Below are 46923 nucleotides of genomic sequence, written 5' to 3'. Positions count from 1 at the left end.
TGGCTCTGGAACGAGCAGGATACGACGGGGCGTTCGTCGAGACGAGAAACGGCCAAGGGACGGGGCCCATCGTCGATCGCGCCGAATAGCTCCAGAAGAACCACGCCAGTTACCGTCGAACTTAACAAATTTGGAGAGGAGACGATAGCACCTCCTTGGGTCGGCGAAGCCCGAACCTTGAAGTTCGGTGCAAGGTTCGGGTAAGTTTGCGCGCATGGAGACGCGCTACACCATCGGCCAACTCGCCCGAGCTGCCGGGGTCCCGACCTCGACGATTCGGTACTACGAGCGAGCCGGGCTGCTCGAAGCGAGCGCCCGGAGCGAGGGGAACTATCGCCTCTACGGCGAGGGAGCGAGGGAGCAGCTCCGGTTCATCCGGGCCGCCCAGGCCACCGGATTCACGCTCGAGGACATCAAAGTGCTCCTGGACCATCATCACGGCGAACCCGGCGTCTGCCGGGATGTCCAGGGGCTCATCCGAGACCGCCTTGCGGAGGTGAAGCGGCGGCTGGACGACCTTGGGCACATTCGAGAGGTGCTCGAGGCGGCCCTCGCGCGATGTGTCGAGACCGAGCAGACCGGGCATTGCGAGGTCATCGACGCGCTGACGGCCGTGCCCGGTCCATCCCCCAAAAAGACCGCCCGACGGACCGGGCGAAAGGCCCCCTGAAAATCCACTTGACCTTACACCTGAGTGCAACCTGTAGACTTGCAGGAGCGGCTTAGGTTTGCTCAAGAGGTGGGATTTCAGGGGGCATCACAATGAAGGTCGAGGTGTTGTATTTCGAGGGCTGTCCGAACCACGCCCCAGCCCTGCAGTTGGCCAGGGAGGTGGTCTCCGAGCTTGGCCTCGATGCCACCGTCGAAGAGGTCGAGGTCAAGACGCCCGAGGATGTCGTGGAGCGGCGATTCCTCGGGTCACCGACGGTCCTCGTGGACGGGGTTGACATCGAGCCGCGGGCTCGGGAGCGGACCGACTTCGCGTTTGCCTGCCGGACCTATGACGGCCGGGGCGTGCCGCCGCGAGAGCTTATCGCCGGGGCCTTGCAAGGCGGTGGGCCCGGAAAGGCTGGTTGCTGCTCCTCGCCCGACGCGAGCCCGGACACGGGCGGAGCGAGGGTCGAAGGGCGCGGGATGCGATTCGCGGCCGTCGGCTCCGTCCTCTCGGCGGTCGTGGCGTCGGCCTGCTGCTGGCTGCCCTTTGCGCTCCTGGCGTTTGGGGCGTCGGCGGCGGGTGTCTCGGCGTCATTCGAGAAGGCCCGGCCGGTCTTCTTGGTCGCGGCCTTCGGGCTCCTCGGCCTCGGGTTCTATCTCTCCTACTTCCGGAGAGAGGCGTGTGCCCCGGGCTCGTCGTGTGCCGTGCCGAATCCGAAGCTCCGGCGGCTGAACCGCGGGATGCTCTGGGTCGCCACGGCCTTCGTCCTCGCGTTTGCCCTCTTCCCGAGCTACGCGGGGTACTTGCTGGCCCAGAACGCACCTCCGGCTGCGGTCGATGGGTCGGCCCAGTCTCCCGCGGTCACCCTGGGCATCAAGGGCATGAGCTGCGAGGCGTGTTCGGTGCACATTCAGAAGGGCTTGAGCGAGGTCCCGGGTGTCCGGTCTGCGTCGGTCGATTACGAGAAGGCTCAGGCCCGCGTTTCGGTTGACCCCGCATCGGCTCCGTCCCGGGATGCCCTGGTGAAGGCAGTTGAGCGAGCGGGCTACGAAGTGACCGAAGTCACGGAGACCCGCTGATTCGGTTGGACCGCACGGCTTTCCTGGATTGTGCCGGAAACAATCCTGGGTCGGTCAACAAAGAGCACTGTGTGAAGTATGAATAACGAATCTAAGAATGGAAAATTTAGAATTATTGGCTTCGCGGTGCTTCACCTCCTCTGCTGCGGCATCCCGCTCCTGTTGCTCTCGGGCGTGTCGCTTACTTTTCTTGCGCCGCACTGGCCCCTCATCGGTGGCGCGCTCGCCGCGCTCGGACTCGTCGGCTTCGCCTGGTACTTGAAGCGTGGGTGTGCCACGTGCCCGCGAAACGAGGGAAGGTGCAGGCCGGGAGGGCCGTGCTGAGAGATGTCGAGCAGGAACCGAGAGACAAACACCTACGAACGGATGGAGGACACGATGGAACACGCAATTGAAATCGGGAAGCCCGAGGGGCGAACGCAGTTCAGCGGCTATGCCGAGCGGCTCTACGAGGAGAGGCGAGACGAGCGAAGCTCGCTCTCCAGCTCCGAGTTCACGATGGTCATGGAGGGCTTCCTCCACGAGTGGGCCTGCATAGGCCAGTGCAACCTCTACATTCAGGCGGCCGAGGACCCGGAGGTCAAGGAAGCCGTCCTGACCTACCGCCACGACGTCTGCGAGCCCAACCTCACCGAGATGAAGGCCATCCTCGACGGCCCGGGCTACATGGAGCCCCAGCCGTACAACGCCGAGACCGAGCACAAGAGCCTTGAGGAGCTGGGCACGCTCCCGAACGCCGCGATGAGCAACGCCGAAATCATCGTCCAGATGGTCTTCGGCACTCGCGGCTTCATGAACCACTGGACCCAAGGGGCGGGGGCGAGCATGCGGACCGACATCCGCGATGCCTTCGTGCGGAACTGGCACCGGGCTAACCGCTGGAACGTGGCCTTCTATTCGCTCGCCGTGAAGAAGGGATTCATGATGCCGCTCCCCACGATGGACGCAAAGGGGCTCATGCGAACGACGGTCATGGGCGGCTAACCTAATCGAACTTAAACGGAGGTAGCTCATGGCAGACGCATTCGACCTTGTGATTCTCGGCTCGGGCTCGACGGCCTTCGCCGCGTCGCTCACGGCCCAAGAGCTGGGGAAGACCGCGGTGATGACCGAGGAGCGCACCATCGGCGGGACCTGCGTCAACCGCGGCTGCCTTCCGTCGAAGAACCTCATCGAAGCGTCGAAGCTCATGCACGATGCTCGGGAGCCCCGCTATCCGGGGCTCAGCGGCTGCGAGCTGGGTCTCGACTTTTCGGCCCTCATTGCCCAGAAGGATGAGGTCATCCACGGCTACCGGCAGAAGAAATACGAGAGCCTGCTCGGCGGCCAGTTCCGGATTGAGCGCGGGCACGTCGAGTTCGTTGATTCGAACACCGTCGAAGTCGATGGGAAGCGGCTCAGCGGGGAGAAGGTCTTAATTGCGACCGGCTCTCGGCCGGTCATCCCGGCCATTGAAGGGTTGGACTCGGTCCCCTTCATCACGAGCGACCTGCTGACGAACGATGAGCCGATGGAGCTTGAAGAGCTTCCCAAGTCGCTCCTCATCGTCGGCGGTGGCTACATCGCCCTGGAGCTGGGGCAGATGTTCTCCCGCTTCGGGTCCGAGGTCATCATCCTGGAGCGGAGCGAGCAGCTTCTCCCCCGGGGCTACGAGCCCGAAGTCGGCCGGGCCATCGGCCAGGCCCTCGGCGACGAAGGGCTTCGCATCGTCACCCATGCCACCGTCACCCGGGTCCGGCAGGACGGCGGAGAGGTCGTCGCCACCGTCCGAGCCGGGGGGCGGGAGCGGGAGTTTCGCGCGGAGAAGCTCCTCGTTGCGACGGGCAGACGGCCGAATTCGGACAACATCGCCATCGAGCGGGCCGGGGTCTCGGTCGGTCCGCGGGGCGAGGTGGAAGTTGACGAATTCCTCCGGACGAGCGTCCCCCACATCTTCGCCGCTGGCGATGTGATTGGCGGCCAGTGGGGGAGCCAGATGGCGACTCCGGTCGGGAGCCGACAAGGGGGCATCGTCGCTCAGAACGCCTTCTCCGGAGGGGAGATGCGTCGGGTAGACCATCGCGTGATTCCCCGAGTCATCTTTACCGACCCGCAAATCGCGGTCGTGGGCCAGACCGAGGAAGAGGCCATAGCCGCGGGGCATCCCTGCTGGTGCAACACCCTCCCCATGACGCTCGTGCCTCGGGCGGGGGCGATTCGGGACACCCGTGGGATTATCAAGATGGTCGCCGATGCGAAGACACACGAGGTCCTTGGCGTGGCGATGGTCGGCAGTAACGCCGGAGAGGTCATCCATGAGGCGGCGATGGCGCTCCGGTTCGGAGCCCGGATTCAGGACTTCATCGACCTGCTCCACGTCTACCCCACGATGGCCGAGGCGCTGAAAATCGTCGCCATCTCCCGGTTCAAGGACCCGGCCAAGCTCTCATGCTGTGCCGAGTAAAAGGCTCTTATTGAGGGCCGGGGCGGCTTGTGGTGAGCGGCTTACACCGGCACGAACCGGGCGAATTTCGGGCCGACGTTCTCGTGGGTCACGAACGGTTACCCGGCCTTCCTGTTATCTATCCCATCGGCCACTCTCGGTGAAAGCGGAGGCCCGACGCATCCTTTCGTCGGAACCTCTTCAGGTTAAACGGCTTCAGTTCCGCTCCGGGTCGAGCAGGGCGTGGAGCCGCATGGTCTGCGTGGCGTAGCTCTGCGGCTGGCTGCCTCCCCGCTCCTTCATCGCCCCGGTGAAGGCGTTGAGCAGGGCCCACGCCGTCCGCGGCCGGAACTCCTCGAAGGGCGGGTTCCGCCACTGCTGCAGGACGCGCGGCAGTTCACGGGCCCCGACGATGCCCCGCTCGAATCCGCGGAGGATGAGGGCGTCGGCCTGGTCGTCGCCGAGTTCGGCTTCTCGCATCCGCTCGATGCGGAGGGCCTCCTGCTCCTGGAACGCGGGTAGCGAGCCGACCGCCTCGGCGATGCGGCGGACGAAGTCCCGCTCGCCGTGCATCGTGTGCTTGCGGCGGACGAGCAGCTCGGAGCGGAACGCGAGGTTGTCGCACACGAAGACCCTGCTCCCGGCGCAGAAGCCGAGCGGGAACGACTTGTCCACGCTGTTGCGGATGCCGACCGCGAGGCCGGTCCCCTCCGTGATGGGGCTCTTGAGGTCGAGCGTGCCGAAGAAACGCGAGCCGTCCCTGAGCACGCCGAGCTGCTGCCGCTCGATGGCGTAGCCCGCCTCGCCGAGCGTCTCGGTGACGACGCTCAGGACGCGGCCGTGGGACAGCGGGAACCACCGGCCATTCGGCGGCGGTGCCTGGTACTTCTGGAGTTCGTCGGGGCTGACGGGCTTCGCTCCGCGGTGCAGGACCAAGTTGGAACTTGCCATGGGGGCGCTCCAGTCCGAGTCGGGAGGCTGGGGCACCGAACCTTATCGAATGCGTCGCGAGCCTCCCTGGGTCGCAGGGAGGCCGTGTTGCCATCTCTACCCGTGCCATAAGAACGAGCCGCCTACGCTATCACCCCGGCGTCGGGATTCAATTCGCATCGCGTGATTCTTCGGTGGTTCTTTCGTGGCAGCGTCCCGGCCCCGCGATTCAACGCCCCCCGGCCCGCCTGTAGAATCATGCTGGCCCCACCGTCGGGGCCTCGCCTCGGACCCTCGAAGGGTTGTTCTCCGCTCCTGGCCCGGGAGCACGCCAAATCAACGGGCGAAAGGCAGGTCCCCCTCTTCCCAGCCATCCTCTGCGCGGGCCGACGTGCGTCGGCGTGCCCTCGGGCACGTCGGCGGATGCTGGCTCTTAACAACGCATGATGATGGAGGGATTCCATGAGCAAGAGAGGAGAGAGGTGGCTGGAGCCACGTGCTTACCGGAGGCTGCAACGCGAGGAGTATCGGCGAGAGCGACTGCTGAGGCAGTTCTATCTGCGTCTGGTCGCAATCGTCTGCCTCTTTGCGGCGGTGGCGACGATGTTCGCCCTGCATACCCACCTGTGGGGACGGCCGTAGGGAACCTGCCTGGGCCCATGAGACGCGAGTCTCCTGGGCCTTTTTTCTTCGGGCTCGACGGATGACGGGACGATGCCGGGCGACTCCCGCGCAAAAAAGCGGCCCTCGTTTTTCAACGAGAGCCGCCCGGCACCATTGCCGTCATTCAAGCCTCAAGCAGTATTCGACCCTGCAGACGGTGTCGCAGCACCCGCTCCAGGCTCTGGAGTCGCGTCTCATCTCCATGTCCAGGGTGGCCATTGCCCACCCGAAGGTCTGGAGGAGGACGCCCAGGTCGTCCGGGAAGACGACCCGGTCGGCGTTGGGTATCGTGACCGCGAACCGGGATTTCCCGGTCCTGCTGTCGCGAATGGCCATCACCGAGATGTAGATGAGGCCATTTTTCCCCTCCCGGCCGAACTCGGACCGAGCAAGGATTTGCTGGCCTGGTCTCTGGTCTGCTCTTGGCTTTTTGTCTCCTGGTTTCATCGCTTCTTCCTTCACTGTGGCCGGGGTGGTGTCCCCCGGCCTGGTTCATAATCTCGCTCGCGACCCCCGAAAGGGCCGAGAACGCGGTCATGAGTCCCGTGAAGGCGAGTGCGATTGGTCAGGCGGAATGGCGGCGGCGGTGCCTCGGCACGTCCAGGCGGCGTGGGCCGTCTTCGCCGATGTTTCGGGCCTCCGGGCGACGAGGGACGGTCAGAGGACAATCAAGGCGTGAGGGCCTTGAGCCTTCGATTGTACCCCGCGATAGCGTGCCCGGGAGGGGCAGCCGGGTCGGCTCCTGGGCGGCGTGGGGATTCCACCTCTTGACTCCGTACTTAGGTACGGGGTTTACAATCCTTAGAGTAAAGGAGTCGGACTATGGAGCACCTGAAAACCGGAGAGCTCGCCAAGCGGGCCGGGGTGAACGTCGAGACGCTTCGCTTCTACGAGCGGAAGGGGCTCCTGCCCGTGCCGCCGCGGCGAGAGTCCGGTTACCGTGAGTATCCCGCGGAGAGCGTCCGCCTCATCCAGTTCATCAAGCGGGCCCAAGAGCTGGGGTTCTCATTGGGCGAGATTCGAGAGCTGCTCGCCCTGCGGGTGCAAGCGGGGACGACTTGCGCCGACGTTCGAGAGCGGGCCGAGCACAAGATTGACGACGTGCGGCAGAAGATTGCCGACTTGAGGGCCATCGAGCGGGCCTTGCAGAAGCTCACGGCCACGTGCATCGGGAGCGGGCCGCTGAGCGAGTGCCCCATCCTTGAGAACCTCGATGGCGAGTTGGGTTCCGGGCTTGTTCAGCCCAGGAGCCGCCAACAGGAAAGGTGAGACCTATGGCCGACTCAGAGTTGAACGACTCCCCGAAGCGTCGCCCCGCGTGGCCCGGCCTCGGCCTCGCTTGTTTGGTGGCCGTCGTCGCCGTGGCGATTTATGCCGTCGCCTGGGGCCCGTTCAGAGGGGTTCGAGGCGTCTCCACGGCGGGAGCCGAGCCGCTTATCTCCGATGGCCGACTTGAAGCGGTCACCATCCCCGTCGAGGGGATGTCCTGCGGGGCCTGTGCGGCACGCATCAAAAAGACCTTAAAATCCTCGGCGGGCGTGGCCTCCGTGGAGGTGAGCCTGGAGAGGCGAAGCGTCTTGGTCCGCTACCTGCCCGAGAAGACTTCGCCCGAGCGGATGGCGGCCGAGATTACCGAGCTTGGCTACAAGGCGACCGTTCCCGCCCCCGCCGAGCCGGGGGCGTCTGAGCCGGTCGCGACTCCCGCCGTCGACGCCTCTGCCGCCGACCCGAAGGAGAGGACGACCGCCTTCCCCGTGCGGGGCATGGCGTGCGAGTCGTGTGTTGAGACCGTCGAGAACCTCCTCCGCTCGATGCCGGGCGTCAAAGCCGCCCGGGTGAGCCTCGAGGAGAAGGAGGCCGAGGTCCGGTATGTCGAGGGGGAGGTGACCCCCGAACGCCTGGCCGAGGAGGTCACGGCTCAAGGCTTCGAGTCCGGGCCCCCGAGAGCGGAGGGCGCGAAGTGACGCTCGAAGACTACCTCCGTTCCTCGGGCCAGAGTCTCCCCGAGGGTTCGGCCCTGGCCCTCGGCGTGACGCTCGTTGCGGGCATCCTTGCGAGTGCCGTCTGTCCCTGCACCCTCCCGATGGGGCTCGGGATGGCGGGCGTGGTGAGTGCCTCCGAGAGCCAATCTCGGCGGACGGGCTTCCTCATCGCCCTGGCGTTCTTCGGGGGCATCGTGGCGAACCTGACGCTCCTGGGGGCCGTCGCCGGGAGGCTCGGGGCTATCCTCACCGAGTCGTTTGGCCGCTATTGGGCCCTGACGATGGCGGTGGTCTCGCTTGTTGCGGCGATTGTCGCGTTTCGCGGGCCCCGCATCGGGGTCGAGCACCTGGCGGCCATGAGGAAGCCGGGCCTCCCCGGGGCGTTTGGCTACGGGTTCATCTTCAGCCTCGGCACCTCGGCCGCCCCGCTCCTCTTGCTCCTGACGGTGGCGGCGACTCAGGCACGGCCCGCGTACGGGGCGCTCCTGGCGTTCGCCTTCGGCCTCGGTCGGGGGCTTCCTTTTCTGCTCGTGGGGGTCTTCGCCGGGACGCTCGTCCGCCTGACTCGCATCGGTCTCTGGCGGCGGGCGATGCAAGCCGTCAGCGGCTCGGCCCTGCTCTTCGTGAGTGCTTATTACGCCAGGGCGTTCCTTGCCCTGCTCTGAACTTGGGAGACACATCATGGCGACCGAAACGGTCCAACTCAAAGTCTCCGGCCTCATGTGCTCGTTCTGCACGATGAGCGTCGAGAAGGCCCTCAAACGCTATCCGGGCGTCCGAAGCGTCCTCGTGAATCTGGTGCATGGCGTCGTCCTGGTCGAGGCGGACACGGACAGGATGAGCCGGGAAGAGCTGGCCGAGGCCGTCGAGAGGCTCGGCTATAGCGTCTCCTCGACCGAGGTCCAGCAGTACGCGACCGATGAGGCCCTCTTCGGGCTCATCAGGCAACGCGGCACCATCGGCATGGGGCTCGCCCTGGCTGACCTGGTGGTGGACCCGCTCAACCTCTTCGGCCTCCCGGCCCACATCCGGGGCTATTTCAGTTTCGCCGTCGCGGCGTTCGTCCTTTTGTGGGTCGGGTTCCCCATCCTCAAGAAGACGCTGCTCGCCCTCAGGGGTCGGGTCATCAACGCCAACGTGCTCCTCTCGACGGCGGCCTGGGGCTCGTTCGTCGTCGGCACGCTCTCGCTCTTTGATGCCCGCTGGCCGAACTTCCTGCCGGTGGCGGCGTGGCTGATGTCGCTCCACCTGTTCTTCGGCTACTTCAAGCTTGATACGCGGCGGAAGGCATCGGAGGCGGTCCGAAAGCTCCTCTCGCTCCAGCCGCCTCGTGCCCGCGTGCTCCGCGGGGATGCTCCTATCGAGGTGCTCACCAAAGACATCGCCGCGGGCGAGCTCCTCCTCGTTCGGCCCGGGGAGCGAATCCCGCTCGACGGCGAGGTGACCGAGGGCACGGCGAGCGTCGATGAGTCGAGCTTCACCGGAGAGTCGGTCCCGGCGACCAAGGGCGTGGGCTCGAAGGTCATCGGCGGGACCTTGAACCTCGACGGTGCCCTGACGGTCAAGGTGACCAAGGTGGGGGAAGAGAGTTTCCTCAACCAAATCGTCCGGCTCATGAGCCAGATTGCCGAGCGAAAGCCCCCGATTGAGCTGCTCGCCGACCGGCTCATGAACTACTACGGGCCGGTTGTCTTCGCCTCCGCGGCCGTGGCGTTCGTCGGCTGGCTCCTCCTCACCGGCAACTGGATTGCGGCGAGCGTCGTGCTCCTCTCGGTCATCATCATGGGCTACCCATGTGCCCTGGGGATTTCGACCCCGATGCTCGCGGCCATCGCGGGCGGCAAGGGCATCTCGATTGGGCTCCTGGTCAAGGCGAGCGAGGTCTTCCACGGGCTCTCGACCATCGACACGATGGTCTTCGATAAGACCGGCACGCTCACCTACGGGCGTCCGACGGTGACCGACGTCGAAGCGTTCGGGGCCGACGAGAACGAGGTGCTCTCGCTCGCCGGGTCCATCGAGGCAAGCTCCGAGCATCCGCTCGGGCAGGCCATCGGGTTCTATGCCGAGCGAGAAGGAGCACAGAAGCGACCCGTCGAGAACTTCCGGGCGATTCCCGGCAAGGGGGTCTCGGGCGAGATGGACGGGGCTCAAGTCATCGCGGGGAAGCCCTCGTTCCTCGAAGAGCGCGGCGTGCTCTTCCTCCTCGAAGTGCGAGAGACCATCGAGCGGTTGAGCAAGGAAGGTAAGACCGTCGTGCTGGTTGCAAGCGGCGGGCGAGTCGTAGGGGCCATCGCCCTCCAGGACACGCCGCGTCGCGGGGCGGAGCGGGTCGTGGCCCGCCTCAAGGAGCGGAGCATTCGCACGGTGATGCTCACCGGGGACGCCCGGCCCGTGGCCGAAGCAATCGGCCGAACCCTCGGGTTCGATGACGTGCGGGCCGAGCTCCTGCCGACCGAGAAGGTGACGGCCATCGAGGCCCTCCAGCACGAAGGCCGCAAGGTCGCGATGGTCGGCGACGGCATCAACGACGCCCCGGCCCTCGCCCAGGCCGATGTCGGCATCGCCATCGGTGCCGGGACGGACGTGGCCATCGAATCGGCGGGCGTCATCCTGATTGGCGACCGCCTGGATGACGTCGTGAGTGCCTTGACGCTCGGGGCCGCAAGCTACCGGACGCTCACGGGGAACGTCGTCGTCGCCGTGCTCTTCAACGTCGTCGGGATGGTGCTCGCGGCACTGGGGCTCATCACTCCCCTCTTCGCCGTCGGCTTCATGCTGGTGAGCATCTTCGCCATCCTGCTCAACACGCTCCGCGTCCGGGGGCTCGACCTGGGACGTGAAGAGCTTACCGAGGAGGGGCCGCTCGCGGAGCTGAATCTCCACATCCCGAACATGGTCTGCGAGGGCTGTGCGAGCAAAATTAGCTCGACGCTCACGGCCCTGCCCGGCGTCCGAGAGGTGAGGCCGAAGGTGCCGCAGAAGAACGTCTCGGTCCGGTACGAACCGGCGAAGGTCCAGGAGCGGGGGCTCAAGGAGGCGGTCGAGAAGGCGGGCTTCGTCGCGGTTGAGGTCTGAGCGGCGCTCGGTCAGCTCCTGGGCGGCGGCGCGATGAGGTCGATGAGGTCGGCGACGACGTGGACGCGGACGGGGACCCCGCTCGCCCGCGAACCCTCGTCGAGCACGGGGCGGAGCCGCTCCGCCTTCCGCTCCGTCGCGGCGACGAGGGTCAGCTCGAATCTCCCGGCGGCGATGGAGTCGCGGAAGGCGGGAATCTCGCGGTGGCGCTCGACGTCCTCGCGGACCCGCTCGGCGATTCGGTCCCATCGGCCCTTCCCCCCGGAGTCGACGCGGACGAACCCGAGGCGCTTCGCCTCGTGGTCGGCGTAGTAGGTCATCGGGAGGCCGGGCCGGTGATGGTCGGGGAAGGTGCGTCGGAACTCGTCCGGCGTGAGCCGCTGCCTCGGCCGGTCCGAGAGGCAGCAGAACGCGAGGATGCCGTAGGCCCGGACCTTCGCGATTTCGGAGAGAGCCCCTGCTCGGCGGCGGCCCCCCTGGTCCTCGGGCGATTCGCCGATGGCGGCGTCCGCCGGTCGGGTCAGGTAGAAGTAGCGGTGGTCTCCGTAGAGCGGGGCGGACGCGAGGAGGGCCTCGCCGTCGCCGTCGGCCAGGGCGCGTAGGGTCCGCTTCATCCGGGCGAGCGAGAAGTCGGCGAAGGGCGGCGTGCGGATGAGCGCCTCGGGGACGCCGATGCGGTAGCGGGCGATGTGGTCGAGCACGTCGTAGGTGGTCGGGTCGAATTCTCGCGTCATGGCTACCACAGCTCGTAGGGCAGGCCGTGCTCGGCGCAGTGCTCGTGGAACTCGGCGACTCGCCCGGCGTCGTACTTGCCGCCCGATTCAATCACGCGGAGCGTGTTCCCCGCGTCGTCCACGAGGAAGGCGTCGGGGTCCTTGACGCGGTAGCCCGCCTTCGGCCGGGCGGCCTCGCCCACCCATCGGCGGCGTGCGGCGTCGGGCTCGCTCCGGAGGTAGGCGACGAAGACTTCGCCGAGCAACAGGTCGTGGTCGCGGTGCGTCAGCTCGGGGAGTTCGCCCCCGGAGCAGCCGAAGAGATTCGCCGCGAGCGGGCTCGCGGTGTAGACGCTGGTCGGGCGTGCGGCTTCGGTCCAGCGGGCCCGGAGCTGCGTCGCCGCGGCCTCGGCGTCCGGGTCGGGCTCGCCGGGTTTCCAGCGGATGACGGGCCCGCGAAGCTCCAGCGGCGGATGGACGTTCACGCGGTAGGCGTCGAGCAGCCCGGCCCGGCCGAGCAGGCGGAGCCTGGTCCGGGCGTGTTCCTCGCGGCGTTGGCTCGGCTCCCACCAGCCGCGTGCGACCTGGGCGAGCGAGAGCACGCGGACCTTGGCGGCCAAGGTATCGACGATTTCCCGGTCTCGCGAGGTCCAGGGCAAGAGAAGCCTCCCGCTCTATTCTCCGATGGCTCTTCCTCGAATCTGGGCTATAAACGGCTCATGGATAAGCGACTACGCGCGACGTTTCATAAGCTGTATTTGACGTGTTTTTGGTTACTCCTGATAGGTGGAATCGGAGTCATGTGGGTTGCGACATGGGCTGCGTTCACTGACCACAGGGGCAATTATGTGGGCTTCTGCCCAGAATTCGACATGTCGCAGTACAAGCCCATCACAGACCTGCCCGAGAGTGATTTGCGTGAACAGACACTGAACAAATTGGTCGAACGGCACGCACGGAGCAACGAATGTCCAGAGACATTCGTTGCGACCGTCGGGATGTCCTTTCTTCCGCTTCTCGCTCTGGTCATCACGAGGAAATGGTTCCTCTGGCTGTTCAGCGACTGGAGGTCTCCTTCAGTACCGAAATCCGACGAAGACCCGCCCGCGTCGGTCTAGACGCCGTAATCGCCACTTTTTCTCACGGCTCCAGCAAACCCTTCTCGACCAAGACCGGCCCCAGCTCGCGGAGCAGCTCCTGGGCCCGCTGGGCGGGGGCGAACCACGGGTCGCTATAGTTGTTCGACCACGTTTGCGGGAAGGAGCCGAGCGGCCGGTCGTTCGCCTTGTTCGGGACGACGGCGGCGACCAGCTTGTAGACCCCCTGGGGCGTGTCCTCGAGGAAGCCACCTCCCTGGAGCCTGCCGAGCGAGACCTTCATCTTCTTCGTCGTCGCCTTCTCGAAGTAGTTCCGGCCCGGCTGGGTGAACCCGTCGGTGATGAAGGGCGAGAGCAGCGACTGAATCTCCGGCAGGGCGGCCTGGTAGCGGCGTTCCAGGTCGGCCCGCTGGCGGGCGGCCTTCCGCACCTCCTCCTCGGCCTTCGCCTGGGCCATCGCCTCGCCCTTCGCGTCGGCGAGCCGCCTCACTTCGGCCTCGCGGCGGATTTTCTCCGCTTCGAGCTGGGCGGCGGTAATCTGCCGCTCGCTCTCCGCCTTCTCCCGGGCGAGCTTCTCGGCCCGGTCCTTCCGCTCCCGCTCGACGGCCGCGGCGATGGCGGCGGTCTCCTCGGCGGTGAGCCTCCGCTCGAACGCCTCCAGCGCCGCCTGCAAGGTCGGCGTGTTCTCTTCCGTTCCTGCTTGCGGCGCGGCCGAGACGATGGCCGCGAGCCTGCGATTCAGCTCGTCGTAGGTCTCCGCCCCCTGCTTCGCCTCGTCGCCGATGGCCTTGAGCCGGGCGACGACGTCCTCGCTCGGGGCGTAGCTGGTGTCGTTCGCGGCGAGGGCCTTGTCGAGCACGGCCTTGAGCGGGTCGAGCCGTTTGCGGAGCGCGGCGGGGGCGTCCGCGTCCGGCCGCGGCTGGGCCCAGATGGTCTGGAACTGGCCGAGCGCTTCCGTGCTCGCGGCGAGCGGCTTGCCCGCGTCGGTCGTGAGCAGTTCCCGCGTGGTGCTCTCCCAGGCGGCGACGGCCTTCTCGAAGGAGGTCACGGCCTGGGCCGTCTCCTCGGCGGTCGCGCCGGTGGCCTGGAGGTCGCTGCGGCGGACCTGTTCCTCCTCCATGCGGAGCTGCTCGGCCCGCTTCAGGTCGGAGAGCATCTCCTGCATGTTGGCGAGCTGCTGCTTCAGCTCGACGTTCTCGTTCTGGACGGCCGGGGCGGTGTTGTTGACCTTCCACAGCAGCCCCAGGATGACGGCGACGAGGCCGACGAACCCGACGGCGGTCAGCAGCCGCGCGGGGCTGAGGCGGGACGTGTCGCTCGCGTGGTCCGGGTGCGGCGGTTCGCTCACGGGGACTCTCCCTTCTTCTTGCGGGTGCGGGTCTTCTTCCGCTCCTCCTGGTAGCGCGTGAGGGCGGCGAACGGGTCGGGCTCGGGGGCGGTCGTCGGGGGCGGCCCGGTGGCCGCTCCCGTGGTCGTCGGCTCGGCGTGCGTCGGGTCCTCCGGGGCCTTCGGGGCGGCCACCTCGGGCGGGCCCACGAGGAGGCCCGGCGACGGTGGCTCCGGCTCGATGGTGGGGCTCCTCGGGACGGGCGGGGCGAGGAGCGTCGGGTGGATGGTCTCCCCGTCGCGTTCGGGCCACGGGGCCCGCTTCCTCCGCTCGTACTCCTGCTGCGTGATGTGGAACGAGGAGGTCATCACGAACGGGAAGCCGCCGAACTGGGCGTAGCCGTGGCCGCGGCGGACCTGGACGATGCTCTGCTGCGGGTGGTCGGTCGCGAGCAGCACGTCGTTGACGCGGAGCCGCGGCGAGAGCGTCTCCGAGAGCGAGAGCGAGAACGTGCCCGTCCCGAACATATTCCCGAGGTACTGGCTCCACGCCCGGCTGTAGACGGTCGTCTCGCCCGAGGTCTTGACGATTTCCTCCTGCTCGACCAGGTCGGAGGCGGCGAAGATTTGCCGGAAGCGGGTGTTCGCCCGGACGGTGGGAATCAGGTCGACGTCGGCGGTCTTCAAATCCCCGAGCGTCTGGTTCGCGAGGATGACTCCGATGTTCAGGCTCCGGGCCTGCTGGAGGAAGAGTTCGAGGTTGTTCGAGACGATGCGCTGGAACTCGTCGATGACGAGATAGACCTGCGTCCGCTCGCCCTGGGCGGTCTTCGCGGCGGTGAGCAGCGAGTAGAGGGCGAGCCGGGCGATTTCCGCGGTGGAGGCCATGCCGATGGCCGACGCGAGGTGGAAGTAGAGCACCTGCGGCGCGCGGAAGACGTCGGGCATGTCGATGGCGCTGGCCATCGCCGACTCGGGGCATCCGTCCTTCGTCGTCGCGTTCAGGGCCTTGGTGTCGGCCAGTCGGTTGATGATGGCGCTCAGGTGAGAGCCCGCGGATCGCAGGTCCTCGGGGACGCCGCGGAACGGGGCCTTCTCGCGGAGCACGGCGGCGAGTTCGACGAACGAGGGGATGCCCTCGGGCCTCGACTTCAGGGCGTGGTAGAGCATCTCGGAGTTCGCGTCCGAGAAGTAGCCGCGGCCGTAGTCGGTGCCGTACTGGAGCCCGAGCGACGAGGTCAGGATGTCGGTCCGCTGGTAGAGCGAGAGCCGCGGGAGGTGCGACTGCAGGAGCGGGTTGAAGACGTAGGTCGAGCGGTCGAGCTCGTTGGTGAACCAACGGAAGCGAATCCCCGCCCGCTCCGCCTCGATGCGGGCCCCTTCCATCAGGGCGATGTCGTCGCCCTTCAGGTCGATGACGACCACCGAGCAGTCGCCGAAGCGGATGAACTGCGTGAGCAGCGATGCGATGCCGAGCGAGGTCTTGCCGGAGCCGGAGTCGCCGAGCAGGTGGGCGTGCTCCTGGAAGACGGACCGCGGCACGATGACCGGCGAGTCGTCCTGGGCGTTCACGCCGAGCAGCAGGCTCTCCTTCTCGATGCGGTCCCCGCTCGCCCGGACGCGGTCGACGAGGTCGTCCCACGTCTCGGTGTTGAGCAGCTTCTTCCCCGACTCCGTCCGGAACTCCTGGCTCCAGAGCCCGGCGACGCGGGCGGTCGTGGCGAAGCAGCAGGCGAGGAAGTAGAGCGGCGGCACGACCGCGAAGAGCACCGGGACGCCCGCGATGGCGAGCCAAACCGGGATGTCCCAGAGGCGCGACCAGAAGCGTTCCCAATCGGACTCCTGTTGCGGCGCGGCAGTCGCGGCCTCGGGCCCCTCGACGTCGGCCCGGGGTTGCCTGGCCCGGAGGCGTTCGAGGTACTCGGCCCGCTGTTCGGGCCTCATCCGCTTGAGGAGGGCCTCCTGCCATGGTTCGAGCGGCGGGGCCTCGGGTTGATAGGAGACGGGGCGAATCATGCCGGAGGGATTCGGCTCGGCGAACCGCAGCGTGGTCTCGTCGAAGTCGAAGAGCGACGGCGACGGGTCGAACGGCGAGGGCCGCGCGGGCTCGGCGTCTCGCCGCCGGGGGTTCAGCGGGTTGACCTCCTGGAACATGTCCCAGGCGACCCGCTCGCGGTCGGAGAACTGGACCATGAGGCACGAGAACGCGGCGACGGTCGCGAGCGTCAGCCTGCATCGCTGCCGGTAGGTCCCGCTCGGCGACCGGAAGACCCCGACGGCGACCGCCTCGTGGCGGTTGTAGGCGAACCAGTCGGTCACGGCCTCGCGGAAGGCCCGGACCATCGTGCGGAAGCCGACCGGCCTGCGGGCGAAGAGGAACGCGATGAGGTGCTCGCCGAGCCAGGGCGTGGCGAAGAGCAGGAGCAGCCCGAGTAGGAGCGAGCCGCTGTGCAGGTAGGGGTAGAGCCAGACGATGGCCTCGAGGTGGCGGTCGTCGCCGGTCCGGCCCTGGCGGTGCCCGGCGTCGCGGGCGTAGACGAACACGAGGACGGCGACGATGCTCAGGGCCGCGAGCGTGTAGAACTCCAGGCCCTTGGCGGCGGTGAACAGGCTCCGCGTCCGCCTCGCCCAGAGCGAGCGGAGCGTCGTCGCCCGCGACTTCGGCAGCGGGGCGGTGGTCTTCAGGTGGAAGTAGTGGCTGGCGAAGAGGTCCGAGACGCGGACCCCGGCGAGGAGGCAGACGAGCAGGTACGGCACGGGCTCGCGGAACGTGATGAGGGCGACGAAGAGCACGGGCCCGCCCACGAGGAGCCACGCCCAAGACCGGCGACGGAAAACGGGGTCGTTTCGGAAAATCAGGATGAAGGCGGCGGTAGAGACGAAGGCGCAAAATACGAAGCTCACGAGCAAGCCTTGCAGCAGCATGCCGCTGGCCCCGATGGCGAAGCTCACGAGGGCGTACCACAGGAGCAGCAGCCGGGCGTGCGCCCGGTTCTGCTCCGGGCTGCCGCCGCGGGCGGGGTACTCCAGCTCGACGCCCGAGGTGTCGGGGAGCCGGTCCGCCTGGAGCGGATTGCCGATGGGCTGCCGGACCGTGCTCGGCCACCGCGGGAGTTTCGCGAGCGGGTTCCACCACACGTCAGCCACGCTCCAATCGGGTCACCAGGTGGACCAGCTCGGGGATGACGCTCAGCCGGAAGCGGTTCGGCCACGGGTGCCGTTTCAGGGTCTCGTGGATGCTGCTCGCCTTCTCCTCCCGGCCGGTCAAGATTGCAATCATGAATTGGTCGTTGGCGATGAGGTCCTTGAAGGCGTCGTGCTCGAGGCGACGGTCGAGGTCGTCGCGACACTTCCGGGCGACGTGGTCGGGCGGCCCGCCGCAATCGACCCGGATGGAGGCGAGGCGCGTCTTGCCGCCGTCGCGGTCGAGGTAGTAGTGCGACGCGTCGACGCCCGGCACGAGGATGCTTGGATGATGGGACTTCAGCTCATCGCGGGTGAGGCGCTCCCGGTCCCCTGCCCCGGTGCAGAAGAGGAGCGTCGCGTACTCGATGGGCCGGGCCTGGACGCCGAGTTCCTCGGTCCGCTTCTGGGGCACGCCGAGGATGCGGGCGGCCTCGGGCCCGAGCACGAAATAGTCCCGCGACTCGTAGAGGTCGAAGCGTCTAAGAAAGCCGCCGTCGCAGAGGCGCGACGTGACCTTCGTCACGGCGTTCGGCTTCACCTCGGGGAAGAACAGGCGGTGGAGCACCTCCCGAGTCGTCAGCCGGTAGCGCCTGACGTGCTCGAAGATGTCGTGGTCGCGGGGACCGAGTCGGACGTTCCTGGCCTGGGTTCGGGGCATCGAATTCTCGTCTTCGGTCACCACAACTGGTAGGGCTGCCGCTCGTCGACGCAGCTCTGGTGGAAGAGCCGGACCCGGTCGGCGTCGTAGGACCCGCCGAACTCCAGCACCATCCGCGGCCGGGCCTCGGGGCCGTCCGCCAGGACGGCGTCGGGGAGCTTCTCCCCGCGCCGATGCGGCGCGAGGACGTCCTCCCCAATCCAGTCCTTCGCCTCGGATTCGTTGGTTGCACGCAATCGCAAGTAGATGGCGGAGACTCCGAGGTCGTGGGTCGCCTGGAACTCGCGGCGGAGTTCGCCCCGCTGCCTCCCGCCGTACTGATTCGCCCCTCGCCTCGTGGCGATGTAGACGGTGGTCGCGCGGGCCGGTTCTTTCCAGCGTGATTGCAAGCACCATGCGACCGCTCCGAAGTCGGGCTCGCGGTCGTCCGGCCGCCAGACGAGGGCCGGTCGGTCGAGCGGCGGGAGCGGCCGGACCTGCACGCGAAGCCTCCTCAGCATGCCTGCATCCACGAGCAACGTGAGTCGTCTCCGCGCGTTCACGAGGCCCCGCTCGCCCGGCTCCCACCACGTGCTCGCGACCTGGTCGAGCGAGAGCAGTCGGAGCCGCAAGGCGAGCGTCCGGAGGATGTCGTCGTCGCGGGTGACGAGCCGCATGGGACGGGTCCGGGTCGATTCGAGGCCGGAAAATCGCGGCCTCCAGCGTAGGCGAGCGGAGTTCCCAGGTAAAGCACCAGGTGTCATCACCAACTATGCGTTGACACCCGGCAACACGCCTCGCGGTAAGCCGATGAATGGTGGTGCGATGCTGCGAGGCTCGCGGCACCCGTCGCCTCCCGCTCAAGGCGGGAGCGAGGTGCCGTGTCGGATGCCGAGAAACGGGGGGTGGCAGGGCCCCGCGCAGCGGGGATTTCCCCCCACGGAGTGGGGCCGGAGCGTCCAGCGGAGGCCGGTGGCCCGCACCCGGCCCTAGTCGGGTCGGGCCTGCCGCGAGCGGCCCAGCGAGCGGGCGGGCGTCCAGCCCGCGGGCCACACCCGCCCCGGCGGGTTGGCCGGTCTTCGCCCGTCCAGGGCGGTGGAGCGTCCAGCGGAACAGGGGAGCGCACGGGCGGCATTCAGCCGCTCGGGAGCGATGGGGAGAGGGGGCCCGGTCGCGCTGAGCGAGGGCCGTGACAGGCCCCCAACGGGGACCGCCTGGCACGGGCCTCGCCGCGGCCGGGGTCGTCCGGGTTCGTGAGGGGAGCCCTCTTCCGCGGAGCGGAAAGGGGGACCCGATTGGGGCGGGGGCGAGCCGAGAACATCTCCCGAGGTGCGCGAGCACGGGGGGAATGTCCCGGCGAGTTAGGGCCCGGTCCCGGCCTCTCCCGCGGTCGAGCGGGAAGGCCGGGCGAGGGCCCCAGGGGCCAGGATCGCCCGGGGGGCGATGCGCTCTTCGGGGCCGGTCCGGCGTGCCCGGACCGGGGGGCCTGCGGCGGCGTGGCGGGTGCGGTGCGGCGGCGCGGGGCAGGAGCAAGCCGAGTGACGGGCCGAGCGACCGGCAGGAGCGAGGGCCCGCGCCAGCGGGTGGAACCGGCACGGGCTTGCACGAGCGAGCCGCGATTTCCCGCCCCGGCGGGAATCACGGGGAGCGAGTTTCAAGCACCCTGGCGCGGGCGTCAGCCCGCGTCCTCAGCGTCTTTGGGTGTTGGGCGGGGGAGCAAGCTGCGTGAGGCAGAGAGCCTGAACGGTCTCGGGTGCCGGAGCTGCTTGCGGGGGTTTGGCGAGGATGTTCTAGTTGCCTAACTATTCCTGGTTGATGCGGGGAATTCTCCAGTATCGTCCGGTGGTTGCGACGGTCGGCGGGCCCCGCGGGCTATCGGACGGCTTGACTTTATTTCTCAAATTTGCGAAAATCTCAACCGATAGGCTCTTGATGCCACGGAGGGGATGAACGGAGGCAGGATGCCTACGACGAATGTCATTTTCTACCGGGAGGACGACGACTCGGTCCCCATCCTCGACTGGTTGGATGCGATTCCGGCGAAGGCGCAGGTGAAGTGCCTGGCCCGCTTGAAGCGGCTCGAGGACCTCGGGCACGAGCTGCGTCGCCCCGAAGCGGACCTGCTCCGCGACGGGATTTACGAGCTGCGGGTGGGGCTCCAAGGCATCCATTACCGCATGCTCTATTTCTTCCACGGGAAGGATGTGGCGGTCGTTTCCCACGGGCTGACCAAGGAGCGGAAGGTCCCTCCCCGCGAAATCGACGCGGCGATATCACGCATGGAGAAATTCGAAGCCGACCCCGAGCGGCACACGTTTCAACCGGAGTAGATTCAGTCAGGAGTGTTTGCACGATGGGACGGAAAAGCCGATTCGCCTCGAAGGGCCTCGAGTTCGCCTATGACCGCTACGTCGGCAAGGACAAGCAGAAGGCCGAAGCGTTCGAAGCGGAGCTGGCCAATGCCGACGTGGCCCGCAAGATTTACGACCTTCGCACGCAGGCGAACCTGACCCAGGGCGAGCTGGCGAAGCTCGTCGGGACCTCGACCTCGGCCATCAGTCGACTCGAAGACGCCGACTACGAAGGCCACTCCCTCGCCATGCTCCGTCGCATCGCGGCGGCCCTCAACAAGCGGGTGGAGATTCGCTTCGTCTCTTTGAAGGGAGCGACTCCCTCGGCGTCCTGATGCGGTCTTGGTGGTCTTCCCGTCTTCTGCCTGTCTTAAAAAATTAAGAGAAAAATTGGAGATACTCCAAGGCGACCGATGAACCGTTGGCCGTCTTCGGGCAACGGTTCTGAGCGTCGCAACCGGCCGCTTGGAGCGGCCGGGACGCGAGCACGGAGGGCGAGCCACGGACGGCGGGGCTCAGGGCTTGGGTCGGGAGGTCGCGTCAGGACCCACGCTCCCGAGTTGAGTGCGGCCCGGTGGGACACCCCGACCGGCGAGTCTTCTCCCCCGGCCGTCCCACCGCCGACCGATGCGGACGATGCTCGGCCAAGCCGCTGATGTTCCACCATTCTTTCCCGGGGCTGGGCCCGGTGGACGCGTCCGGTGGGACGACGAAGATGAGTTTCGAGCCGATGGGCCCGCGCCTTGGTGGGACACTTGCCCACAAGGACGACGCGGCTCGGGACCCGTTCAACACGAAACCCCCGGCCATCCGTGGCTGGGGGCTTCGTGCGGATGTTGGTTCTCAGTCGCGGTCAGGCGGCTGATGGGCGGAGGGTAACCCCCCTGCCCTCTCCCGTTCAAGGGGCCGCCCCCTGCCCTCCTCGCTTCGCTCGCCGCTATTCCTTTCCAGCCCCGCATTTGGCCCCTGGGCCGTTTTTCTTGCCGCGGCCCCTTCGGGCGTTCCTGGCCTGGGTTAATGCCGTACGGGGCGATTACGGGAATCTGGGCGTGCCCTGCGGGCCCGTCTCTCACCAGCCTCGTACAGTACGGGCCGTTCGGGTTCTCGCGGAGCGAGCCCCCTGCCCTCCACGAACTCGGCTCGCGAATCAGCTCGTGCGTCTCCGACCGACGGCGGGATTCGTCTCCGCACCGCGGCGGGACGGCGAATCGCGGTGCCCTCTCGACCTGTATGGAGGTAGAGAGGCAGACAGCGTGTCCCTCTATGCCTCCACACTCTCCGGCCCCGGCTGAGCGGAGTCGGGTCGGCGTGCTCGGGAGTTGCTCTCGCGACGCTCGATTGAGGCGGAATGCCTCGGCCTGGGGCGATTTGCCTCGGCGGGAATCCGGCGCTCCGATGGCCCGAATCCGTCGGCCGCGAGTGTGCCTCCTCACTCCAGACTCCCCGAGCGTGAGTGTGCCTCTATACCTCCGGTGAATCCTTGTTTGGGCGATTATCCTGGAATCCTCGGCGATTTTGGTGTTCGGCAGCATACCTCCACACTCACGTAGCAATCTGTCTGCCTCTATACCGCCAGACTCATCCCGCGTCGGAACGGCTCTCCCGCCTTCCGTCTTGCGGGCTCTTGGGCCTCGGCGGCTTGCCGTCAAAGCGTCTCGCGGCTTCGGTGGCTGGGCTCCCATCCGGCACGGCTTCCTTCCGTCCGGGCCTTTGCGTGAAGCCTCGGGCTCCGCCTGGTCGATGATGATTGGACTTCGCTGCGAGCCGATTTCGGTGTGGTCTGCGGCGGTGACTCGGGAGTGCTTCGTCATGACGGATGAGCTTCAAGAGGGCCAACCGACCCGGACGCGGAGACGCTCAGCCGTCAAAACGGCTCCGCGGCCATCCGCTTCGAAGGTCAAGTCGACCCTCCATCTGAGCGTCGAAGCGTCCCAGCGGCTGAGCGTCCACGCCACGATGCTCGGCGTCGACCGCTCGGAGCTGGTCGAGCAGCTCATCCGGGAGAACCTCAAGCGGTTCGTGGTCTCCGACCGCGGCGGCTCCTCGGCCGGGCCGGACCCGGCCGCGGGCGAGGAGTAGCGGGGCCCTGTGTGGAGTCTGACTCCACACTCGCTCTCGACTGTGTGCCTCTATACCCCCGGACATGTCAGGCCAAGGGAATCGCCCGTGATTTCAAGGGCTCCCGGTGTGTGCCGGTATGGAGGCACACAGAACGGCTGCCCGGAGGCACACTCGGGGGAGTCTGCCTCCATACTCGCGGCTAACGGGGGTTCTTCTTCTGCGACTTGGCGATGGCGGTCTTGAAGGCGCTCTTGAGCGAGATGGGGAACGCCTGGGCGGTCGGCGTGCCCCAGCGTCCGCGGGCCGGGACGTTGCTCAGGTCGAGTTCCTCGAGGGACTCGTGGAGCGTGAGCACGAGGGCGTGGAAAATCTCGGACGCCTTCGCGTCCCGCTGGATGCTGTAGGTCTGCACGTAGTCGATGATTTCATCAATCATCCGCTGCGTCTCGGGCGTGGTGTTGATTTGCTTGCGGGGCGGGGCCTTCGGGATGCGCCGCCTGCGCCGCTTGGGCGCGGCGGGCTCGTCCGACTGCGGGGCAGGGCGGGATTCGCTGCGTTCGACGCTCCTGGGAACCTCCTCGGCCGCGACGTGCGGCCTGCGGAACTCGACGACGTTCTCGCTCGGCGAGGTCGGCTCAGGAGCGAGGGCAGGGGGGTTCGTCTGCGGGGCCGGGCGCGGTGCGGCCGGGCGCGCGACGGGGGCGGCGTCCACCTCGTCGAGGTAGTCGCCGAGCTGCACGGGCCCGCTCTGGTCGGGGATGTCGAGCTTGAAGGAGGGCGGCAGCCCGCGGTTGCCTTTAGCCACGGTTCGCCTCCATCAACGGGAGCGGCTCCTCGCCCTCGGCGACGGGCCCGAGACGCTTGAGGACTTCCTGGGCGAGCGAGCGGAACTGCTCGGCGGCCGGGTGGTCCGGGGCGTGCTCGAAGATGGTCTTGCCGTAGACGCTCGCCTCGCGGTGCTTGACGCTGCGGTGGATGTTCGTGGCGAAGACGACGCCCTGCCCGAATTTCTGGGTGAGCATCTGCTGGATGTCGTTGTCGAGCTTCGGCCGCGAGTCGAAGTTGCCGAGCAGCACGCCCAGGAGCGCGAGCTGCGGGTTGTAGCGCTCGCGGACCTTGTCGACGGTCCGCCAGAGCGTCTCGAGGCCCTTCAGGTCGTAGCCCGAGGGGAAGACGGGGATGATGTAGTAGTCCGAGGCGATGAGGGCCGTCGTCATCAGGAACCCGAGGTCCGGCGGCGTATCGATGATGATGACGTCGCGGACGCCGCGGAGCGATTCGAGCGACTGCTTCAGGCGGTGGCGGTGCTCGTTCTTGATGTCGTCGGCGTCGAGGTCGGAGTAGTCGTCGTTGGCGATGGTGGCCTGGAGCTGCGATTCCAGGCGGTGCGGCACGGTGCCCAGGGCCCGATGGCCCGGCATGACCGTGAGCAGTCCGCCGAAGCGGCCGTCGTCGAACTCGTACTCGATTTCGCGGGCCGGTTTCTTGCCGAGGTAGGCGTCGGCGAGCGTGTAGAGCCCCTCGTGGGTGAGCTGGTCGCGGTCGATGCCGAAGGTGTCGGTCGCGTTGCACTGCGGGTCGGCGTCGACCACGCAGACCGAGAGGCCCTGGTCGGAGAGGGCGGATGCGATGCTGACGGCCGACGTGGTCTTGCCGCAGCCTCCCTTCTGATTGGCCAGGGTTATGGTCACGGTCCGTCCAAATCGCATCGCTCGGGTCCTCCTCGGGAAAAATTTCTGACGGAGGTATACCACTATGCCTCCACACTCACTAGGGGAATCTGTCTGACACTATACCTCCACACAGATGGCCTTGCGTGTGCCTCTATACCCCCATACAGATAGCGGTTAACCGCGAGTCTGCCTCCTGACTCCACACTCCGGGAACTCCCGAGAATCGCGGAGGTTTCGGCGGCTCGGTCGGCTTCGAATGCACGTGTGGAGGTATAGAGGCAGACTCTTCGTTAAACGCTTGTGTGTGCCGGTATACCTCCACACACAAGCGTTTCTGTGTGCCTCTCTACCCCCGGACAGATGGCCCGGGACGGTCGTTTTCGCCTCGCCCTGTCCGTGTTTTCCCTAGTACTGGCAAGCAGATAGGGAGTTGCGGGGCGTCTCCGAGCGGACCTATACTCTGAACTTTAACGGGGTTGAACCAAACCCCGTGCCCGGGCTCGTGGGGAGCCTGGGCCTCGAATCGGATGGGCACACGGATATGTAAGCTGAAATCGTAAGAACCCAGAAAGCAAAAAAGCGACCGCCTGCCAGGGCGTGTCGCTTTGATTGCTTCGCGGTCGGTTGACCGGATTTGCCGGAAGGGGCCTGCCAGGGCTCCAGCGGCGATAGACCATGGGAGGTCGAGACACCCCCAAGTCTAGCGCCCTTCCTGTACCCCCGTCAATCACAAACCTCCGCGAAGGACGGGGATTTTGCGCCCTGACGCTATCCGTCTGCCCTCGGGCTGCCGCGGACGCCCGTTTACCGTCCGCACGCTCGGGAAGCGGCGATGTCATCGACTGAAAGCACGGGGGGGGAGAGCCCGCGGAGAGAAGCAAAAGGGGGGTATGAGCCAGTCTCGGTGACGAGGCTCGCGATGGCCTGGTGGGCCTATCGCGACGGACTCATCACGAAGCTCGCGTTGCGCGCCTACTTCGGCTGCATCGAGCTGGAGACCCGGCGTCGCCTCTCCGGGGGCAAATACCAACCATCGATTGAAGGGCTCACAAAGCTCGTGGGCGGGCGAGAGACAGGGCAGGGGGGCTTGCGCCCCGCCCTGAAACAGCTCCTCGACCTGGGCCTCCTCCGCTCGTGCACGAAGGCGGGCATCGCGTTCGCCGAGTCGGCCGACGAGCTGCGGTGCGAGGACCGCTCGGGCCTCGACGCGATGTTCGGCCACCTCCAGGGCGTCACGCGGAAGGTGCCGGTCCCGCGGCGGATGATTCGCCGCCTGGCCGGTGGGCTCAGCAAGGCCCGGACGGCGACGGTCATCGCCCATCTCATCCGCTGCCTCTTCTATCGCAAGGGCGAGGGAATCAACCCCGTCGGCTGCTGCAAGGCGTCGTGGGTCGCCGACGTCTTCGGCGTGACCGAGCGGAGCGTCTTCGACGCGAGGAGGTTCCTCGTGCTCGAACTCGGATGGCTGCTCCCCGAAGAATGCTCGCAGCACGTGCTCAACCGCGACGGGCTTTGGGTCGCGGTGAACCTCGACTGGGGCCCTGAAGAGCTGGGGGCTCCCGCCGAGTTGTCCACAGCGGCGACGGTCGAGGTCCCGGCCGCGGCGGATGAATCTTCAGGCCCTCGGCCCGAAAATGCGGGGCATTTTGCAGGCCCTAGTACAGAGAACAAGAAACCCCTACGGGAGTCTAACAACCAGAAACCCGCCTCACGGCCTGCGGCCTCCGGCGGACCGGCTGGTTTTCAAGGCTCGAATTCGGGGGAGAAGAAACCCGACATCCGGGACATCGTCCCCGACGACTTCCGCGACCGCGACCGGCTGCTAGAACTCCACCGCCAGGCGGTGGACGCGAAGTTCATCTCGACGAGCGAGGCGGACCGGCTCGCGTTCCTCGCCGCGGCGGCCCACGCCCAAGCGGTCGGCTCGAAGCCGTGTCGGCTGTTCGCCTGGATGGTGCGGGGGAAGCGATTCGAGTTCATCACGCAGGCGGACGAGGACGCGGCCCGCTCGCGTCTGAGGCCGCCGATGTCCCGACCGAGGGAGCTTCCAACTCCGGCCCCAACGCATCGGCCGGAGGAGACGCTTTCGGCCGATGCCTTGCTCGCCCGCTCGGTGCAGGCGGCCCTGGCTCGTGCGGGATTCCGCGGCGACCCGCTGCCGCTGGTGCGTCGCGAGCGACCCGAGTGGACGCGGGTACGCTGGGACGCGGCGGTTGCCGAGCTGGAGCGCTCGCGTTCGGTAGTTCGTCAGGGCGGGGCGATGTCTTCGGTCGGCCAGACGCTCCGGGAGCTGGGTGTCGGCGGAGCCTGATTAGCCTGAGGCAGGGAATTGTCTCCGGCAAAACCGGGACGCGGCCTGAGGCACCAACGACAGGGGCCGGGAGGGTAGAAACCTTCCCGGCCCCTCGATGGTTCGTCCGCCGTGCACGAGCCCTCGGTCAGTCCACCTCCAGGACCCGGCCGTCGGGCGTCACCTTCGCATCGCGAATCTTGCCGTCCTTGGCCTTGCCCCTGACCTCGTAAGCAACCTGTCCGTCTTCCTCCTCCTTCCAGGCCGAATCGAACGTCACGCCGGGTAGCTTCTCCTGGGCTGCTTTGAGCACGGCCGGGGGGAGTTGGTCGATTGGGACGACCGTCTCATCCTCCTCGCGGCCTTCGCCGCAGCCGATGACGAGGGCTAAAGTCGCCACGAGCGGAACAATCCTTCGCATTGCCTGTCTCCGCGGGGGTCAGAAGTCGCCCGAGACCGCCTCGCCCCCGGCTCGGGTGGCGAGGGCCCGGTAAGTCTTGTAGTCCATCGTCGATTTGAGGAACGTCACGTGCCCGTCGGCGAAGAGGAAGTTGACCCCGCCGCCCGAGTGGCGGCTGTAGAACTGGTTGACGTCGCCGTGCGGGTCGCCCGGCCCCTTCCGCTCGCCCGCGTGGCCGAGCACCATGCCGGAGGCGTGCTCGACGCGGGGGCGTCCGACCGAATCGCCGTCCTCGGGATAGAGGACCGCATCGGTCACCGAGCCGACCCAGGTGGCATAGCCCAGGCGATGGCTCCGCTCGCCGATGACGATGGTCTGGGCCGTGCCGTCCGTGAGGTCTCTGAGGCTTATGAAGCTGTTGCGGAAGAACGTCCCGTCGCCGTTCACGCCCGGCTCGCTCGTGCCGTACATGCCGACGTAGTTCGACGGGGCCACCTGGCAAATCCGCTCGGTGGGGGTCCCCGAGAGGGTCCGCTTCAACGCCCACCACGTCGGCCGCACGGTATCCGACGGGCAGAGGAAGATGCTGACGTTCGGCAACCGGCTCGTCGAGTTCTCCGGGACTTCGATGTTCAGGTCGAAGTTGACGGCGTTGAAGAGCGGCCCTTGCTCGAATTGGGGCAGGAGCATTGCGGCCCAGCCCCAGCCCTGGCCGATGTCGTCGCCCGCGGCGGTGAAGTTCGAGACGTAGCCGGGCGGGAAGGCCCGATGGGTGCCCTCGTAGTTGTGCAGGGCGAGCCCGAGCTGCTTGAGGTTGTTGACGCATTGGGCCCGCCTCGCCGCCTCGCGGGCGGCCTGGACGGCGGGGAGCAGCAGGGCAATCAAGAGGCCGATGATGGCGATGACCACGAGCAGCTCAATCAGCGTGAACGCTCGCCTTGGCGTCTGTCCGGCTCGAAACTGCATGGCCGAGAGCCTCCTTGTCCATGTTCGATGGGGACAAGGATAGCCGCCCGAGATGACGGGACGATGGCTCGAAGATTACAGCACCGTAATTTTCCGATGTCTCGTCTGCGATGAACCTTACAATGAACGCGCGGCCTCAGTTCGTGTGGCGTCTTTCGTGGACCAAAGTCGATGCGTGTCCTGGTCGTCGAAGATAGCCCCGATTTAGGGCCTTACTTGAAGCAAGGGCTCCAAGAGCAAGGCTTCGCCGTCGACCTCGTGGGCGACGCCACGCGGGGCTTCGAGTATGCCTCCTCGGCACCCTATGACCTCCTCATCCTGGACCGGATGCTCCCCGGCGGCGATGGTCTGGAGCTCTTGAAGCGGCTCCGGACGAAGGGGAGCCTCGCCCCGGCCATCTTCCTCACGGCCAAGAGTGCCGTGAACGATAGGGTCGAGGGGCTCGACGCCGGGGCCGACGATTACCTCGTCAAGCCGTTCTCGTTCGCCGAGCTCCTCGCCCGCATCCGGGTCGTGCTCCGGCGGGGGAGCGAGCCGCTCCCGCCCGTGCTCCGCGTGGCCGACCTCTCGCTCGACCCGGCGGGCCGCACGGTCGAGCGGGCGGGCGAGCGAATCGAGCTCTCCTCCAAGCAATTCGCCCTGCTCCACTACCTCATGCGGCACGCGGGCCAGGTGGTCAGCCGCACGATGATTCAGGAACACGTCTGGGACTACGAATTCGACGGGCTGACCAACGTCGTCGATGTCCACATCAACCGGCTCAGGAACCGGGTCGATAAGGGCTTCGACCGTCCGCTTATCCACACGCTACGGGGCGTCGGCTATGTCCTCCGCGAAGAGTAGGCCGCTGGGCCTGAGGGCCAAGCTCACGGCCTGGTCGAGCCTCGTGCTGGGCGCGTCGCTCGCGGCCGGGTTCGCGTGGGTCCACCACGGGCTCCGCTCGGTGCTCGAAGCGAGGGACGATGCCTTCCTCTACAGGAAGGCCGCCGAGCTCTCGGCCGTCGTCCGCGACTACACCCCGGAGGGGAGCGAAGCCCTGGAGGCGGAAATTCGCCGCGAAGTCCTGGCCTACCAGTCCGAGGGCCTCGTGGTGGTGCTCCGCGAGCCGGGTCGGGTGTTCGTGGCACCCGAGACTGAGCAAAGCCGGGGATTGGCTCGTCGTCTCGAAGGCATTGGTTCGGGCGCGACTCTCGAGACGCTCGCCCTTCCCGCCTCGGGCCGTTACCGCGTGCTCCGGGCGGGCCTCGCTGGCGATGCCTCGCTTGACCTCGGGCTCTCGCTCGCCGAGACGGAATCGACGCTCGCCCAGTTCGACCGCCGGGTCGCGTTCGGGGGCCTCTTCTTCCTCGGGCTCTCGGTCGTCGGCGGGGCCTTCCTCTCTCGGCAAGCCCTCAGGCCCGTGGCCCAGAGCATCCAGACCGCCAAGCGGCTGGAGCCCTCGAACCTCTCCGAGCGGCTCCCCCGGACCGGGGCCGGTGATGAACTCGATGAGCTGGCCGGGACAATCAACGAGCTCCTCGACCGGCTCGCGGCCTATCACGGCCAGATTATCCGCTTCACGGCCGATGCGTCGCATGAGCTTCGGAGCCCGCTCGGGGCGATGCGGGCCGCGGTCGAGGTGGCTCTCGGCCAACCTCGGGAACCGGGGGAATACCGCGAAGTCCTCGCGTCGCTCGGCGAGCAATGCGAGCGGCTCACGGCCCTCGTCAACGGCTTGCTGCTCCTGGCTCGGGCCGACGCCGGGGAGATGCCCCTCCGGCGGGAGCCGGTCGACCTCTCGGCCCTCGCGAGCGATGTCGCCGAGATGTACGAGCCGCTCGCCGAGGAGCGCGGCGTCCGGTTCCGCTCCGAGTGCGGCTCGCCGGTCCCGGTCCTGGGCGATTCAGGACGGCTGCGGCAGCTCGTGACAAACCTCGTGGACAATGCCATCAAGTTCACTGAACCGGGCGGTTCGGTGACGCTCCGCGTCGGAGGGGCCGGGGACCAAGCTCGGCTCGTCGTCGAAGACACCGGCGTTGGTATCGCTCCCGACCACCTGCCGCACGTCTTCGAGCGGTTCTATCAGGCCGACTCCGCCCGGAGCCTCGGCGGCTCGGGCCTGGGCCTGAGCATCTGCCGTTGGATAGTCGAGGCCCACGGCGGCTCGGTCGAGGCCACGAGCAGGAGCGGCTCGGGCTCGGCCTTCGTGGTCTCGTTGCCCCGGGCCGCCGCGGCTCCCGAAAAGAACCTGGTTCTCAGGAATGGTCATGCTTGATTCCGACGCTCCCCCTGCTGTCGCGCCGCCGCCCTCGCTCGGGCACCTCGGTTGGCTCTTCCTCCGCATCGGGGCGGTCGCCTTCGGTGGCCTCGGGGCGGGCCTGGCCCTGATTGAGCGGGATGTGGTCGAGAAGCGGCGGCTCCTGACGGCCGAGGACGTGACCGAGGCCCTGACCTACACGAAGCTCTTGCCCGGCTCGACCCTCATCCAGGTCGTCTCCTACCTGGGCTACAAGCTCCGCGGCTGGCCAGGCTCGGCCCTCGCCACGGGGGCATTCGTCCTTCCGGCGGCGGTCCTGATGATGCTGCTCGCCGCCCTCTACGGGGCTGTGACGCAAATGCCCGGCATCGGCCCGGCGGTGAACGGCCTGACGGCTTCGGTCGTGGGGCTCCTCCTGTCCACGACCTATCGCCTCGGGAAGGCCAACATCAAGGGGCCGCTCACGATGTCGCTCGCCCTGCTCGCCTTCGCGGCCGGGGCGTTCCTCGGCCTCCACGCGGCCCTCGTCGTGGTCGCCTCCGGGCTGGTCGGCATCGTCTGCCTCTCGCCCCCCCGGGCCGAGGAGACGCGATGACCTGGGAACTCTTCTGGCGATTCGTCCTGGTGAGCGTGCTCGCCTTCGGCGGCGGGCAAGCGGCCCTCCCCCTGGTCGAACGCATCGCCGTGCATGAGACGACCTGGGTCACGGCCGAGGACTTCTCGGCTGCCGTCGCGTTCGGTTACGTCACCCCCGGCCCGGTGCTCATCACGGCCACGTTCATCGGCTATCGGGCCGGGGGGCCTGTGGGGGCCGTGGCCGCCACGTGCGGCGTGTTCCTCCTGCCGTGGTTCCTCGCCGCGGCGGCGGCACGGGCCTTGAAGCGGCTCCTCCACCATCGCTGGCTCCAGGGCTTCGGCCGGGGGGCGGGTCCCGCCGTCGTCGGGCTCCTGGGCGTCACGGCCTTGAGCCTCGTCCAGCAGAGCTTCGCCCATTGGGCCTACTTCGGCGTCGCGGGCCTGGCCCTCGTCGTGTCCCTGCGGACCAAGATTCACCCCGTGCTCGTCCTGGTCGTTGGTTCCCTGCTCGGGGTCGTCATCGGGAAGTAGAGGTTCCGAGTCCATGCCGCTCCGCTCGCTCGCCCTCCGCGTGTTCTGCCTGCTCGGGCTCTCGGTCTGGATGGGGGGATTCACCTTCTACAGCGCCGTCGTCATCCCCGTGCTCCACGAGTCGCTCGGGAGCCTCGACACGGGCTTCGTCACCCAAGAGGTGACCGACTACCTCAACTATATCGGGGTCGGCGTCGTGCTCGTCTGGTGGGCCGCCGCCTGGGTCGAGCGGGGCGAGGGGCCTGCCCGCGTCCGGGCGGTGCGGCTCCTGTTCCTCGCCGCGACGACCCTCATCCTCCTCGGGCTCATCGCCCTCCATCGGGTCATGGACGGGCGGCTTGAGACGGGGAGCCTCCGGGGGTTCTACCCGCTCCATCGGGCCTATCTCATCGCGAGCACCGTCCAATGGATCGTGAATCTCGCACTCATGACGGCCCTGCTGGTGCCGTCGCGACTCCCTGAAAAAGGGTCATAAAGCCAGTTCCCGGACCTTGTGGGGCGCCGCTCTCCATCCGCCAGCCTTGGCCCGAGATTGACACGAACTGACCGCGGAAGTGCCGCTGTCGCATCGCGATTCACTCGCGTAGATTTAAGGGGCTTGAAGCAGCGGCGATGACGCCGCGTGTCGTCGGTGACGTGGAACGTTACTGGCGTCTTCGAGGTGGGCGGCATCACCCGGTAAAACTGGCCTCACCAGCCGGTCTAAGGGGGCGGGATTCACCATCCGCCGCGGTGCCGACTCGTAGAGCTGGATGCCATGAGAGTGGCTCGTCCAGCTCGACGGAGGCTCATCGGAGTAACCCTCGACTCTGGTGCCTGGGAGCGACGTCGCTCGGCACGCGAGACTAATCCCGATGTTCTATCCGATAGGTCCGAGGCGCGTGGGTGAGTCGTGAGTTTCACCCGCGGCAGGTCGCGGTTCCCCGAGTTTCGGGGATGGTCCGCCTTCGCGGACGGCCATCGATGCCTGCCGGATTGCCCGCGCCGCCGCTCGACGTCTCGTGGAAACGGGGCGACAGGGAAGAACCTCGACGTCTTCGACGTGCGAGGCCGTGATGTCACGAAGCGGGTGCAAATCCCGCCCGAGGGGTCCGGGCCCAAGCGGTCCGCTCAACTCGGCTGGCGTGGGGAGCTTCCGTCCTGGCGACAGGCGGGACCGACTCTTTGACCGGGGTCGGGGACCTTCGGCAAACCCGAGGGCCGCGAAAAGCTCAACCATGAAAGGCCCGCGAGGGCTTGCCAGTGAGTCCAATCGGAGACGGTACCGAACCGCGAAAGCCGCACGCCGACGGGTAACCGGGCGCTTCTAGTTTCGGCCCGGAGAAATCACTCATCGGTGGAAACTATGCCTGGGCGGGAGCCCGGGACATACGGCGTGTGGCCCGGGGGATGACACCCCCTAGCGACGTGACCGATTGGACGGAGTGCATCGCTAACCTGGGAAGGGCTGCGGCGGCCGGAGTGGTGTCCGGTGCCCGGCTTGGTCGGCCGGGTGCTTGAAATGCCGCAGTCTGGGAGTGTCCCGCGAGTAGGAGCCGACGCGAGTCGGGCGAGCGTGCTGCAAGGCAGTGGCAGGCTCGTTTGCGTGCTCGGGTGGTGCCGAGCACGAAGGCGACGACGAAAGCGGGGACGAGTTGTTACCCATCTCTGAGGCGTTCCGGTCGAGCGAGGACGATGCCGTTCCCGCCTGGCCGTTTCCTTTGGCGAGGAAGTAATCGTGGTCGAGCGAGCCGCCCCTCGGGAGAGGGGCCGCACGCTCGGCGGCGAGCAGACGACGGAACGAACATGCTGAAACGTATGAAAGGACCGTTGGAGGTTGATTGGAACCGCTACTTCTATGAATTGAGCGACTTCAACTGAAGAAACTAGTTTTCGGGGCTGCGGCGACGCCGCGTTCCTCGACGTAGCGGCTTGCCGCCGAAGGATTTGGGCCTTCCGGCAGTTGGGCCTTCCGCAACCAACTGCCTCACCGTTGTTGCCTGCGATTGCTCAATGGGTGTCGCGATGGAAGAGACGAGACTCGTGACGACCTCGCTGGAGGGATTCATCCAGCAGGTCGCGGTGGCCTGCATCGGCAAGGGCTACTTCTACTACGTGACGGGCCGCGTGCCCGAGGGGAAGGACCCGCAGTCTATCGACCGCAAGCTCGCGGAGCGTTACGGCGCGACCCTCTCGAAGTGGTCGCGGTACCGTCGCAAGCGGGGCGGCCACGCGAACGTGCGTTACCTGCGTCACGACCGATTCTTCGTGCTCTTCGCGACCGACGGCGTCTCGCCATTCTTCCGCGACGAGGCGGGCCTCATCCGCGACTGTCGACGCGAGCCGTTCAAGTACGGCGGCTATTCCCTCAGCTCCAAGGCCGGGCGGGTCTGCGTCCGCATCGAACGCGAGCAGCACAACGTGCTCAAGGCCGTCTTCCTCGAACTCGCACTCCGCCGCTCGTCCGAACGGCTCGAACGGATGATTACCGCGCTCCCTTTCGAACCCTATGCCCCGGTGCGTCGCCAACTCCTCGGCCTCGTCCGCTCGGTCAACGCGGCACGCAAGACGGCCGGGCTCGCGCCGCTGCCTTACGACTGCGTGCGGATGAAGCGGAGAATCGTCAGGCCGTTCGAGGACGGCCCGACGAAGGGGAGGGCGTCACGCGGCGATGGCCTTCGCGAGGATGGCGTAGACGTTGCCGGGGACCTGGTCGAGCGGGATGAGGTGCGGCACGTCGTCGCTCGTGAGCGTCGAGGGGATGATGCTGTGTTCGCCGACCTCGGAGCGGATGAGGACGCATCGGCAGTCGGTCAGGAAGCACTGGTAGTCGAACTTCGCGTCGGGGGCGGTGATGTGGCAGACGGCGTGGATGGCGGTCGCCACGGCATACGACATTCCGGGTAGCGGCCCGAAGAGCTGCAGGGCGTACTCCTTCAGGTACTCGGCCTTCAAGCCGAAGTCGCGTTCGATGTGCTCGGCCGCGTGGCGGAGCACCTGCCAGGCTTGGTCGTCGCTCAGGCCGGGCCGCTGTGCGAGCACGTCCTCGACGGTCCAGATGAGGGCGACTCGCTTCGATTTCGCGAGCAGCTCGGGGACGTCGACGACGACCCTCAGCGGCGGTATCCGCCATGGCCGCTCCCGCAACCCGTCCAGGAAGCCCTCGATTTCCCCGAGGACTCCGTCCAGCTCCTCTTCGAGCGCCTCGTCCAGGTCGATGCTCAGCGTGTGCGTGATGTGTTTCATGAAATGCCTCCTGTTCGTTTCGAGGCCGCGCCCATCGCGGCCTGTCGGGGACGCGTGGGAAGGCCGCCGAAGCCGGACGGGGCAAGCGGAAAACTAGGGTTGGTCGGGGCAGGCGATTTTCCGCTTGCGGCGGACGGCGGCGGCCTTAGCGTTCCCGGAGACAGGCCCGTTGGGGGCGATGAAGAACGAGAGAGGCAGGCGAGAATCGCGCGGGTCAGCCGCAGAGCGGGCAGCGTCGGTGCTGGTCGGCCGTCTCGAGGCGGGGGTTCACGTGCGTCGCGAAGTCGCCGCCGTCGTCGCGGCCTCCGGTCGCGTGGAGGACGTAGCCAAGTGCTCGGTCGAAGCTGCACCAGCCGAAGGTGATGCTCTCGACCTGGAGGAAGGTGCCGTCGCCGAGTCGCTTCACGACGGCGTATTCCTGGGCACTGTCCTCGCTCGTCGCGTCGTTCAGGAACAGGTGGCCGCGGTGTTCGAAGGCGGTGCAGAGCGTCCAGGTGGATTCGGTCAGCTTGCGGGCGAGTTCCTCGGCGGACTCGATGGTGGTGACGGACCAGATTCGTCGTTCGTGCATCATGGCGATTTCCTCCGTGAGATGTTGATACCTAGCGTCCCTTCTCGAAGACGGTGCAGACGTCGTGCAGGCCGGGGATGAAGGCGCTGCGGTAGACCTTGGTGCCGCTGGAAGCCCCGTGGCTGAACCGGATGATGTCGGTGCACGCCTGGCGGAAGCCTTCGGCGAAGGCGAGTCGCTTGGTGTGGTAGACCAGCGGCACGAAGCCCTGCTCGCGGTCGCTGTAGTCGCCCATCAGGATGGCGAGCGTGCCCCCGGGCCGGAGCGCCCGATGGCAGTTCGCGATGAAGGCGGCGTAGCGGTCGAGGAAGTCGCCGAGCGTCGGGGCGGCGGAGAGGTCGCGCGGGTCGTCGCAGTAGCGTTTCATCCGCCAGTAGGGGGGATGGGCCCAGCAGAAGTCCTGCGTGCCTTCGGCGGGGAAGGTCTCTGGGTCGCAGGCGTCGAAGCCCTCGCGGAGGTCGAGCGAGCGGCAGGGGACTCCCAGCTCGCGGCAGACGTCGTAGCAGGTGCCTGAGCCGGTCATCGGGTCGAGCACCGTCGCGGGTGCGAAGAAGGTCAGCAGGTCCTTGACCAGTTCGCCCGAGCAGTTGCCGGGGTAGCGTCGGTCGCCGTAGGGACCGGCCTCGTCGTGGTGGTAGAGGCTCGTCAGCCTCGGCACCGGGCTCGCGGTGAGCGGGGCCCGGGGGAGCTTGGCGTAGACGGCCCTGCGGGCGTTCCTCGCGGCGTAGTGGGGGTTGGCGATGCGGTGCGGTGTGTCGATGCGATTCATGATGCGTCTCCTTGCGTGATGCGGCGGGCTTGCGGCCCGCCGGTTGGTTGTCCGTCTATTCCTTCTGCTCCGAGGCCAGCCGGAGGCTGATGCGTCCGTCGAGGGGCTGGAGGTCCAACGCGATGTTGAACCCCTTGCCGTCGGCGTGGGCCCAGGCCGCTCCGCAGCGGGTCCAGACGGCCTTCTTGTCCTCGCGGTCGCGGACCCAATAGGCGATGTGGGTCGGGCGGTTGCCGTTCGTGGCGGTGTTGGTCTTCGTGCTGTCGCTCATGATGATTCTCCTTGTTCGTTTCGAGGCCGCGCCCATCGCGGCCTGACGGGGATGCGTGAAGAGGCCGCCGGAGCCGTCCGGGGCAAGCGGAAAACTAGGGTTGGTCGGGGCAGGCGATTTTCCGCTTGCGGCGGACGGCGGCGGCCTTAGCGTTCCCGAGTCAGGCACGCAGTGGGGCGATGAGGAGCGGAGAGGGAGAGGGGGAATGGTCAGCACGAGTGCCGAGACGCGAGGGCGACTCGCTCGCGTTCGCGGGGCCGGTGGTCCGTGAGCGAGGGTCGGCGTCTGGACCTGGGGAGCGAGCTGGGAGAGATGCGAGCGCGGGAAGGGAGATGGTCGCTTTGGCCTACTACCAGACGAGACGGGGCATCATTCGGTGGTCAGGGAGTGGGGAGACGGGCAACGAATCGGTGATGTCTGAGTCGTCCTCACGCGGAGACGGTCCGAGCGGTCGAGCCTATCGCAGGAATCGCCGGTAGGCCCACAGGGCGAGGAAGCTCTGGCCGATGAAGGACATGGCCTCGGGATATTCGCGGGCGAGGGCGAAGAGGCAGACCAGGATTCCCAGGATGTGGGCGAACGTGACCGGCATACCCGACGCTCTAGCAGCGATGCTGACCGGATGTCAGGCGGCATTTACGAGGCACGAGACGGGCTGGGAAGCCGCTCAATCGAGTCAGGCCCTTCTAGCAGGCGGACCGACCCGATATGCTGGATGCAACCGCAATTGATGCCAAGGCTTGCGTCGGGTAGGGTGGCGGGACTATGTCGCATGAATCCGAGTGGCAAACTCGCAAAAATCGTATCGATAAACGTCTCCGGGAATTGGGCTGGGATATCGTCCCGCACAGCTCGTTCTTTCGCGCAGATAAGGCCCTGGCGACGGCGGTCGCCGAATACCCGACGGAGAACGGACCGGCGGACTACGCGCTCTTCGTCGGTGGGCGGCTTCTAGGCATCCTCGAAGCGAAGAAGCTCTCCCTCGGGCCTCAGAACGTGCTCGTCCAGGCCCAGCGGTATTCCGAGGGGGCGACGGAAAGCCCGCTCCGATTCGGACCGTACCGAGTCCCGTTCCTGTACTCGTCGAACGGGGAGGTCATCTGGTTCCACGACGTCCGCAACCCGATGGAACGCTCTCGCCGAATCGCCGATTTCCCAACGCCTTCGGCCCTCGAAGAGCGACTCACTCGGGACTTCGACGCGGAGGTCCAGAAGCTCCTGTCGACGCCGAACAACCATCCTCGGCTTCGGCCCTACCAAATCGAGGCGAACGAGGCGATTGAGAAGGCCATCGCGGACCGAAAGCGGCAGATGCTCGTGGCGATGGCGACCGGCTGCGGGAAGACCTTCACGACGGTCAATCAGGTCTACCGGCTCATCAAGTCGGGTGCCGCTCGGCGCGTCCTGTTCCTCGTGGACCGGCGGGCCCTGGCGGCTCAGGCCGTGCGGGCGTTCGCGTCGTTCGAGCCGGAGCCGGGCCTCAAGTTCAACAAGATTTACGAGGTCTTCAGCCAGCGGTTCCGCAAGGAAGATTTCGAGGAAGAGGGCAGCGAGGAGAAGTTCGACCCGACGGTGCTCCCGTCCTCGTACCTGCTCACCCCACACGCGGGCCATGCGTTCGTCTACGTCTGCACCATCCAGCGGATGGCGATTAACCTCCTCGGCCGGGCCGCGGCGTTCGAGGAAGGGGACGAGGAACGAGACGACGACGCCGAGAAGCTCGACATCCCGATTCACGCCTTCGATTGCATCGTGGCCGACGAATGCCACCGGGGCTACACGTCGGCGGAACTCTCGACCTGGCGGACCGTGCTCGAGCACTTCGACGCGGTGAAGGTGGGCCTCACGGCGACGCCCGCGGCGCACACGACGGCGTATTTCACCGAGGTCGTCTACCGCTACGAGTACCGGCGAGCGGTCGAAGAAGGTTACCTCGTCGATTACGACGCGGTCGCCGTCCGCTCGGACATCCGCATGAACGGACTGTTCCTCAAGGAAGGGGAGCAGGTGGGCTTGGTCGACACGGAGACGGGCGGCGAGCAGCTCGACCTGCTCGAAGACGAGCGAGCCTTCGACACGACCGAAATCGAGCGGAAGGCGACGGCCCCGGACTCGAACCGGAAGGTCATCGAGGAGCTGAAGAAGTACGCCCTGGAGCACGAGGCGAAGTACGGGCGATTCCCTAAGACGCTCATCTTCGCGACCAACGACCTGCCGCACACGTCGCACGCGGACCAGCTCGTGAACCTGTGCCGGGACGTGTTCGGGCGGGGCGAGTCGTTCGTCCAGAAAATCACCGGGAGCCCGACGGTCGACCGGCCGCTCAAGCGCATCCGCGAGTTCCGCAACCGGCCGAACCCGGCCATCGTGGTGACGGTCGACATGCTCTCGACCGGCGTGGACATCCCGGACCTGGAGTTCATCGTGTTCCTCCGGCCGGTGAAGTCCCGAATCCTCTTCGAGCAGATGCTCGGCCGGGGCACGCGGCTGGGGGAGCACTATCCCGACAAGTCCCACTTCACGGTGTTCGACTGCTTCGACGGGACGCTGCTCGAATACTTCCGTCAGGCATCCGCGTTCACGAGGGAGCCGCCGGAGAAGCCGTCGCGGACCATCAAGGAACTGGTCGACGACGTCTGGAACAACAAGGACCGGGCCTACAACGTCGGCTGCCTGGTCAAGCGGCTCCAGAGAATTGACAAGGAGATGTCAGGCTTCGCGAGGGCGGAGTTCGCTGCCTTCGTGGACGACGGCGACTTGGGGGGGTTCGCTAGCGGACTCAAGGCGGCTCTCGCGAAGGATTTCACAGGGACGATGAAGCTCCTGCGGAACGAGTCGTTCCAGGACCTGCTCGTAAACTACCCGCGTCCGAAGCGGGGCTTCGTCATCGCACACGAGGCGGCAGACTCGGTCACCTCGAAATGGCTCATCCGCGACGGGACGGGGAAGGAGCATCAGCCCGAGGATTACCTCAAGCTCTTCGCCGAATACGTTCGAGAAAATCCGGACCAGGTGGATGCCATCCGGATTCTGTTCGACCGGCCGAAGGATTGGGGCACGGGGGCCCTCGGCGAACTCAGGAAGAAGCTCGCGACCACGCCTCAACGGTTTACCGAAGATAATTTGCGGAAGGCCCACGAGGCGCAGTATCACAAGCCCCTCGTCGACATCATCTCGATGGTCAAGCACGCCGCGGACGAGGCGGCCCCGCTGCTCACGGCGGAAGAGCGGGTCGACATGGCGCTCGCGAAGCTCACCGAGGGGAAGTCCTTTTCGGAGGATGAGCGTCGGTGGCTGGCTCGCATCCGCGAGCATCTGGCGGCGAACCTCTCCATCGACAAGGACGATTTCGACGACGTGCCTGTCCTCGCTCGAGAAGGCGGTTGGGCAAGGGCGAACAGAGCATTTGGAGGGAAGCTCGAAGGGCTCCTCCTCGAACTGAATGAGGCGATGGCGGCATGAGCGACGTTGTTGGGAAACTCTGGGGATTCTGTCACACCCTCCGGCATGACGGCGTCGACTACGGCGATTACATCGAGCAAATCACCTACCTGCTGTTCCTGAAGATGGCCTCGGAGAGGGAGATTGAGGTGCCCGCCGGGTGCGAATGGGAGAAGCTCCGAGCCAGGGCAGGCACGGAGCTGACCGACCACTACATCGAAGTCCTGCGCACGCTCGGAAAACAGCCGGGCATCCTCGGCGACATCTACGCCGGTGCTCAGTCGCGATTCAGCGACCCGGTGAATCTGAAGAAGCTCGTAAATCTCATCGACGAGACGGAGTGGACGGCCCTCGGCGTGGACGTGAAGGCCCACGCCTACGAAGGGCTCCTCGAGAAGGCGGCGAGCGAGGGCAAGAAAGGGGCAGGCCAGTACTTCACGCCCCGCGTGCTCATCCAGTCGATTGTCCGCTGCATGAAGCCCGACCCGCGGGGGAATCCGTCGTTCACTGTCGCAGACCCCGCATGCGGTACAGGCGGGTTTCTCGTTGCGGCGTACGAGTGGCTGATTGAACAGACGAAGGGCGGGGCGCTCGACCGAGAGACGTCGAAGCGGATTCGACGAAAGACCTACTTCGGAACGGAACTGGTCGCCAGGCCACGACGTCTCGCACTGATGAACATGTATCTTCACGGCGTCGAGCCGCACATCGAACTCCAGGACGCAATTTACACGACGCCTGGGAGCACGAAATACGACGTAATTCTCGCCAACCCGCCGTTCGGGACGAAGGGAGCGAACCAGGCCCCCGACCGCGATGACTTCACGGTCGAGACAAGCAACAAGCAACTAAACTTCGTCCAGCATTTCTTGACAGTACTCAAGCCGGGTGGTCGGGCGGCTGTTGTCCTCCCTGACAACTGTCTCTTCGCAGACCAAGCGGGAGAGGTCTTCAAGATTCTCACCGAGGATTGCAACCTTCACACTGTCATACGTCTACCGCGAGGGACGTTCACCCCCTACAGCCAAGGCGTCAACGCAAACGTTGTGTTCTTCGCGAAGGGCGAACCAACGAGCAAGGTATGGATTTATGACGGTAGGACAAACGTTGCGGGCATCACGAAGAAAGGGCGACCGCTCGCAATGAAACACTTCGCTGAGTTTGAGAAGTGCTACGGAGACGACCCGAACGGACGAACGAAGCGGAAGCCGTCTGATTCGAAGGAGGACCGCTGGCGGTGCTTCTCGATTCAGGAGATTCGGGAAAAAGACTTCAAGCTCGTGGGATTCAAATGGCTTAAGGAAGAATCACCGGATGACCTCGATGAGATGCCTGAACCGGATGAGTTGGCGGCTGATGCAACGCTGGACTTGAAAGGGGCCCTCGCGGACCTAGAGCAGGTGCTCAAGCTCTTGGAACAGGAGGCAGGAGCATGAGTAGCGTGGCGACACCGTGGGAGTTGCCCGAGGGCTGGGATTGGGCTGAATTTCAGCAAGTCGCTAGGGTTGCTAGTAATCTGGTCGACCCAGCTGCATTTCAGGAGTCTCCGCACATCGCCCCGAATCACATCGAGTCAGGCACAGGCAATATGCTCAATTACACTACTGTTGCAGAGGACAAGGTAAGGAGTGCAAAGCACCGGTTTCTTCCCGGCCATATCCTATATTCGAAGATTCGGCCATATTTATGCAAAGCAGTAGTTGTGGATTTCGAGGGTCTATGTAGCGCTGACATGTATCCAATTGAGTCATTTATTAACACAAATTATTTGCATCGCTGGATGGTGTCCGCGGCGTTCACAGAAATGGCCTCGAATCATGACGGCCGGACCCTACTTCCAAAAATTAACCAAGAAGCCCTCGCACTCCTGAGCGTTCCAGTTCCGCCCTTGGCTGAACAACGCCGCATTGTTAGTGCGGTTGAGAGATTGCTAGTGCCTGTGACCTCAGCCCGCGAACGGCTCGGACGAGTGCCGACCACGCTCAAGCGGTTTAGGCAAGCGATTCTCGCGGCGGCCTGCACTGGAAGACTTACGGCCGAGTGGCGAGAAGCGAATCATGCTGATGCGATTTCAGGTTTGCCAGCCTACGTCCCAGCTTCGGGCATGGATGATGTTCCTGAGCTGCCTGAATACCCAGAGCACTGGCGCGTGACATCAGTCGGAGCTTGCTCGGAGCTTGTCCAATACGGGACCTCCGAGAAGGCAGACCCCACAGGCGTTGTCCCCCTATTGAGGATGGGCAATATCCAGGATGGCCACATCGTTCTCGATGACCTGAAGTTTGTGAACGAAGAGTTGCCCGGACTTTCGAGCCTGCTCCTGAAGCGGGGTGACATGCTGTTCAACCGCACGAACAGCCCCGAGCTTGTTGGAAAGTCTGGTGTCTTTGAATCCGAAGAAAGGGCGACGTTTGCATCATACCTCATCCGGGTTCGATGTAAGGTGGGCAGCGTCGATAGTCGCTTGCTCTGCTGGTGGCTCAATTCTCCTTGGGGACGAGAGTGGGCCGCAAAGGTCAGGACCGACGGCGTGAGCCAATCCAACATCAACGGAACAAAGCTCCAGCAAATGCCGATTGGGGTGCCGCCGTTGGCGGAGCAGGAAGAAATCATGCGACGGGGAACCGCTTTGCTCGCCCTGGCTGATGCTATCGAGCAAAAGGCTGCGTCAGCCCGCCGTCGGGTCGAGCTTCTGACGCAAACCATCCTTGCAAAGGCGTTCCGCGGGGAGTTGGTGCCGACGGAAGCGGAGCTTGCTCGGAATGAAGGCCGGAGCTACGAAGCTGCGAGCGAGCTTCTTGCCGAGCTCCAGGCATCCGCGAACGGTGACGCGAAGCGGCCGCGGTCCAAGAAGAGCCCCAAGCGGTCCACTGCTTCCGGTGAGAACTTGCTCGAATTTACGGATGGCAGTTGATGAGGAATGGTCGAAACGAGGTTTAATCCTGTCCAGTCACATCCGTGTCTTCCGATGCGGGATGCTCTCCAGCTAGCCACTCCGTAGGAACCAGTTTCACGCCCCTTCGCCACCGCTCCCTGACGGCGTCCTGATACCACGGCTCCTTGAGGTCGGCGTGCTCGGTGATGATGAGCTGAAACTTGCCGTCAAGCGAGTCGACAAAGTCGAATATCAGGCGAAACATGCGAGTTACAGCGGTCCAGTCGCTGTCCGAGACTTCGTTCGGCGATTCCTCGGGGTCAAACTCAGCCGGGAAATAAACTTGCGACGGCTGGTCGAGGAAAAGGAAGCGGGGGACTGGTCGGTTCTTTCGAGTGAACCAGTCGTGGAATGCAAAGTGCCCAATTATGTGATGGCCGACCCAATTCTCTCCGCTGCCCATCTGATTCATGGGGACGGGCCCGTCGAGAGTGTCTGCTACGATGGTAAGGCGGGACAAATCGAAGCGAAGCGGGTTGTCGGAGGAGTGCTCCAGCTCAAGTCTGCTCGCCCACTCCGACATTGTCTTGCCAATCAGGTTAAGGAATGAATCGAGCGTTTGTTTCGTCTGCTCGTCGCTCAGCTCCTCCTTCAGGCGGGAGATGCCCCGCTGGAGAGTGGCAATCGAGCTTTTGAGGCCCCCGGTGTCTTCCGCCTCTGGAACGCTCTCAAGGTAGAGGCTGATTCTCCCGAGCACGTGGGCACGTCGGGAAGCCTGGTCGAGAAGCTGGTCCAAGCGCTCGTCGGTGCCGCGGAGTGCTTCGAGCTTATCGCGGTTGACGCCGAGCTTTTGCTTTACCTCGACGGCGGCGGTCCGCAGGCGCTCGATGGCGCTCTCAAGACGCGGGGCACCCGTTGATACGATGGCGAGCTGCTGCGTGAGATGTTGAAGCGAGCCGCGAAGGGCGGCCGCTGGCGGTATTAGCTCTGTCACGTTGCTTTGGCAGAGCGGGCATTTGTGCGATGCGCCATCCTCTGGCTTGAACATATCGATTGCTCGCAGTCTGGAAACCTGTTCGGTTGCCTCGCGGGTGTATCCCTGCTCGTCATAAGCGAGCGACTGGATTGCAGCAATCTGCTCCTTTATCCGCCGCTGCGAGCGGATGAGCGCTTCCTTCTCCCGGAGGAGTTCGGCCGCCGCACCAGCCGTCGCTTCGAGGTCTGAGGCGACATCGACCGTGGATTCCGAGAGACCCCGGAGGATTTCAATCGCGGCATCGAATGACGGGGGCGTGTCCGCCGAAACGCCGAGTCCGACGTCACGAGCCTCGGCGATGAATGAGACTGCTCTCCCGAGGCCATCCCCTCGCAACGCCTCTGACTCTTGAAGCTTGGCCTCTTTCTGACGGAGGGCGGCGGATAGACGTCGCAGCTCGTTCCGCTTCGCGATGTGGTCGTCGGTCACGGCTCCCAAAAAGTAAGGGAGCGTGTCCTTGATGGCTTGTGGAACGAAATCTTCGCTCTGATTGTGGAACAGGATTTTCGGGCTAATGATTTCGTATTGGGGCTGGAAGCAGTAGTGGAGAGCGTGTCGGATGTTCGCTTCCAGGGGCAGTCGCGTCTGTCCCTCGGGAGGAACGTGCAGGTTCTCGCCGATGCCAGCAGCCTTGCTCAGCGCGGGACGAAGAGCCTCGAAGGCGATGTTCGACCGGAGTGCGGATAGCGGTGGTATGCTCACATCGCCACCGATTTCGAGGTAAATTTCCGATGTAGTCTTCTCGGTCGCTTTCGGGACGCGACGTGCTACGAATAGTTGCCCCTCTGCGAGCTGGAGCCGAATCGCGAACCATGCAACGGCCTGTCGCATCGGGCCCTGCGGAATCGAGCAATCCCCGCTACCCAGGCAATAGTCAATCACCTCCACGAGAGCCGTCTTTCCCGTCTTCGACTTGCCCGTGATGATGTTCACTTTGCCCGGCTCTAATGAGACGGACCGGATGTCGCCGTTCACGTTGTAGAGGACGATGTCTCGGATTTGAAAGCTCATGGCCGCACCCCCCAGAGAGCGAAGATGGTGGGTACGTTCCCGGCCGATGTCAGCCAACGCCCGACAAACTGAGCTTTGGTGAGGCAGTCTTTGACCTCGTCGGTAGCCGCCGCAACGTATGCGGTGAACCCTCGTGCCTTCCTACCGAGGAGAAGATGGCCCTGGTCACTAAGCTTGAGCCGGTCGTGAATAAGGCTATAGAGTAGCGCCTCACGAACGTAGGGTGACAGGGAACGGGCACGCTCGGCGAAGGTTGCCCGGAGGTCTTCGCGCTCATCAAGCCAGGAGGAGAGGGCTCTGGTGGTGCGTTGCGGTAACGCTTCTCGCGTCGGCTTATGCAGGACGATGGGTAATACGAGGAATGCTAGCGCGAATGGCATGCCGTCTCGTAGAGATTTCGCGTAGTCTTCCACTGCATGTGACAATATAAGTGCACAGAATGGAGGGTTCAGAAGGTTGGCTTCCTCTTGAGGCCGTAATTCCCATCGGCTCATGCACCGGGCTCCGATGATTCTAGGGCTCTCTTGACCCGCTCCGCGAAGTCCGGATGCCAGCCAATTCGGAGGTCGTCGGCGAGGATGTGCAGCGAGCCTCGTGTGACGAACGGTTCGGTGCAACGCGGCCGAATCGGGAAGTTGGCCTCGGATTCGACCCACTGGTATAGGGCTCGGGCTGCTCTCACCTTCTCCGTTTCAGCGGCCGCTTCTCCGAGGTTCTCCTTCATTCGCTCGAAGAAGATTTGCCACTCCTCGATGAGCCGTTCCTCGTAGCGGTCCAGTTCGCCCACGAGTAACAGGTCTTCCCGTATCCACCTTGACCGCTGTTCGTAAGCTCGGAAGTATTCGCGAATGGCAATGAAGATACGAGGATTTGTAACACTGATTAGCTTTAGTTGTGCGACGAACCTCTTGTCGATGTGCGAGGCGATGTCGATGTCAACCCCTCTGACCGCGTCGTCGATAGGGAGGTTGTCCTCCTTGAACTGCTCCCGGAGGTCGTCGGCCTGGTCTTCGAGTTCTTCGCTGAGAATCGGCCCTGGGGTCACTCCGGCCATCTGGTTGATGACACGCGCGAACCACCACCCTTCCAGCCGCTCGACGAACGGCTCGAGAAACGCCTTGTGCACTGCGGGGCGAACTTCCTGTCGGATTAGCGTCGGAAGCACGGTGATGGTGGACGTCTCGTCGAGGATAAAGACCCGTTCAAAAAGGGGACGAACCTTTGCCTGGTCCTTCAAGAAGGCCGCATAGGCCCGAGCGTTATCTTGGCTTTTCGAGGTTTGAGCGGTCGCGACAAGCTTCTTGAACGCACCTTCGACGTCTCGGTCTTTCGTGCGGAGATAGGAGGCAGTCGAGCCGGTCGGGGCGGTTGCTGTGGTGAGGAGGAAGAAGACGGCGTCTGCGGGAATGGAGCCAGCAGTCACGCCTTCGCACCAGATGCGAATGGACTTCCAGAGGTCGGGACTAGCGTCTGTGAGCGTTGCCTGGCGGCTCAGATGGTGCTTGGTTTGAAGAAGCTCTGCGGGACGCCCGGTCGGCTCAAAGGCGATGTCGTCGAGCGTCTCGACCGTGACGAGAAAATCCTCGCCCTGACGCCAGCGGCGCAGCGAATCCAACAGGGCGTAACGGCACTGATAAAGGTAGCCCAGTGCGGAATCCGCTGCTGAGAATGGGCTACCCTCGGTCGTCATGTTAAAAGCTCCTTCATCGGTCCGTTCCCTCTTGCTTCGAGAGCCGACACTTTGGGGCTGCCGATTGCGTTCCGAATCAAATGGCAATTCGCTCAATTTCGTCCAGGGTTATCGCATCGGAGGTCCGGTCGTAAAGCTTCGTCGTCTTCGGCGACTCGTGGGCCGCAATTTGCTGGGCCTTCTCGATGGTGCCCCCGGCCTCGAGGTAGGCCGTGATGCCGGTAGCCCGGAACGAGTGGTTGCAGAGTCGAGCTGGTAGTCCCGCGGCCAGGGCCCGACGCTTGACCATGTCGAGGGCGTTGTTCCGGCGCAGCGGCTTCGTCGTGAGCGTTTTACTCCGGCCCCGGACCGTACGGAAGAGGGGCCCCTTCGGGTCCTCGGCGATGCCCGCGGCCTCGATGTAGGCGTCGAGGTACGCCTCGGTGTTGTGGTGCGCGGGCACCTCGTGAAATTTACCTCCCTTTTCGTGGAGGCGGAGCCACCACCGCTTGCCGTTCTGGTAGTAATCCTCGACCTTCATCCCGAGCACGGCGGAGACGCGGGCGAAGCTGAAGACCATCGTGGCGATGAGGGCCCGGTCCCTGAGCCCGATGATACTCGTCGTGTCGATGCTGTCGAGGAGCTTGCGGGCGTCCTCGGCGGAGAGCACGGGCGTCTTGCCGCGTTTGACGACGTGCTTCGGCCCGCGGACGGATGCGGCCGGGTTCACCGGCACGACCTGGCCGGTGACGAGCCAGTCGAAGAGCATGCGAACGGCCGCGAGGTGCTGCTTGACCGACGGGGCCGCGTGCGTCGTCTGGAGCTGCTCGACGTAGGCCGCGACGACGATGGGCTCGATGCTCTTGAGCGAAAAGTGCCGGTCTTCGCACCAACGGAGGAAGTGGGCGACGGCGTGGGCGTAGGCGGCCCGAGTGTTCGGGTTCCGGATGTTGGCGGTGAAGAACTCGAAGAAGCGGCGCGCGGCTCCGTCACCGGCCTCGGCGATGAGCGCGGGGAGAAGCGGGGAGACCAGCTTCGGCTTTACAATAATAGCACTCATGATTGCGTGAATTCGGTGTTAAGTTTGACGGTAACTGGCGTGGTTCTTCTGGAGCTATTCGGCGCGATCGTCCGATAAACGATCCCGGTATCCGACAATACACTTGGCTCCCCGGGCCGGGAAGCCGCAGGGATCGTCTCCGG

Annotated in this window: 43 protein-coding genes; 21 read left to right on the top strand and 22 right to left on the bottom strand. The window is 65.7% G+C overall.

Going from position 1 to position 46923, the window contains the following annotated elements; genetic code table 11:
• Positions 1–214 precede the first annotated feature (214 nt).
• The 4 genes from TsocGM_RS20465 (at position 215) to merA (ending at position 4177) form a co-directional block, all read left to right on the top strand.
• Positions 215–670 carry a MerR family transcriptional regulator gene (locus TsocGM_RS20465; RefSeq protein WP_126727328.1) on the top strand — a complete coding sequence of 152 codons (456 nt, stop codon included), beginning with the start codon at positions 215–217 and terminating at the stop codon, positions 668–670.
• Between the two features lie 92 nt (positions 671–762).
• Positions 763–1734 (top strand): DF family (seleno)protein, encoded by a 972-nt coding sequence (locus TsocGM_RS20460; protein WP_126727327.1) that lies wholly within the window; start codon positions 763–765, stop codon positions 1732–1734.
• A 378-nt stretch (positions 1735–2112) separates the two neighbouring features.
• A complete protein-coding gene (locus TsocGM_RS20455; protein WP_158633665.1) occupies positions 2113–2718 on the top strand; it encodes a DUF3231 family protein in 606 nt (201 codons plus the stop codon).
• A 28-nt stretch (positions 2719–2746) separates the two neighbouring features.
• Positions 2747–4177 (top strand): mercury(II) reductase, encoded by a 1431-nt coding sequence (merA, locus tag TsocGM_RS20450; protein ID WP_126727325.1) that lies wholly within the window; start codon positions 2747–2749, stop codon positions 4175–4177.
• Positions 4178–4372: 195 nt separating this feature from the next.
• On the opposite strand, the gene TsocGM_RS20445 is transcribed toward merA, so the two are convergent.
• On the bottom strand, positions 4373–5107 hold the full coding sequence (locus TsocGM_RS20445; protein WP_126727324.1) for a DUF932 domain-containing protein: 735 nt from the start codon (positions 5105–5107) through the stop codon (positions 4373–4375).
• A 441-nt stretch (positions 5108–5548) separates the two neighbouring features.
• On the opposite strand from TsocGM_RS20445, the gene TsocGM_RS20440 reads away from it, so the two are divergent.
• A complete protein-coding gene (locus tag TsocGM_RS20440) occupies positions 5549–5728 on the top strand; it encodes a hypothetical protein (protein ID WP_126727323.1) in 180 nt (59 codons plus the stop codon).
• Positions 5729–5869: 141 nt separating this feature from the next.
• On the opposite strand, the gene TsocGM_RS20435 is transcribed toward TsocGM_RS20440, so the two are convergent.
• A complete protein-coding gene (locus TsocGM_RS20435; RefSeq protein WP_126727322.1) occupies positions 5870–6196 on the bottom strand; it encodes a hypothetical protein in 327 nt (108 codons plus the stop codon).
• Between the two features lie 375 nt (positions 6197–6571).
• Between TsocGM_RS20435 and TsocGM_RS20430 the strand changes: the two genes are divergently transcribed.
• The 4 genes from TsocGM_RS20430 to TsocGM_RS20415 all read left to right on the top strand — a co-directional run bounded on the left by TsocGM_RS20430 (position 6572) and on the right by TsocGM_RS20415 (position 10809).
• Positions 6572–7018: a MerR family transcriptional regulator gene (locus TsocGM_RS20430; protein ID WP_126727321.1), complete on the top strand. Its 447-nt coding sequence runs from the start codon at positions 6572–6574 to the stop codon at positions 7016–7018.
• 77 nt (positions 7019–7095) lie between these two features.
• The gene (locus TsocGM_RS20425; RefSeq protein WP_158633664.1) at positions 7096–7713 is read left to right on the top strand and encodes a heavy-metal-associated domain-containing protein; all 618 of its coding nucleotides are present in this window, start codon (positions 7096–7098) and stop codon (positions 7711–7713) included.
• A complete protein-coding gene (locus TsocGM_RS20420) occupies positions 7710–8396 on the top strand; it encodes a cytochrome c biogenesis CcdA family protein (protein WP_126727319.1) in 687 nt (228 codons plus the stop codon). Before TsocGM_RS20425 ends, TsocGM_RS20420 begins: the two co-directional genes overlap by 4 nt.
• Positions 8397–8412: 16 nt before the next feature.
• Positions 8413–10809 carry a heavy metal translocating P-type ATPase gene (locus TsocGM_RS20415; protein ID WP_126727318.1) on the top strand — a complete coding sequence of 799 codons (2397 nt, stop codon included), beginning with the start codon at positions 8413–8415 and terminating at the stop codon, positions 10807–10809.
• Positions 10810–10820: 11 nt separating this feature from the next.
• Here TsocGM_RS20415 and TsocGM_RS20410 read toward each other — a convergent pair whose 3' ends face one another.
• The 6 genes from TsocGM_RS20410 to TsocGM_RS20385 all read right to left on the bottom strand — a co-directional run bounded on the left by TsocGM_RS20410 (position 10821) and on the right by TsocGM_RS20385 (position 18445).
• On the bottom strand, positions 10821–11543 hold the full coding sequence (locus TsocGM_RS20410; RefSeq protein ID WP_126727317.1) for a hypothetical protein: 723 nt from the start codon (positions 11541–11543) through the stop codon (positions 10821–10823).
• 2 nt (positions 11544–11545) lie between these two features.
• A complete protein-coding gene (locus tag TsocGM_RS20405) occupies positions 11546–12181 on the bottom strand; it encodes a hypothetical protein (protein WP_126727316.1) in 636 nt (211 codons plus the stop codon).
• Between the two features lie 481 nt (positions 12182–12662).
• Positions 12663–13967 (bottom strand): hypothetical protein, encoded by a 1305-nt coding sequence (locus tag TsocGM_RS20400; protein WP_126727315.1) that lies wholly within the window; start codon positions 13965–13967, stop codon positions 12663–12665.
• Entirely contained in the window at positions 13964–17083 is a 3120-nt protein-coding gene (locus TsocGM_RS20395; protein WP_158633663.1) for a type IV secretory system conjugative DNA transfer family protein, read from the bottom strand. Before TsocGM_RS20395 ends, TsocGM_RS20400 begins: the two co-directional genes overlap by 4 nt.
• A 1-nt stretch (position 17084) precedes the next feature.
• Complete coding sequence (locus tag TsocGM_RS20390; protein ID WP_126727313.1) at positions 17085–17789, bottom strand: hypothetical protein; 705 nt, start codon at positions 17787–17789, stop codon at positions 17085–17087.
• Positions 17790–17806: 17 nt separating this feature from the next.
• Positions 17807–18445, bottom strand: coding sequence for a hypothetical protein (locus TsocGM_RS20385; RefSeq protein ID WP_126727312.1), 639 nt, complete (start codon positions 18443–18445; stop codon positions 17807–17809).
• 1284 nt (positions 18446–19729) lie between these two features.
• Between TsocGM_RS20385 and TsocGM_RS20380 the strand changes: the two genes are divergently transcribed.
• The 3 genes from TsocGM_RS20380 to TsocGM_RS20370 all read left to right on the top strand — a co-directional run bounded on the left by TsocGM_RS20380 (position 19730) and on the right by TsocGM_RS20370 (position 22198).
• Positions 19730–20098: a type II toxin-antitoxin system RelE/ParE family toxin gene (locus tag TsocGM_RS20380; RefSeq protein WP_126727311.1), complete on the top strand. Its 369-nt coding sequence runs from the start codon at positions 19730–19732 to the stop codon at positions 20096–20098.
• Positions 20099–20121: 23 nt separating this feature from the next.
• The gene (locus TsocGM_RS20375) at positions 20122–20454 is read left to right on the top strand and encodes a helix-turn-helix transcriptional regulator (RefSeq protein ID WP_126727310.1); all 333 of its coding nucleotides are present in this window, start codon (positions 20122–20124) and stop codon (positions 20452–20454) included.
• Positions 20455–21928: 1474 nt separating this feature from the next.
• A complete protein-coding gene (locus TsocGM_RS20370) occupies positions 21929–22198 on the top strand; it encodes a ribbon-helix-helix protein, CopG family (protein WP_126727309.1) in 270 nt (89 codons plus the stop codon).
• 181 nt (positions 22199–22379) lie between these two features.
• Here TsocGM_RS20370 and TsocGM_RS20365 read toward each other — a convergent pair whose 3' ends face one another.
• Together TsocGM_RS20365 and TsocGM_RS20360 are read right to left on the bottom strand one after the other, a co-directional pair.
• Entirely contained in the window at positions 22380–22985 is a 606-nt protein-coding gene (locus tag TsocGM_RS20365) for a hypothetical protein (RefSeq protein ID WP_126727308.1), read from the bottom strand.
• A complete protein-coding gene (locus TsocGM_RS20360) occupies positions 22978–23889 on the bottom strand; it encodes a ParA family protein (RefSeq protein WP_126727307.1) in 912 nt (303 codons plus the stop codon). Before TsocGM_RS20360 ends, TsocGM_RS20365 begins: the two co-directional genes overlap by 8 nt.
• Positions 23890–24772: 883 nt before the next feature.
• Here TsocGM_RS20360 and TsocGM_RS20355 point away from each other — a divergent pair.
• Positions 24773–26164 carry a hypothetical protein gene (locus TsocGM_RS20355; protein WP_126727306.1) on the top strand — a complete coding sequence of 464 codons (1392 nt, stop codon included), beginning with the start codon at positions 24773–24775 and terminating at the stop codon, positions 26162–26164.
• Positions 26165–26291: 127 nt separating this feature from the next.
• Here the strand turns inward: TsocGM_RS20355 and TsocGM_RS20350 are convergent, their stop codons facing one another.
• The gene (locus tag TsocGM_RS20350; protein WP_126727305.1) at positions 26292–26564 is read right to left on the bottom strand and encodes an outer membrane protein assembly factor BamD; all 273 of its coding nucleotides are present in this window, start codon (positions 26562–26564) and stop codon (positions 26292–26294) included.
• Positions 26565–26582: 18 nt separating this feature from the next.
• Positions 26583–27509 (bottom strand): DUF1559 domain-containing protein, encoded by a 927-nt coding sequence (locus tag TsocGM_RS20345; protein ID WP_126727304.1) that lies wholly within the window; start codon positions 27507–27509, stop codon positions 26583–26585.
• 171 nt (positions 27510–27680) lie between these two features.
• Here TsocGM_RS20345 and TsocGM_RS20340 point away from each other — a divergent pair, with 171 nt between their 5' ends.
• The 5 genes from TsocGM_RS20340 to TsocGM_RS20320 are packed head-to-tail and all read left to right on the top strand — an operon-like array spanning position 27681 to position 31327.
• Positions 27681–28352 (top strand): winged helix-turn-helix domain-containing protein, encoded by a 672-nt coding sequence (locus TsocGM_RS20340; protein ID WP_126727303.1) that lies wholly within the window; start codon positions 27681–27683, stop codon positions 28350–28352.
• Positions 28333–29763 carry a sensor histidine kinase gene (locus TsocGM_RS20335; RefSeq protein ID WP_126727302.1) on the top strand — a complete coding sequence of 477 codons (1431 nt, stop codon included), beginning with the start codon at positions 28333–28335 and terminating at the stop codon, positions 29761–29763. Before TsocGM_RS20340 ends, TsocGM_RS20335 begins: the two co-directional genes overlap by 20 nt.
• Complete coding sequence (locus TsocGM_RS20330) at positions 29756–30340, top strand: chromate transporter (RefSeq protein ID WP_158633662.1); 585 nt, start codon at positions 29756–29758, stop codon at positions 30338–30340. The genes TsocGM_RS20335 and TsocGM_RS20330 overlap by 8 nt, the downstream gene beginning before the upstream one ends.
• On the top strand, positions 30337–30852 hold the full coding sequence (locus TsocGM_RS20325) for a chromate transporter (RefSeq protein ID WP_126727300.1): 516 nt from the start codon (positions 30337–30339) through the stop codon (positions 30850–30852). Before TsocGM_RS20330 ends, TsocGM_RS20325 begins: the two co-directional genes overlap by 4 nt.
• Positions 30853–30865: 13 nt before the next feature.
• Positions 30866–31327 (top strand): DUF4149 domain-containing protein, encoded by a 462-nt coding sequence (locus TsocGM_RS20320; protein ID WP_126727299.1) that lies wholly within the window; start codon positions 30866–30868, stop codon positions 31325–31327.
• A gap of 1514 nt (positions 31328–32841) precedes the next feature.
• On the opposite strand, the gene TsocGM_RS20315 is transcribed toward TsocGM_RS20320, so the two are convergent.
• The 6 genes from TsocGM_RS20315 to TsocGM_RS27695 form a co-directional block, all read right to left on the bottom strand.
• On the bottom strand, positions 32842–33360 hold the full coding sequence (locus tag TsocGM_RS20315) for a hypothetical protein (RefSeq protein WP_126727298.1): 519 nt from the start codon (positions 33358–33360) through the stop codon (positions 32842–32844).
• Between the two features lie 132 nt (positions 33361–33492).
• The gene (locus TsocGM_RS20310) at positions 33493–34077 is read right to left on the bottom strand and encodes a hypothetical protein (protein WP_126727297.1); all 585 of its coding nucleotides are present in this window, start codon (positions 34075–34077) and stop codon (positions 33493–33495) included.
• Between the two features lie 214 nt (positions 34078–34291).
• Positions 34292–34651 carry a hypothetical protein gene (locus TsocGM_RS20305; protein WP_126727296.1) on the bottom strand — a complete coding sequence of 120 codons (360 nt, stop codon included), beginning with the start codon at positions 34649–34651 and terminating at the stop codon, positions 34292–34294.
• 28 nt (positions 34652–34679) lie between these two features.
• Positions 34680–35417: a class I SAM-dependent methyltransferase gene (locus TsocGM_RS20300; RefSeq protein ID WP_126727295.1), complete on the bottom strand. Its 738-nt coding sequence runs from the start codon at positions 35415–35417 to the stop codon at positions 34680–34682.
• Positions 35418–35472: 55 nt separating this feature from the next.
• Positions 35473–35688: a hypothetical protein gene (locus TsocGM_RS20295; protein ID WP_126727294.1), complete on the bottom strand. Its 216-nt coding sequence runs from the start codon at positions 35686–35688 to the stop codon at positions 35473–35475.
• A 457-nt stretch (positions 35689–36145) separates the two neighbouring features.
• Positions 36146–36280: a hypothetical protein gene (locus TsocGM_RS27695; protein ID WP_261341648.1), complete on the bottom strand. Its 135-nt coding sequence runs from the start codon at positions 36278–36280 to the stop codon at positions 36146–36148.
• Positions 36281–36453: 173 nt separating this feature from the next.
• On the opposite strand from TsocGM_RS27695, the gene TsocGM_RS20290 reads away from it, so the two are divergent.
• The 3 genes from TsocGM_RS20290 to TsocGM_RS20280 are packed head-to-tail and all read left to right on the top strand — an operon-like array spanning position 36454 to position 42043.
• Complete coding sequence (locus tag TsocGM_RS20290; protein WP_126727293.1) at positions 36454–39150, top strand: type I restriction endonuclease subunit R; 2697 nt, start codon at positions 36454–36456, stop codon at positions 39148–39150.
• Positions 39147–40565, top strand: a complete 1419-nt coding sequence (locus TsocGM_RS20285; RefSeq protein ID WP_126727292.1) for a type I restriction-modification system subunit M — start codon at positions 39147–39149, stop codon at positions 40563–40565. The genes TsocGM_RS20290 and TsocGM_RS20285 overlap by 4 nt, the downstream gene beginning before the upstream one ends.
• Positions 40562–42043, top strand: a complete 1482-nt coding sequence (locus tag TsocGM_RS20280; RefSeq protein WP_126727291.1) for a restriction endonuclease subunit S — start codon at positions 40562–40564, stop codon at positions 42041–42043. Before TsocGM_RS20285 ends, TsocGM_RS20280 begins: the two co-directional genes overlap by 4 nt.
• Positions 42044–42065: 22 nt before the next feature.
• On the opposite strand, the gene TsocGM_RS20275 is transcribed toward TsocGM_RS20280, so the two are convergent.
• The 4 genes from TsocGM_RS20275 to TsocGM_RS20265 form a co-directional block, all read right to left on the bottom strand.
• Positions 42066–44051: a DUF3732 domain-containing protein gene (locus tag TsocGM_RS20275; RefSeq protein ID WP_126727290.1), complete on the bottom strand. Its 1986-nt coding sequence runs from the start codon at positions 44049–44051 to the stop codon at positions 42066–42068.
• Positions 44048–44545: a three component ABC system middle component gene (locus TsocGM_RS27970; protein WP_391732887.1), complete on the bottom strand. Its 498-nt coding sequence runs from the start codon at positions 44543–44545 to the stop codon at positions 44048–44050. Before TsocGM_RS27970 ends, TsocGM_RS20275 begins: the two co-directional genes overlap by 4 nt.
• Positions 44542–45741, bottom strand: coding sequence for an ABC-three component system protein (locus TsocGM_RS20270; RefSeq protein WP_126727289.1), 1200 nt, complete (start codon positions 45739–45741; stop codon positions 44542–44544). The genes TsocGM_RS27970 and TsocGM_RS20270 overlap by 4 nt, the downstream gene beginning before the upstream one ends.
• Before the next feature lie 76 nt (positions 45742–45817).
• A complete protein-coding gene (locus tag TsocGM_RS20265; protein ID WP_126727288.1) occupies positions 45818–46780 on the bottom strand; it encodes a tyrosine-type recombinase/integrase in 963 nt (320 codons plus the stop codon).
• Positions 46781–46923 lie beyond the last annotated feature (143 nt).

This window comes from Tautonia sociabilis, assembly GCF_003977685.1.
In the GTDB taxonomy this organism is placed as follows: Bacteria; Planctomycetota; Planctomycetia; order Isosphaerales; family Isosphaeraceae; genus Tautonia; species Tautonia sociabilis.
The sequence above is the reverse complement of the archived record's forward strand: the minus strand, read 5'-3'. Positions and strand labels throughout refer to the sequence as shown.

Excerpts from the sequence above, each read along its gene's own strand:
- TsocGM_RS20380 (WP_126727311.1), top strand. The coding sequence starts at position 19,730 with ATGCCTACGACGAATGTCATTTTCTACCGGGAGGACGACGACTCGGTC.
- TsocGM_RS20280 (WP_126727291.1), top strand. The coding sequence starts at position 40,562 with ATGAGTAGCGTGGCGACACCGTGGGAGTTGCCCGAGGGCTGGGATTGG.
- merA (WP_126727325.1), top strand. The coding sequence starts at position 2,747 with ATGGCAGACGCATTCGACCTTGTGATTCTCGGCTCGGGCTCGACGGCC.
- TsocGM_RS20410 (WP_126727317.1), bottom strand. The coding sequence starts at position 11,543 with ATGACGCGAGAATTCGACCCGACCACCTACGACGTGCTCGACCACATC.
- TsocGM_RS20350 (WP_126727305.1), bottom strand. The coding sequence starts at position 26,564 with ATGCGAAGGATTGTTCCGCTCGTGGCGACTTTAGCCCTCGTCATCGGC.
- TsocGM_RS20455 (WP_158633665.1), top strand. The coding sequence starts at position 2,113 with ATGGAACACGCAATTGAAATCGGGAAGCCCGAGGGGCGAACGCAGTTC.
- TsocGM_RS20385 (WP_126727312.1), bottom strand. The coding sequence starts at position 18,445 with ATGCGGCTCGTCACCCGCGACGACGACATCCTCCGGACGCTCGCCTTG.
- TsocGM_RS27695 (WP_261341648.1), bottom strand. The coding sequence starts at position 36,280 with ATGCCGGTCACGTTCGCCCACATCCTGGGAATCCTGGTCTGCCTCTTC.
- TsocGM_RS20330 (WP_158633662.1), top strand. The coding sequence starts at position 29,756 with ATGCTTGATTCCGACGCTCCCCCTGCTGTCGCGCCGCCGCCCTCGCTC.
- TsocGM_RS20305 (WP_126727296.1), bottom strand. The coding sequence starts at position 34,651 with ATGATGCACGAACGACGAATCTGGTCCGTCACCACCATCGAGTCCGCC.
- TsocGM_RS20335 (WP_126727302.1), top strand. The coding sequence starts at position 28,333 with ATGTCCTCCGCGAAGAGTAGGCCGCTGGGCCTGAGGGCCAAGCTCACG.
- TsocGM_RS20270 (WP_126727289.1), bottom strand. The coding sequence starts at position 45,741 with ATGACGACCGAGGGTAGCCCATTCTCAGCAGCGGATTCCGCACTGGGC.
- TsocGM_RS20375 (WP_126727310.1), top strand. The coding sequence starts at position 20,122 with ATGGGACGGAAAAGCCGATTCGCCTCGAAGGGCCTCGAGTTCGCCTAT.
- TsocGM_RS20370 (WP_126727309.1), top strand. The coding sequence starts at position 21,929 with ATGACGGATGAGCTTCAAGAGGGCCAACCGACCCGGACGCGGAGACGC.
- TsocGM_RS20300 (WP_126727295.1), bottom strand. The coding sequence starts at position 35,417 with ATGAATCGCATCGACACACCGCACCGCATCGCCAACCCCCACTACGCC.
- TsocGM_RS20290 (WP_126727293.1), top strand. The coding sequence starts at position 36,454 with ATGTCGCATGAATCCGAGTGGCAAACTCGCAAAAATCGTATCGATAAA.
- TsocGM_RS20320 (WP_126727299.1), top strand. The coding sequence starts at position 30,866 with ATGCCGCTCCGCTCGCTCGCCCTCCGCGTGTTCTGCCTGCTCGGGCTC.
- TsocGM_RS20355 (WP_126727306.1), top strand. The coding sequence starts at position 24,773 with ATGGCCTGGTGGGCCTATCGCGACGGACTCATCACGAAGCTCGCGTTG.
- TsocGM_RS20275 (WP_126727290.1), bottom strand. The coding sequence starts at position 44,051 with ATGAGCTTTCAAATCCGAGACATCGTCCTCTACAACGTGAACGGCGAC.
- TsocGM_RS20340 (WP_126727303.1), top strand. The coding sequence starts at position 27,681 with ATGCGTGTCCTGGTCGTCGAAGATAGCCCCGATTTAGGGCCTTACTTG.
- TsocGM_RS20415 (WP_126727318.1), top strand. The coding sequence starts at position 8,413 with ATGGCGACCGAAACGGTCCAACTCAAAGTCTCCGGCCTCATGTGCTCG.
- TsocGM_RS20285 (WP_126727292.1), top strand. The coding sequence starts at position 39,147 with ATGAGCGACGTTGTTGGGAAACTCTGGGGATTCTGTCACACCCTCCGG.
- TsocGM_RS20325 (WP_126727300.1), top strand. The coding sequence starts at position 30,337 with ATGACCTGGGAACTCTTCTGGCGATTCGTCCTGGTGAGCGTGCTCGCC.
- TsocGM_RS20430 (WP_126727321.1), top strand. The coding sequence starts at position 6,572 with ATGGAGCACCTGAAAACCGGAGAGCTCGCCAAGCGGGCCGGGGTGAAC.
- TsocGM_RS20440 (WP_126727323.1), top strand. The coding sequence starts at position 5,549 with ATGAGCAAGAGAGGAGAGAGGTGGCTGGAGCCACGTGCTTACCGGAGG.
- TsocGM_RS20295 (WP_126727294.1), bottom strand. The coding sequence starts at position 35,688 with ATGAGCGACAGCACGAAGACCAACACCGCCACGAACGGCAACCGCCCG.
- TsocGM_RS20360 (WP_126727307.1), bottom strand. The coding sequence starts at position 23,889 with ATGCGATTTGGACGGACCGTGACCATAACCCTGGCCAATCAGAAGGGA.
- TsocGM_RS20310 (WP_126727297.1), bottom strand. The coding sequence starts at position 34,077 with ATGAAACACATCACGCACACGCTGAGCATCGACCTGGACGAGGCGCTC.
- TsocGM_RS20460 (WP_126727327.1), top strand. The coding sequence starts at position 763 with ATGAAGGTCGAGGTGTTGTATTTCGAGGGCTGTCCGAACCACGCCCCA.
- TsocGM_RS20435 (WP_126727322.1), bottom strand. The coding sequence starts at position 6,196 with ATGAAACCAGGAGACAAAAAGCCAAGAGCAGACCAGAGACCAGGCCAG.
- TsocGM_RS20390 (WP_126727313.1), bottom strand. The coding sequence starts at position 17,789 with ATGCCCCGAACCCAGGCCAGGAACGTCCGACTCGGTCCCCGCGACCAC.
- TsocGM_RS20465 (WP_126727328.1), top strand. The coding sequence starts at position 215 with ATGGAGACGCGCTACACCATCGGCCAACTCGCCCGAGCTGCCGGGGTC.
- TsocGM_RS20265 (WP_126727288.1), bottom strand. The coding sequence starts at position 46,780 with ATGAGTGCTATTATTGTAAAGCCGAAGCTGGTCTCCCCGCTTCTCCCC.
- TsocGM_RS20445 (WP_126727324.1), bottom strand. The coding sequence starts at position 5,107 with ATGGCAAGTTCCAACTTGGTCCTGCACCGCGGAGCGAAGCCCGTCAGC.
- TsocGM_RS27970 (WP_391732887.1), bottom strand. The coding sequence starts at position 44,545 with ATGAGCCGATGGGAATTACGGCCTCAAGAGGAAGCCAACCTTCTGAAC.
- TsocGM_RS20345 (WP_126727304.1), bottom strand. The coding sequence starts at position 27,509 with ATGCAGTTTCGAGCCGGACAGACGCCAAGGCGAGCGTTCACGCTGATT.